At 72.3% G+C, this 46,136-nt stretch carries 40 protein-coding genes and 1 tRNA gene; 11 read left to right on the forward strand and 30 right to left on the reverse strand.

Annotation, left to right across the window (positions count from 1 at the left end; translation table 11 throughout):
* Window positions 1–134: 134 nt before the first annotated feature.
* From ACIOJE_RS36865 to arc, 9 genes are all read right to left on the reverse strand, one after another.
* Window positions 135–512 (reverse strand): FKBP-type peptidyl-prolyl cis-trans isomerase, encoded by a 378-nt coding sequence (locus ACIOJE_RS36865; protein ID WP_280681794.1) that lies wholly within the window; start codon window positions 510–512, stop codon window positions 135–137.
* Between the two features lie 169 nt (window positions 513–681).
* Window positions 682–1,995: an FKBP-type peptidyl-prolyl cis-trans isomerase gene (locus tag ACIOJE_RS36870; RefSeq protein ID WP_400782565.1), complete on the reverse strand. Its 1,314-nt coding sequence runs from the start codon at window positions 1,993–1,995 to the stop codon at window positions 682–684.
* A gap of 203 nt (window positions 1,996–2,198) precedes the next feature.
* Window positions 2,199–3,185, reverse strand: a complete 987-nt coding sequence (locus ACIOJE_RS36875) for an FKBP-type peptidyl-prolyl cis-trans isomerase (RefSeq protein WP_280681798.1) — start codon at window positions 3,183–3,185, stop codon at window positions 2,199–2,201.
* A 132-nt stretch (window positions 3,186–3,317) separates the two neighbouring features.
* Window positions 3,318–4,679: a Pup--protein ligase gene (pafA, locus tag ACIOJE_RS36880; protein WP_280681800.1), complete on the reverse strand. Its 1,362-nt coding sequence runs from the start codon at window positions 4,677–4,679 to the stop codon at window positions 3,318–3,320.
* A gap of 120 nt (window positions 4,680–4,799) precedes the next feature.
* Window positions 4,800–5,555 carry a proteasome subunit alpha gene (gene prcA, locus ACIOJE_RS36885; RefSeq protein ID WP_280681802.1) on the reverse strand — a complete coding sequence of 252 codons (756 nt, stop codon included), beginning with the start codon at window positions 5,553–5,555 and terminating at the stop codon, window positions 4,800–4,802.
* Window positions 5,556–5,586: 31 nt separating this feature from the next.
* Window positions 5,587–6,429 (reverse strand): proteasome subunit beta, encoded by an 843-nt coding sequence (gene prcB, locus ACIOJE_RS36890; protein WP_400782569.1) that lies wholly within the window; start codon window positions 6,427–6,429, stop codon window positions 5,587–5,589.
* Window positions 6,430–6,592: 163 nt separating this feature from the next.
* A complete protein-coding gene (locus ACIOJE_RS36895) occupies window positions 6,593–6,811 on the reverse strand; it encodes a ubiquitin-like protein Pup (RefSeq protein ID WP_280681804.1) in 219 nt (72 codons plus the stop codon).
* A gap of 174 nt (window positions 6,812–6,985) precedes the next feature.
* A complete protein-coding gene (dop, locus tag ACIOJE_RS36900; protein ID WP_280681807.1) occupies window positions 6,986–8,497 on the reverse strand; it encodes a depupylase/deamidase Dop in 1,512 nt (503 codons plus the stop codon).
* Window positions 8,498–8,726: 229 nt separating this feature from the next.
* On the reverse strand, window positions 8,727–10,493 hold the full coding sequence (gene arc, locus ACIOJE_RS36905) for a proteasome ATPase (RefSeq protein WP_280681809.1): 1,767 nt from the start codon (window positions 10,491–10,493) through the stop codon (window positions 8,727–8,729).
* A gap of 283 nt (window positions 10,494–10,776) precedes the next feature.
* On the opposite strand from arc, the gene ACIOJE_RS36910 reads away from it, so the two are divergent.
* A complete protein-coding gene (locus ACIOJE_RS36910) occupies window positions 10,777–11,082 on the forward strand; it encodes a ferredoxin (protein WP_280681811.1) in 306 nt (101 codons plus the stop codon).
* Window positions 11,083–11,094: 12 nt separating this feature from the next.
* Here ACIOJE_RS36910 and ACIOJE_RS36915 read toward each other — a convergent pair whose 3' ends face one another.
* The 3 genes from ACIOJE_RS36915 to ACIOJE_RS36925 all read right to left on the reverse strand — a co-directional run bounded on the left by ACIOJE_RS36915 (window position 11,095) and on the right by ACIOJE_RS36925 (window position 14,068).
* The gene (locus ACIOJE_RS36915) at window positions 11,095–11,682 is read right to left on the reverse strand and encodes a hypothetical protein (RefSeq protein WP_400782572.1); all 588 of its coding nucleotides are present in this window, start codon (window positions 11,680–11,682) and stop codon (window positions 11,095–11,097) included.
* A 145-nt stretch (window positions 11,683–11,827) separates the two neighbouring features.
* Window positions 11,828–12,787 carry a tRNA (adenine-N1)-methyltransferase gene (locus ACIOJE_RS36920; RefSeq protein ID WP_280681815.1) on the reverse strand — a complete coding sequence of 320 codons (960 nt, stop codon included), beginning with the start codon at window positions 12,785–12,787 and terminating at the stop codon, window positions 11,828–11,830.
* Between the two features lie 60 nt (window positions 12,788–12,847).
* Entirely contained in the window at window positions 12,848–14,068 is a 1,221-nt protein-coding gene (locus ACIOJE_RS36925; protein WP_280681817.1) for a site-2 protease family protein, read from the reverse strand.
* 168 nt (window positions 14,069–14,236) lie between these two features.
* Between ACIOJE_RS36925 and ACIOJE_RS36930 the strand changes: the two genes are divergently transcribed.
* Both ACIOJE_RS36930 and ACIOJE_RS36935 read left to right on the forward strand, forming a co-directional pair.
* Window positions 14,237–15,160 carry a RecB family exonuclease gene (locus ACIOJE_RS36930; RefSeq protein ID WP_280681819.1) on the forward strand — a complete coding sequence of 308 codons (924 nt, stop codon included), beginning with the start codon at window positions 14,237–14,239 and terminating at the stop codon, window positions 15,158–15,160.
* Window positions 15,160–15,831, forward strand: a complete 672-nt coding sequence (locus ACIOJE_RS36935) for a response regulator transcription factor (RefSeq protein WP_280681821.1) — start codon at window positions 15,160–15,162, stop codon at window positions 15,829–15,831. The genes ACIOJE_RS36930 and ACIOJE_RS36935 overlap by 1 nt, the downstream gene beginning before the upstream one ends.
* Before the next feature lie 84 nt (window positions 15,832–15,915).
* Here ACIOJE_RS36935 and ACIOJE_RS36940 read toward each other — a convergent pair whose 3' ends face one another.
* The 3 genes from ACIOJE_RS36940 to metH all read right to left on the reverse strand — a co-directional run bounded on the left by ACIOJE_RS36940 (window position 15,916) and on the right by metH (window position 22,255).
* The gene (locus ACIOJE_RS36940) at window positions 15,916–17,532 is read right to left on the reverse strand and encodes an ABC transporter substrate-binding protein (protein WP_280681823.1); all 1,617 of its coding nucleotides are present in this window, start codon (window positions 17,530–17,532) and stop codon (window positions 15,916–15,918) included.
* Between the two features lie 353 nt (window positions 17,533–17,885).
* On the reverse strand, window positions 17,886–18,590 hold the full coding sequence (locus tag ACIOJE_RS36945) for an HAD family phosphatase (RefSeq protein WP_280681825.1): 705 nt from the start codon (window positions 18,588–18,590) through the stop codon (window positions 17,886–17,888).
* 155 nt (window positions 18,591–18,745) lie between these two features.
* A complete protein-coding gene (gene metH, locus ACIOJE_RS36950; protein WP_400782577.1) occupies window positions 18,746–22,255 on the reverse strand; it encodes a methionine synthase in 3,510 nt (1,169 codons plus the stop codon).
* Window positions 22,256–22,398: 143 nt separating this feature from the next.
* Between metH and ACIOJE_RS36955 the strand changes: the two genes are divergently transcribed.
* On the forward strand, window positions 22,399–23,490 hold the full coding sequence (locus ACIOJE_RS36955) for a hypothetical protein (protein WP_280681828.1): 1,092 nt from the start codon (window positions 22,399–22,401) through the stop codon (window positions 23,488–23,490).
* A 320-nt stretch (window positions 23,491–23,810) separates the two neighbouring features.
* Complete coding sequence (locus tag ACIOJE_RS36960) at window positions 23,811–24,761, forward strand: PAC2 family protein (RefSeq protein ID WP_280681829.1); 951 nt, start codon at window positions 23,811–23,813, stop codon at window positions 24,759–24,761.
* A 96-nt stretch (window positions 24,762–24,857) separates the two neighbouring features.
* On the opposite strand, the gene mshC is transcribed toward ACIOJE_RS36960, so the two are convergent.
* The 6 genes from mshC to ACIOJE_RS36990 form a co-directional block, all read right to left on the reverse strand.
* A complete protein-coding gene (gene mshC / locus ACIOJE_RS36965) occupies window positions 24,858–26,087 on the reverse strand; it encodes a cysteine--1-D-myo-inosityl 2-amino-2-deoxy-alpha-D-glucopyranoside ligase (protein WP_280681831.1) in 1,230 nt (409 codons plus the stop codon).
* A 207-nt stretch (window positions 26,088–26,294) separates the two neighbouring features.
* Window positions 26,295–27,125: a carbohydrate-binding protein gene (locus ACIOJE_RS36970; protein ID WP_400782579.1), complete on the reverse strand. Its 831-nt coding sequence runs from the start codon at window positions 27,123–27,125 to the stop codon at window positions 26,295–26,297.
* 143 nt (window positions 27,126–27,268) lie between these two features.
* On the reverse strand, window positions 27,269–28,186 hold the full coding sequence (locus tag ACIOJE_RS36975) for an AraC family transcriptional regulator (protein ID WP_400782581.1): 918 nt from the start codon (window positions 28,184–28,186) through the stop codon (window positions 27,269–27,271).
* A gap of 68 nt (window positions 28,187–28,254) precedes the next feature.
* Window positions 28,255–29,028 carry an SCO1664 family protein gene (locus ACIOJE_RS36980; protein ID WP_280681888.1) on the reverse strand — a complete coding sequence of 258 codons (774 nt, stop codon included), beginning with the start codon at window positions 29,026–29,028 and terminating at the stop codon, window positions 28,255–28,257.
* 68 nt (window positions 29,029–29,096) lie between these two features.
* A complete protein-coding gene (locus ACIOJE_RS36985) occupies window positions 29,097–29,669 on the reverse strand; it encodes a DUF3090 domain-containing protein (RefSeq protein WP_280681837.1) in 573 nt (190 codons plus the stop codon).
* A 282-nt stretch (window positions 29,670–29,951) separates the two neighbouring features.
* Complete coding sequence (locus ACIOJE_RS36990) at window positions 29,952–30,644, reverse strand: histidine phosphatase family protein (RefSeq protein ID WP_280681840.1); 693 nt, start codon at window positions 30,642–30,644, stop codon at window positions 29,952–29,954.
* Window positions 30,645–30,825: 181 nt separating this feature from the next.
* Here ACIOJE_RS36990 and ACIOJE_RS36995 point away from each other — a divergent pair, with 181 nt between their 5' ends.
* The gene (locus tag ACIOJE_RS36995; RefSeq protein WP_280681842.1) at window positions 30,826–31,809 is read left to right on the forward strand and encodes a magnesium and cobalt transport protein CorA; all 984 of its coding nucleotides are present in this window, start codon (window positions 30,826–30,828) and stop codon (window positions 31,807–31,809) included.
* 78 nt (window positions 31,810–31,887) lie between these two features.
* Here ACIOJE_RS36995 and ACIOJE_RS37000 read toward each other — a convergent pair whose 3' ends face one another.
* A complete protein-coding gene (locus ACIOJE_RS37000; RefSeq protein WP_400782583.1) occupies window positions 31,888–32,934 on the reverse strand; it encodes an LLM class F420-dependent oxidoreductase in 1,047 nt (348 codons plus the stop codon).
* Between the two features lie 252 nt (window positions 32,935–33,186).
* Between ACIOJE_RS37000 and ACIOJE_RS37005 the strand changes: the two genes are divergently transcribed.
* Window positions 33,187–34,167, forward strand: a complete 981-nt coding sequence (locus tag ACIOJE_RS37005) for an aldo/keto reductase (RefSeq protein ID WP_280681847.1) — start codon at window positions 33,187–33,189, stop codon at window positions 34,165–34,167.
* Between the two features lie 47 nt (window positions 34,168–34,214).
* The gene (locus ACIOJE_RS37010; RefSeq protein WP_400782586.1) at window positions 34,215–36,404 is read left to right on the forward strand and encodes a helix-hairpin-helix domain-containing protein; all 2,190 of its coding nucleotides are present in this window, start codon (window positions 34,215–34,217) and stop codon (window positions 36,402–36,404) included.
* A 102-nt stretch (window positions 36,405–36,506) separates the two neighbouring features.
* On the opposite strand, the gene ACIOJE_RS37015 is transcribed toward ACIOJE_RS37010, so the two are convergent.
* Window positions 36,507–37,112, reverse strand: coding sequence for a hypothetical protein (locus ACIOJE_RS37015; protein ID WP_280681851.1), 606 nt, complete (start codon window positions 37,110–37,112; stop codon window positions 36,507–36,509).
* Window positions 37,113–37,501: 389 nt separating this feature from the next.
* On the opposite strand from ACIOJE_RS37015, the gene ACIOJE_RS37020 reads away from it, so the two are divergent.
* Window positions 37,502–37,711 (forward strand): DUF5703 family protein, encoded by a 210-nt coding sequence (locus ACIOJE_RS37020; protein ID WP_400782588.1) that lies wholly within the window; start codon window positions 37,502–37,504, stop codon window positions 37,709–37,711.
* Between the two features lie 272 nt (window positions 37,712–37,983).
* On the opposite strand, the gene ACIOJE_RS37025 is transcribed toward ACIOJE_RS37020, so the two are convergent.
* The 3 genes from ACIOJE_RS37025 to ACIOJE_RS37035 all read right to left on the reverse strand — a co-directional run bounded on the left by ACIOJE_RS37025 (window position 37,984) and on the right by ACIOJE_RS37035 (window position 41,030).
* Window positions 37,984–38,796, reverse strand: coding sequence for a chaplin family protein (locus ACIOJE_RS37025; RefSeq protein WP_400782590.1), 813 nt, complete (start codon window positions 38,794–38,796; stop codon window positions 37,984–37,986).
* 388 nt (window positions 38,797–39,184) lie between these two features.
* Window positions 39,185–39,427 carry a chaplin gene (locus tag ACIOJE_RS37030; protein ID WP_400782597.1) on the reverse strand — a complete coding sequence of 81 codons (243 nt, stop codon included), beginning with the start codon at window positions 39,425–39,427 and terminating at the stop codon, window positions 39,185–39,187.
* A 271-nt stretch (window positions 39,428–39,698) separates the two neighbouring features.
* Window positions 39,699–41,030 carry a M20/M25/M40 family metallo-hydrolase gene (locus tag ACIOJE_RS37035; RefSeq protein ID WP_400782592.1) on the reverse strand — a complete coding sequence of 444 codons (1,332 nt, stop codon included), beginning with the start codon at window positions 41,028–41,030 and terminating at the stop codon, window positions 39,699–39,701.
* A 291-nt stretch (window positions 41,031–41,321) separates the two neighbouring features.
* Between ACIOJE_RS37035 and ACIOJE_RS37040 the strand changes: the two genes are divergently transcribed.
* Window positions 41,322–41,409: transfer RNA gene (locus ACIOJE_RS37040), tRNA-Leu, on the forward strand.
* A gap of 280 nt (window positions 41,410–41,689) precedes the next feature.
* Here the strand turns inward: ACIOJE_RS37040 and ACIOJE_RS37045 are convergent.
* Complete coding sequence (locus ACIOJE_RS37045) at window positions 41,690–42,802, reverse strand: MFS transporter (protein ID WP_400782599.1); 1,113 nt, start codon at window positions 42,800–42,802, stop codon at window positions 41,690–41,692.
* 304 nt (window positions 42,803–43,106) lie between these two features.
* On the opposite strand from ACIOJE_RS37045, the gene ACIOJE_RS37050 reads away from it, so the two are divergent.
* Entirely contained in the window at window positions 43,107–43,769 is a 663-nt protein-coding gene (locus ACIOJE_RS37050; RefSeq protein ID WP_280681861.1) for a prolyl oligopeptidase family serine peptidase, read from the forward strand.
* 109 nt (window positions 43,770–43,878) lie between these two features.
* Here ACIOJE_RS37050 and ACIOJE_RS37055 read toward each other — a convergent pair whose 3' ends face one another.
* From ACIOJE_RS37055 to ACIOJE_RS37065, 3 genes are all read right to left on the reverse strand, one after another.
* On the reverse strand, window positions 43,879–44,589 hold the full coding sequence (locus ACIOJE_RS37055) for a YukJ family protein (protein ID WP_280681863.1): 711 nt from the start codon (window positions 44,587–44,589) through the stop codon (window positions 43,879–43,881).
* A 633-nt stretch (window positions 44,590–45,222) separates the two neighbouring features.
* On the reverse strand, window positions 45,223–45,966 hold the full coding sequence (locus ACIOJE_RS37060) for a TetR family transcriptional regulator (protein WP_400782594.1): 744 nt from the start codon (window positions 45,964–45,966) through the stop codon (window positions 45,223–45,225).
* Window positions 45,967–46,041: 75 nt separating this feature from the next.
* Window positions 46,042–46,136: acyl-CoA dehydrogenase family protein (locus ACIOJE_RS37065; RefSeq protein ID WP_132919430.1), on the reverse strand; the 95-nt coding region annotated here is incomplete at its 5' end.

Below are 46,136 nucleotides of genomic sequence, written 5' to 3' on the forward strand. Positions count from 1 at the left end.
CGGGGTTCCCCGCCCCCGGCCCCCCCCCCCCCGCCGTGGCCTCCACACCCCCCCCCCCGGGCCCCCCCCCCCCCCCCCCCCCCCCCCGCCCCGCCCCCCCCCCCCCGGCCGGCCCCCCCCCCACGACAGCAGGCTCAGACGCCCAGCAGGTCGACCACGAAGATCAGGGTCGAGCCCGCCGGGATGAGCGGGGTCGGCGACTGGTTGCCGTAGCCCAGGTGCGGCGGGATGACCAGCTCGCGGCGGCCGCCGACCTTCATGCCGGCGACGCCCTGGTCCCAGCCCTTGATGACCCGGCCCGCGCCCAGCGGGAACGCGAACTCGTTCGGGGTCCGGTTCCAGCTGGCGTCGAACTCCTCGCCGGTCTCGAAGGTCACGCCGACGTAGCGGACCTTGACGTTCTGACCCGGCTTGGCCTCGGCCCCGTCACCGACGACGATGTCGCGGATCTGCAGCTCCGCCGGAGCGTCACCGCCCGGGAAGTCGATCTCAGGCTTCTCGTTGAGGCTCACAGTCCCTCTTCTCGTGCTTCTCGTATTCGCTTGCGGTCACGACCAAGCGGCGGACGCCCGCACCCCGGTCCGTTCCCGGACCACGGTACGGGCGCCCGCCGCCCGTACGGGTCCGGCCACGCGGCCGGACCCGAAGGTCACACGCACACCATTGTCACCCGAAAGTGGATCAGCCCTGACCGGCGTCCAGGATGTCCACCACGAACACCAGCGGCGCGCCCGGCGGGATGTCGCCCTGGCCCTTGTCGCCGTAGGCCAGCGCGGCCGGGATCACCAGCTCCACCCGGCTGCCGACGGTCTGGCCCACCAGGCCCTGGTCCCAGCCCTGGATGACCTGACCGCCGCCGACCGGGAAGGAGAACGCCTGGCCCTTGCTGAGCGAGGAGTCGAACACCTTGCCGTCCTTGAACAGCGCGCCGGTGTACTGGACGACGACCTTCTCGCCCTTCTCCACCTTCGGCCCGGTGCCCTGGATCAGGACGTGCGTCTTCAGCTCGGTCGGGTCCTTCGCGCCGGCCACCGGGGTGATCTCGGCCGGCTTCTTGCCGTTGTCCTTGACCTGCGGGAAGTCCGCCGGCGGCGGCGTGACGGTGCCGCTCACCACCGCGTCGGGCGCGCTGGAGTTGCGGATGTCGATCACGAAGATCAGGTCGTCCTTGGCCCCGATCGACATGTCGGCCTTGCCCTGGGAGCCGAACGCGGCGGCCGGCGGGGCCACCACGAGGATCCGGCTGCCGGCCTTCTTCCCGACCACGGCCTGGTCCAGCGCCGGGATCAGCGCGTCCGTGCCGGCCTGGAAGATCTGCGGCTTGCCGTTGTTGTCGTACGAGCTCGGGATGTCCTTGCCGGTGTTCCAGTCCTTGGCGGTGTAGTCCACCGAGGTCCAGGAGTTCTTGTCCACCTTGGGGCCGGTGCCCTCGGACAGCACCTTGACCACGAAGGTGCCGTCGGACGCCTCGCCCGGCACCTGGATCTCGGCCTTCTTGCCGAAGTCGCCGGCGACCGTCGGCAGCACCTTGGCGCTGTCCTTGATCGGCGGCACCGGGTCGGCGGTCGGGGTGGGCGGCGCGGACTTGGCCGCATCCGGCTTCGCGGCGGTGTCCGACGTGGAGCCGTCCTTGTTCACCAGGTACAGCGTCACGGCGCTGCCGGCCAGCAGTAGGGCCAGCACCGTACCGAGGATCACGCCCAGCCGGCCCACCCCGGGCGGGTTCTCGTCGTACCCGGCCTCCGAGGTGTCGCCCCGGCGCACGGTGGAGGCGAAGATCTGCGGGGTGTCGTCGGTCTTGGTCCCGCCCGTGGCACGCGGCTGCTCGCCGGGCTGCGCCCAGCCGGCCTGCTGCTTCAGGATCGACGGCGGGACGACGATCGACTCACCGTCCCCCGGAAGCGGGCCGCCGGGACGCGAGGCGGCCGGGTCACCCGCAGAGCTGTCGTTCGCCGCGGTACCGGCCCCGCCCGGGCTCGGCGTCTTCTCAGTCATGACTCCCCATCCATCTCGCCACGAGGTCTTCCAGATCTGCGACCGGCGTGCTGAGCGCCGGTCTGCCGTCGCACCATCCGCCCCGGCCTTGGCGCCGGGCGGCGCCTGCCACAGTGCGAGGGCAGTATGACAGCTCAGGATGAGGGCGGACGCTTCGTTGTACGAGCGTCCGCCCAAGCGTACGGAATCCCCCGGGCGACTTCCTAGACCGCTTCCAGAATGTCGATCACGAAGACCAGCGTGGAGTTGGGCGGCACCGAGCCCTGCGCCTGGTCCTTGTAGCCGAGCCCGGGCGGCACCACGAGCTGGACCCGGCTGCCGACGGTCTGGCCGACCAGCCCCTTGTCCCAGCCCTCGATCACACTGCCGGTGCCGATCTGCACCGCCTGCGCGCCGCCGTGCGTCCAGGAGGCGTCGAACTGCTGGCCGTTGTTCCAGAGCACCCCGGTGTACTGCACCACCAGGGTCTGCCCGGTCTTGACCTGCTTGCCCTCGCCCTTGATGAGCACCGCCTGCTGGAGGTCGGTGGGCGCGGCCTGCCCGGCCGGGACGGTGATCGTCACCGGGGCCTTGCCGTTGTCCTTGACCTGCGGCAGGTTCGCCGGCGGCTGGGTCATGGCGCCGCTCAGCGTGGAGTCCTGCGGCAGGCTCTCCATGATGTCCAGGACGAACACCACGGTGTCGCCCTTGCTGACGCCGAGCTGGGTGCTGCCCTGCTCGCCGAAGGCCGCCGCCGGCGGGGCCACCACCAGCAGCCGGCTGCCGACCTTCTTGCCGATCACGCTCTGGTCCAGCGCCGGCACCAGCTGCCCGCTGCCCGCCTGGTAGAGCTGCGGCTTCCCGCTCGGGTCGTACGAGCTGGGCAGGTCCTTGCCGGTGGTCCAGTCCTTCGCCGTGTAGTTGACCGTCACCCAGTCGCCCTTGTTGACCGCCGGCCGGTCGCCCTCGCTGACGGTGTTCACCACGAACTGGCCGCTGGGCTGGCCCTCGGGGAGGGTGATGGTGGCCTTGCTGCCGAACCCGCCCTCCGAGAGCGTGGGCATCGGCGACGCCTCGCCGACCGGCGCGGGCACCGTCGGAGGCGCGCTCGGCGCGGACGGAGTCGCCGGGCCGGCCGCCTTGGGCGAACTGCTGCAGGCGACCGCCAGCAGCAGCGGCAGGGTGAGAAGCAAACCGGCGGTGCGGCGCACGGGGGTCCTAACTGTCGTTCGAGGTCGGCTCTCCTGACTCGACGGACAGCGTATGCCCGGACGGTGTCCGGCCCCGGTAGACACCACCGGGGCCGGACACCGCCTTGATCACAAACCCGAGGTCGCCGCGGATCACATCCCGGCGATGAGCTTCTCCACCCGCTCGTCCACCGAGCGGAACGGGTCCTTGCAGAGCACCGTCCGCTGCGCCTGGTCGTTCAGCTTCAGGTGCACCCAGTCCACCGTGAAGTCCCGGCGCTGTTCCTGCGCCCGCCGGATGAAGTCCCCGCGCAGCCGGGCCCGGGTGGTCTGCGGCGGGATCGACTTGGCCTCGAAGGTCTTGAGGTCGGTGGTCACCCGCTGCGCCTGGCCCTTGCCCTGGAGCAGGTAGAACAGCCCGCGCCGGCGGTGGATGTCATGGTACGCGAGGTCGATCTGGGCCACCCGGGGGTTGGACATGCTCATCTGGTGCTTCTCTCGGTAGCGCTCGATGAGCTTGTACTTCATGATCCAGTCGATCTCGGTGGCCACCCCGTCCAGGTTCTCGGTGCGGACGGCCTCCAGGGTCCGGCCCCACAGGTCGAGCACCCGGGCGATGGTGCCGGTGTTGATGCCCTTGCGGTCGGCGAACTCCAACGCCTTGGTGTAGTACTCCTCCTGGATGTCCAGCGCGCTGGCCTCGCGCCCGTTGGCGAGCCGCACCTGGTGGGTGCCGGTGAGGTCGTGGCTGACCTCGCGGATCGCCCGGATCGGGTTCTCCAGGGTGAGGTCGCGCATCACCACGCCGGCCTCGATCAGCCGCAGCACCAGGTCGGTGGCGCCGACCTTGAGCAGCGTCGTGGTCTCGGACATGTTGGAGTCGCCGACGATGACGTGCAGCCGGCGGTAGCGCTCGGCGTCCGCGTGCGGCTCGTCGCGGGTGTTGATGATCGGGCGCGAGCGGGTGGTGGCGGAGCTGACGCCCTCCCAGATGTGCTCGGCGCGCTGGCTGACGCAGTAGACCGCGCCGCGCGGGGTCTGCAGCACCTTGCCGGCGCCGCAGATCAACTGCCGGGTCACCAGGAAGGGGATCAGCACGTCCGCCAGCCGGGAGAACTCCCCGTGCCGGGCCACCAGGTAGTTCTCGTGGCAGCCGTAGGAGTTGCCGGCCGAGTCGGTGTTGTTCTTGAACAGGTAGACGTCGCCCGCGATGCCCTCCTCGTGCAGCCGCCGCTCGGCGTCCACCAGGAGCCCTTCGAGGATGCGCTCGCCCGCCTTGTCGTGCGTCACCAGCTCGATCACGTCGTCGCACTCGGGGGTGGCGTACTCGGGGTGGGAGCCGACGTCGAGGTACAGCCTGGCGCCGTTGCGCAGGAAGACGTTGCTGCTGCGGCCCCAGGAGACGACGCGGCGGAACAGGTACCGCGCCACCTCGTCCGGCGACAGCCGCCGCTGCCCGCGGAACGTGCAGGTCACGCCGTACTCGTTCTCCAGCCCGAAAATCCGGCGGTCCATGAGCACTCCTATCTGGTCGGAGCTGTCCGAAACCGCCTCCACGACGACTGGGCCGCCGCAGGGGCACCGGAGCCCCGTACGGCCTCCGTCCGGCCGCCGTACGGGACTCCGCAGGCACTGCTACTCCGGCGCGGTGTCCGCCGGGTTGTCCTCGTCGTCCGTCTCGGCGGACTGGTCTCCGTCGAGCAGCCGGGCGAGCTGGTTTCCCAGGATGCGCTTGAACTTGCGCTGCTGGAAGCGCTGGCGGTCGAGGACCGCGACCTCCAGTTGCTCCGGGGTGAGGGTGCGCGGGCTGCCGCCGTTGGGGTCGCGGGCGAGCGAGTCCACGGCGGCCCGGACCACCTCGGTGAGGCTCATCCCGGCGCGGTGGCGCTGACCCAGGTAGTTGCCGATCGAGTCGGCGTTGCCGCCGACCACGACGTAGTTCTTCTCGTCGACGATCGAGCCGTCCGGGGTGAGGCGGTAGATCTGGTCCTCGTCCGTGGTGCGGCCGACCTCGGCCACGATCAGCTCGACCTCGTAGGGCTTCTCGCCGACCGAGGAGAAGATGGTGCCGAGGGTCTGGGCGTAGACGTTGGCCAGGCCCCGGGCGGTGACGTCGGCCCGGTCGTAGGAGTAGCCGCGCAGGTCGGCGTAGCGGACGCCGCCGATGCGCAGGTTCTCGAACTCGTTGTAGCGGCCGACCGCCGCGAAGGCGATCTTGTCGTAGATCTCGGAGACCTTGTGGAGCGCTCTGGAGGTGTTCTCGGCGACGAAGACGATGCCGTCGGCGTAGGTGAGCACGACCACGCTGCGGCCGCGCGCGATGCCCTTGCGGGCGTACTCCGCGCGGTCCGCCATGGCCTGCTGGGGCGAGACGTAGAACGGTGTCGACACCGGCGGTCGTCCCTTTCCTGTGAGGTAACGGCTAGAGCAGCGGGGCCTGCGGGCCGTTGGGGTGGGAGAGACGCCGGTCAGTGATCGCGACCGCGATCTCGGCGACCTCCGCGTCGGTGAGCCGGCGGAAGCCGTCCTCGGTGATCAGTGAGACGATCGGGAAGATCTTGCGGGCGAGGTCCGGGCCGCCGGTGGCGGAGTCGTCGTCGGCCGCGTCGTAGAGCGCCTGGACGACCAGGGTCGAGGCCTGTTCGGCCGTCAGGTCGTCGCGGTAGAGCTTCTTCATCGAGCCGCGGGCGAACACCGAACCCGAGCCGGTGGCGGCGAAGCCGCGCTCCTCGGAACGCCCGCCGGTGACGTCGTAGTTGAAGATCCGGCCGCGGCCGAGGTCCAGGTCGTAGCCGGCGAACATCGGGACGACCGCGAGGCCCTGCATCGCCATGCCCAGGTTGCCCCGGATCATGCTGGTGAGCCGGTTGGCCTTGCCCTCCAGGGAGAGCACGGCGCCCTCGATCTTCTCGTAGTGCTCCAGCTCCAGCTGGAACAGCCGGACCATCTCGACCGCGAGGCCGGCGGTGCCGGCGATGCCGACCGCGCTGTACTCGTCGGCCGGGAACACCTTCTCGATGTCGCGCTGGGCGATCACGTTGCCCATCGTCGCCCGGCGGTCACCGGCGATCACCACACCGCCGTCGAACACCGCGGCCACGATGGTGGTCCCGTGCGGGGCCTCGACCACGGCACCCTCGGGGAACCCGCGGTGGCCGGGGATCAGCTCCGGCCTGTGCTCGGCGAGGAAGTCCAGGAACGAGGAGGACCCCGGGGTCAGGAAGGCAGCCGGTAGACGCCCGGTGCCACGAGTGTTGGCTTCCACACGATTCCTTCCAGGTAGCTTGAAGCTCGCGCTGCCCGCACCCTACCCGTCCGACGATCACTGTCCACGTGTGGAGGGGGCCGGTGCCGGGCGGCCGGGTGGCCCTCGCCACCCAGCCGCCCTCGACGGTCGCGACCGTGAATTCCCGAATACCGGTGACGGGCTATTGCCCGCCCTTCTGCACGAATCCCCGGACGAAATCCTCGGCGTTCGACTCGAGGACTTCGTCGATTTCGTCCAGCACCGCGTCGACGTCGTCGCCCAGCTTTTCCTGGCGCTCCTTGAGGTCATCGGAATTCTGGGTTTCCGCGGCCTGCTCCTCGACCTCCTCGGAGGACCGGTTTGCCCGCTGCTGGCCGCCGCCGGTGTCCTTGCTCGCCATTTCCCTCACCCCGCTCGATTCGTCTGGCACGGTTTGGTCGTTGCTTGCTGCATCGACCCTATACACAAGGTGCGACTACCGCTCCCCGTTTGCCGGTGGCGCTTCCTGTCCAACACCCGCTGCCACCCCGGATGATTCCCATTCGGCGGACGTTCACCCATGGTGATCGAAAAGTTACCCGCCGGAGAGGACCCGGAGCAGGTCCTCCGCGGTGCGGCAGCGGTCCAGCAGCTCCTTGACGTGGTTGCGGGTGCCGCGCAGCGGCTCCAGCGTGGGCACCCGCTGCAAGGAGTCCCGGCCCGGCAGGTCGAAGATCACCGAGTCCCAGGAGGCCGCCGCGACGTGATCGGCGTACTGCTCCAGACAGCGCCCGCGGAAGTACGCCCTGGTGTCCTCCGGGGGCTTGGAGACGGCCCGCTCGACCTCCTCCTCGGTCACCAGCCGTTCGAACCGGCCACGGGCCACCAGGCGGTTGTAGAGGCCCTTCTCGGGCCGTACGTCGCTGTACTGGAGGTCGACCAGGTGCAGCCTCGGGTTCTCCCACCCCAGGGCGTCCCGGCTGCGGTAGCCCTCCAGGATCTCCCGCTTGGCGATCCAGTCCAGCTGTTTGGAGAGCGACATCGGATCGCGCTCCAGCCGGCCGAGGACGTCCTCCCAGCGGGCCAGCACGTCCGTCGTCTGCTCGTCCGCGTCGTTGCCGAAGCGGTCCTCGACGTACTTGCGGGCCAGCTCGAAGTACTCCAGCTGGAGTTGGACGGCGGTGAGCTTGCGCCCGTTGCGCAGGGTGATCAGGTGCTTGAGCGTGGGGTCGTGGGAGACCCGGTGCAGGGTGCGCACCGGCTGGTCGACGGCGAGGTCGGCGGCGATGAAGGAGTCCTCGATCATCGACAGGACCAGTGAGGTGGTGCCCAGCTTGAGGTAGGTGGAGATCTCGGAGAGGTTGGCGTCCCCGATGATCACGTGCAGCCGGCGGTACTTCTCCGCGTCGGCGTGCGGCTCGTCCCGGGTGTTGATGATCGGGCGCTTGAGCGTGGTCTCCAGGCCGACCTCGACCTCGAAGTAGTCGGCCCGCTGGCTGATCTGGAAGCCGTGCGCCGAGCCGTCCTGGCCGATGCCGACCCGGCCGGCGCCGGTGACCACCTGGCGGGAGACGAAGAACGGGGTGAGGTGGCGGACGATGTCGGCGAACGGCGTCGCCCGCTTCATCAGGTAGTTCTCGTGGGTGCCGTACGAGGCGCCCTTGTTGTCGGTGTTGTTCTTGTACAGGTGGATGTTCTGCCCGTTGGGCAGCTCCAGCGCGCGCTGCGCCGCGGCCGCCATGATCCGTTCCCCGGCCTTGTCCCAGAGCACGGCGTCGCGCGGGTTGGTGACCTCCGGCGAGCTGTACTCGGGGTGCGCGTGGTCCACGTAGAACCGGGCCCCGTTGGTGAGGATGATGTTGGCCAGGCCGATGTCCTCGTCGGTCAGCTGGCTGGCGTCCGCCACCTCACGCGCCAGGTCGAAGCCCCGGGCGTCACGCAGCGGGTTCTCCTCCTCGAAGTCCCAGCGGGCCCGCCGCGCCCGGTGCATCGCCGCCGCGTACGCGTTGACGATCTGGGACGAGGTGAGCATGGCGTTGGCGTTGGGGTGCCCGGGCACGGAGATCCCGTACTCGGTCTCGATGCCCATCACGCGCCGTACGGTCATGCGGCCCTCCTTGCCCGGTGCGCCGCCCCCCACGGGCGGAGCACGCCGACGTACCGCTGAAACAACACCGACGCCGGCGGTCTGCCCGCGGACGGTGGGTCGAGCCTAGAACCCGGCGCCGACGGGCGGGCCCCGAGACGCGCCGTCCGGCTGCGGGGCCGCGAGGCGCCACAGCCGGACGGGGTGCGTGCTGTTCCGGGGACCGCCGGGCGGCCCGGTCACCGCGTGCTTACAGGTACTGCCCCGTGTTGGCGACAGTGTCGATCGAGCGGCCGGACTCGGCGCCCTGCTTGCCGGTGACCAGCGTGCGGATGAAGACGATCCGCTCGCCCTTCTTGCCGGAGATGCGGGCCCAGTCGTCCGGGTTGGTGGTGTTCGGCAGGTCCTCGTTCTCCTTGAACTCGTCCACGCAGGCTGCGAGCAGGTGGGAGACGCGGAGTCCGCGCTGACCGTGGTCGAGGAAGTCCTTGATGGCCATCTTCTTCGCGCGGTCGACGATGTTCTGGATCATCGCGCCGGAGTTGAAGTCCTTGAAGTACAGGACCTCCTTGTCACCGTTGGCGTAGGTGACCTCCAGGAAGCGGTTCTCCTCGGTCTCGGTGTACATCCGCTCCACGACCGCCTGGATCATCGCCTCCACCGTCGCCTCGACGGAGCTGCCGTGCTCCTTGAGGTCGTCCGGGTGGAAGGGCAACGAGTCCTTGAGGTACTTGGAGAAGATGTCCTTCGCGGCCTCGGCGTCCGGGCGCTCGATCTTGATCTTGACGTCCAGGCGGCCGGGCCGCAGGATCGCCGGGTCGATCATGTCCTCGCGGTTCGAGGCGCCGATGACGATGACGTTCTCCAGGCCCTCCACGCCGTCGATCTCGGCGAGCAGCTGCGGGACGATGGTGTTCTCCACGTCCGAGCTGACGCCGGAACCGCGGGTGCGGAACAGCGACTCCATCTCGTCGAAGAAGACGATGACGGGCGTGCCCTCGCTCGCCTTCTCCCGGGCCCGCTGGAAGACCAGGCGGATCTGCCGCTCGGTCTCGCCCACGTACTTGTTGAGCAGCTCGGGGCCCTTGATGTTGAGGAAGTAGCTCTTCCCCTGGGGGCGTCCGGTGACCTCGGCGACCTTCTTGGCCAGCGAGTTGGCGACCGCCTTGGCGATCAGCGTCTTGCCGCAGCCGGGCGGGCCGTAGAGCAGCACGCCCTTGGGCGGGCGCAGCTCGTACTCCTTGAAGAGGTCGGCGTGCAGGTACGGCAGCTCGACCGCGTCGCGGATCAGCTCGATCTGGTTGCTCAGACCGCCGATCTGCCGGTAGTCGATGTCCGGGACCTCTTCGAGGACCAGCTCCTCGACCTCGGACTTCGGGACCACCTCGTACACGTAGCCGGAGCGGGGCTCCAGCAGCAGGGCGTCCCCCGCCCGGATGGTGAGCTCGCGCAGCGGTTCGGCGAGGCGCACCACCCGCTCCTCGTCGGTGTGGCCGACGACCAGGGCGCGCTCGCCGTCCTCCAGGATCTCCTTGAGGGTGACGATCTCGCCGATGCGCTCGAAGGCCATCGCGTCCACGATGTTGAGGGCCTCGTTGAGCATCACCTCCTGGCCGCGCCGCAGTTCGTCGAGGGCGACGTTGGGGCTGACGTTCACGCGGAGCTTGCGCCCCCCGGTGAAGATGTCGGCGGTGCCGTCCTCGTTGGCCTCGAGGAAGGTGCCGAAACCGGCCGGGGGCTGTGCCAGCCGGTCCACTTCCTCCTTGAGGGCCACGATCTGGTCGCGGGCCTCACGCAGGGTGGAGGCGAGCCGTTCGTTCTGGGCGGTCACACCGGCCAGGTTGGTCTGGAGCTCGACGATCCGCTCTTCGAGGATCCTCGAATTGCGCGGCGAGTCGGCGAGCTTGCGGCGCAACACGGCGATTTCCTGCTCAAGGTACGAGACCTGAGCGGTCTCGTCGGAACCACGAGCGGGCCTGCCGGTGCTGCGGTTGTAGTCGTCATCGTGGGCTGCCACGGTCCTCACCTCCTCCGGGGAGCTGGACGCTTCCAGACCCTACCTGGGACCAGGGGTCCGTAAACCCCTAGATCAAGAAAGATGGAACGGGCGTGTCCGATCTTCGCCCCAGCGTGCTTCCCCTCTGCTAAGGGGATACCCACCGCGCACCACCCAAAGCGGACCAGATGTATCGTCGAGCGAAGTGATATCCGATCGCGACCGCGCAGCCAGGTCCGATCGTTGTACGAATGGCGGGATTGCCCCAGGAATAGGGCGACCCGGGACAGAAACGGCAGGGACCATGTCGGTAACCGAGCAGACGGCCACGACGGCCGAGCAGCTGGAGGTGTGGATCGACCAGGATCTGTGCACCGGCGACGGCATCTGCGCGCAGTACGCGCCCGAGGTCTTCGAGCTGGACATCGACGGCCTCGCCTACGTGAAGGGGCCGGACGACGAGCTGCGCCAGCAGCCCGGGGAGACCGCCCCGGTGCCGCTGACGATCCTTCAGGACGTGGTGGACTCGGCGAAGGAGTGCCCCGGCGACTGCATCCACGTGCGCCGGGTCTCCGACCGGGTCGAGGTGTACGGGCCGGACGCGGACTGACGCGTCCTCCCGTCAGGTCTGGCTGACCGGGGCGGCGGTCTGGGATCGTTCCCAGCCGCCGCCCTTGCGCGTCCAGGTGAGATCGAGTGAGATGTCGGGACGGAACCGCGGCACGTCCTCGCTCGAATACCCCTGCGCGTGGCCGGTGATGGCGCCGTCGGAGCGCAGCGCGAGCCGTCCGACGGTGAGGTTCTCCCGCTCGGAGAGCAGCGTGGTCAGCACCACCGGGTGGGCGCCGGGCCCGAATCCGAGCAGGTAGACGGCGTCCGGTGGGGTGCCGGTCTCGGCCGCGCAGTGCGCGGCGACCACCGTGCCGGGCCGTCCGTCGCCCAGGTCGGCGGGCATGCCGATGACCGTCTCGATCGGGAACGGGCCACATTCCAAAGGAAGTTGGGCCTTGGCCGGGTCGGGGGCGGCGCTCGCGGCGAGGGCCTTGGGAGTACTGCGGACGGGCACCGGGGTGCCGGTGGCCGGCGCGGCCGCGAGGGCGGCGGCCACCACCGCGCCGCAGCCGGCCAGGGCGAGGGCCCAGTGCCAGGGGGCGGTGCGCGCGGGTTCGGGCCCCGTGCGGCCCTGCGGTGTCTGCTGTCCAGCCGTCATCCCGACCGCGGTCTCCACCAGGCGTCCCCTCCAGTGCTCCCAGGAGCTGGTCTGCGTGCGCGAGCATCGTCCCACACGCCGGCGACCGGAATGCCGAGGGGTGGCACGAGCAGGCTCGTACCACCCCTGGGCGAAGCGATCCGGGTCAGCCGAGGTCGGGCTGCTCGGTCTCGGTGGCGCGGGCGGCGGCACGGGCCGCGGCGCGCTCCTGCAGGCTCGGCTCGGAGCCCCCGTTGTCGTAGTCCTCGCCGTACGCGCCCTTGGCCGGGCGGCGGCGGCGCAGCGGCGGCTCGACGCCGTCGGCGAGGCGGCGGGCGGTGAGCAGGAAACCGGTGTGGCCGATCATCCGGTGGTCCGGGCGGACGGCCAGGCCCTCCAGGTGCCAGGTGCGGACCATGGTCTCCCAGGCCTGCGGCTCGGTGAAGGTGCCGTGCTCGCGCAGCGCCTCGACGGTCTTGGACATCTGCGTGGTGGTGGCCACGTAGCAGCAGATGAGGCCGCCGGGGACGAGCGCCTTGGAGGCGACGTCCAGGCACTCCCAGGGGGCGAGCATGTCGAGGATGACGCGGTCGACGTCGGTCTCGACCAGGTTGTCCTGCAGGTCGCCGACGGTGAGCTTCCACGCCGGGTGCGGCCCGCCGAAGTAGCGCTCGACGTTGCTCTGGGCGATGTCGGCGAAGTCCTGCCGGCGCTCGTAGGAGGCCAGCATGCCGGTGTCGCCGACGGCGCGCAGCAGGTAGGTGGAGAGCGCGCCCGAGCCCACGCCGGCCTCGACCACGCGGGCGCCGGCGAAGATGTCGGCCATCGCCAGGATCTGCCCCGCGTCCTTGGGGTAGATCACGGCGGCACCGCGCGGCATGGACAGGACGTAGTCGGGGAGCAGGGGGCGCAGCGCAAGATACGGGACGTTCCCCGTGGTGCGCACGACCGTGCCCTCGGGGGCGCCGATCAGCTCGTCGTGCGGGAACGCACCCTTGTGGGTGTGGAACTGGTTCCCGGCCTGGAGCGTGAACGTGTAGTGGCGGCCCTTGGGGTCGGTCAGCTGGACCTGGTCCCCGACCTGGAAGGGCCCGCGTCGGCGGGTGGCACCGGTCGGTTCGGACATGCGCACAATCCTAAGGGAAGCGGACCGGCCCGCCTGACCAGGCCCCGGGCACGGCCCCGGTCAGCGGCCGCTGACGGCGGCGGTGAGGCGCTGCTCGATGTCGGTGAGCGCGACGACGCCGAACACCCGGCCGTCCGTCTCGACGACCAGGTACTCCCCGGCCGGGGTGGCCTGGACGGCGCGCAGCAGGTCCTCGCCGCCGAGGTCGGCGTCCAGCCGCAGGCCGGGTTCGAGGTCGCGGGCGAGCGGGCCGACCGCGACCCACGGGCGGCGGTGCTCCGGCACCCCGCGGACGGCGGACTCGCGGACGATGGCGATCGGATCGCCCCGGCCGTCCACCACCACGACCGCGCCGGCCTGGGCCTCGCGGGCGCGGCGCAGCGCCTCGCCGAGCGGGGTGTCGGCGGTGACCTCGACGGTCCGGCGGGCGAGGTCGCGCAGCCGCAGGCCGGGCAGCACCTCCTTGAGCCGGGCGTTGCGCAGGCTTCCGGTGGCGCCGTTCCAGATGATCGCGGCGAGGACGGCGGCCAGCACCGCGTCCACCAGGGTGTCGGTGGTGGTGCGCTCGATCCCGCGGGCGGAACTGACCAGCGGCAGGCCGATCAGGACGACGACGGCCAGCGCCCGGCCGACCCAGGCGGCGGCGACCGTGCCGGTCATCGCCTTGCCGCTGATCGCCCAGACGACCGCCCGCAGCATCCGGCCGCCGTCCAGCGGCAGGCCGGGCAGCAGGTTGAACGCGGCGACCACCAGGTTGGAGACCATCAGCCCGGTGAGCAGCACCCCGGGCACGGTGGAGAGCTCCACGGCCTGCAGCCCGAGGTAGAACAGGCCGCCGAGCACCAGCGAGAGCAGCGGGCCGACGAAGGCCAGCCAGAACTCGCGCCACGGGGTCCCGGCCTCGTTCTCGATCTCGGAGACGCCGCCGAAGAACTGCAGCTGGATCCGCCGCACACCGAGTCCGTAGCGCAGCGCGACCAGGGTGTGAGCGAGCTCGTGCACCAGGACGGAAGCGTAGAAGGCGACCGCGAAGAAGAACGCGAGCAGGTACCGGGCGGCGCCGAGCTCCGGCAGGACGTCGCCGAGCTGGCCGCCGAACACCCAGGTGATCAGCGCGGCGATGACGAACCAGGACGGGGTGACGTAGATGGGCACGCCGAAGGGGCGGCCCATCAGGAGGCCGCCGCCGCGCTCGGGCGGCTGGGGCGGGCGCCCCGGGGGGCGGCTGCCGTCGTCTTGCGGTGGCTGGTCGGAGGTCTGCTGCCCCCTGCTGTCGCTCACCGTGATCCCTTCGGTCGTCTGCCCCGTCGTGCCCCGGTGCGCCCACGCTACGTGATCGCGGCGCTCCGGCGGCGCGCGCCCCTCTGTCAGGCTTCATACCCACTGTGCCGACCGGTGTGGCAGCACCGTGGCAGCGGGATGACAGCGAAGGGCAATAGGGTCGGAGGCATGCAGCAGACCGACACCACCAGTGCCGCCGGGGCCCCGGCGCGCCCGGCGGCGCCCCCGACCGGCCTGTCCCCGTCCCGTGCGGGGGACTTCCTGACCTGTCCCCTGCTGTACCGGCTGCGGGTGATCGACCGGCTGCCCGAGCCGCCGAGCGCGGCGGCGACCAGGGGCACGCTGGTGCACGCGGTGCTGGAGCGGCTGTTCGACAGCCCGGCGGCCGAGCGGACGCCGGAGCAGGCGCTGGGCCTGCTGCGCCCGCAGTGGGAGCGGCTGCTGGGCGAGCGCCCGGAGCTGGGCTCGCTCTTCCCGGACGACCCGGACGGCGCGGCGCTCACCCGCTGGCTGGCGGACGCCGAGAAGCTGGTCGGCCAGTGGTTCCGGCTGGAGGACCCGACCCGGCTGCACCCGGTGGAGCGGGAGCTGTACGTGGAGACGGCCCTGGAGTCGGGGCTGCTGCTGCGCGGCTACATCGACCGGGTGGACGTCGCCCCGACCGGTGAGGTCCGCCTGGTGGACTACAAGACCGGCCGGGCGCCCTCGCGGGACTTCGAGGGCAAGGCGATGTTCCAGATGAAGTTCTACGCGCTCGTGGTGTGGCGCTGGAAGGGCGTCATCCCCAAGCGGCTCCAGCTGGTCTACCTCGGCGGGGGCGGCGACGTGGTCAGCTACGACCCGGACGAGGCCGACCTGCTCGCGGTGGAGCGCAAGTTGCGGGCACTCTGGGAGCGGATCACCCACGCGGTGGCCACCGGGGACTTCCCGGCGACCCGCAACCGCCTCTGCGACTGGTGCGACCACCAGGCCAGCTGCCCGGAGTTCGGCGGCACTCCCCCGCCGTACCCGCTGCCCGTGCAGGTCGGCACATCGAGCCGTACGTCTGACGAAGACGATCCCACGGGGGATCTGATGAGCAAGGAGTCCTAGTGACGATCCGAGTGCTGCTGGTCGACGACCAGCCGCTGCTGCGCACCGGTTTCCGGATGATCCTGGAGGCCGAGTCCGACCTGGTGGTGGTCGGTGAGGCCGGCGACGGTCAGCAGGCGCTGGACCAGGTGCGGGCGCTGCAGCCCGACGTGGTGCTGATGGACATCCGGATGCCCAGGATGGACGGCGTCGAGGCGACCCGCAGGATCGCCGGCCCGGGGCGGGACGGCCCGGCCAAGGTGCTGGTGCTGACCACCTTCGACCTGGACGAGTACGTGGTGGAGGCGCTGCGCGCGGGCGCCAGCGGCTTCCTGCTGAAGGACGTCCCGGCCGAGGAGCTGGTGCAGGCGATCCGGGTGGTGGCGGACGGCGCGGCGATGCTGGCGCCGAGCATCACCCGCCGGCTGCTGGACATGTACGCCACCAAGCTGCCCTCGGGCGAGGAGGCGCCGCCGCAGGCGCTGGGCGCGCTGACCGAGCGCGAGCTGGAGGTGCTGAAGCTGGTGGCGCGCGGGCTGTCGAACGCGGAGATCGCGGCCGAGCTGTTCGTCAGCGAGACCACCGTGAAGACGCACGTCGGCCACGTGCTGACCAAGCTCCAGCTGCGCGACCGGGTGCAGGCGGCGGTGTACGCGTACGAGAGCGGGCTGGTGCGCCCGGGCGCCCTGTAGGGCTTGTCCCGGACGTGCCGGCGGCCCGCCCGCTTTCCCCGTGCACCCTGGGGGAGAGCGGGCGGGCCGCCGTGTCGAGGGACCCTACTTGCTGCTGCGGCTGATCTCCCAGAAGCGGAACACGCCGGTGGTGTCGACGGTGGACTCGACGCCGGTGATCGACGAACGGGCCGCGAAGAAGGCCTTGTTCTGGTACAGCGGGATGAGCGGCGCGTTCTCGGCGACGATCTGCTGGATCTGGGCGTAGCCGCCCGCCGCGGCGCTGCGGTCGGCCTGCTTCTGGCCGTCCGGCACCAGCTTCTGGCTGATCCGCGGGTCGTCCCAGCCGTGGTGGTAGGCGCCGCCGTCGACGAGCATCGGGGCGGTGTAGTTGTCGGGGTCCGGGAAGTCGGCGAACCAGCCGATGACGTACGCCTGGTAGCGGCCCTCGGCCCAGCCCGCCCGGTACTTGTCCCAGTCCGGCTCCTGCTGGACCGTCACCTGGAACAGGCCGCCGGCCTCCAACTGCTTCTTCAGCATGTCGGGCTCGGCACTGCCGGCGCGCGAGCGCGACCAGGAGAGGGTGAGCTTGACCGGGGTCTGCACCTTGGCGTCGGTGAGGATCTTCTTGGCCTTGCCGGCGTCCTGGTCGCCGTAGCGGTCGAAGAAGGCGGTGGTGTGGCCGGTGACGCCGGCCGGGACCATCGAGTACAGCGGCTGGACGGTGCGGGCGAAGACGTCGCGGGCGAGCGCCTTGCGGTCGATCAGCTGGGCGGCGGCCTGGCGGACGGCGAGGTTGCCGCCGACCGGGTCCTTGGTGTTGAAGACCAGCGAGCGGGTGTCGTTGCTGTCGCCCTCGACGACCTGCAGGTCGGTCTTGCCGCCCTGCTGGTCGGAGTGGATCTGGGCGGCGGTGTTCGGCTCCAGGCTGTTGTCGGTGAGGTCGACGTCGCCCTTGTCCAGCGCGGTCTTCAGGTCGGCGGGCTTGTCGAAGTACCGCACGGTGAACTTGCTGTTCCGCAGCTTGGCTTCGCCGCTGTACTTGTCGTTGGGCACCAGCACGACCTTGCCCAGCTGCTTGGCGGTGCCGTTGCCGCCGCCCAGGCTCTCGACCGAGTCGAAGCGGTACGGGCCGGAGCCGACCTGCTTGTCGTTGGGGGCCACCTTGTCGGCCGGGTAGACCTGGTGGTCGACGATGGCGCCGGCCGGACCGGCCAGCTTGGCCGGCAGGGTCGCGTCGGGCGCGGTCAGCTGGAAGATCACCTCGGTGTCGCCCTTGGCCTCGACGCTCTTGATCGAGGAGAGCAGGGCCGCCGGGCCGTTCTCGTCGTTGATCTTCTTGGTGCGCTCGATCGAGAACACCACGTCGGCGGCGGTCATCGGGTGACCGTTGGAGAACTTCAGGCCGGACCGCAGGGTGCAGTGGAACTGGGTGGCGTCGCCGCCGGGGAACTCACAGGACTGCGCGGCGTCCGGGGAGGGCGCGCTGGAGGCGGCCGGGAAGGCGAGCAGCGACTGGAAGGTGTTGCGCAGCAGCAGCCAGGAGCCGGAGTCGTAGGCGGCGGCCGGGTCCAGCACGCCGGTCAGCTGCGTGGTGCCCATGGTGATCGCCTTGCCGCCCTCCCCCTTGACGGCGTCGGTGACGGATCCGCAGCCGGCCGCCGTCACGGCGACAAGACCGGCGCAGCCGAGTACTGCCAGGCGTTCAGCTGAAGTCTTCACGGGGCGCGTCCTTCTGGGTACTGTCCGACCGGGGTCGGTGGCCCGCGTCGAGTGCGCTCCGGGGTGCCGAAGGCGTGCGCGGGCCGGCGCCCGTACGACCGCGGGCGGGACGGGGTTGCCCGTCGTCGGCGGTGGCAGGGCGCGAGGGAGGGGAACGAACTGGAGTAGCGTGCCATATCGAACACGCACGACCGGTACCCGTGCAGATGACGTTTGGGACACGGCCGTTGGGGGCATCGCGACGCACCCGACGAGTTGTCAGGCAATGCCCGTTTTCTCCCCGGGCGGTCCTCCGCCACGACCGGATCGGGCCACTTACCGGCGAGTACGCCACCCTCGCAATGAGATGACAATCACACTCGCGAGGTGACCAGCGAGCGCAGCAGTTCAAGATCGACCTGCTCCAGCGAGGAGAGCACCAGCCGCCCCTGGGCCGGCTCGATCGGCGCCACCGAGGGCACCGCGATCACCGGGCAGCCGGCCGCCTCGGCCGCCCGCACCCCGGTCGGCGCGTCCTCGATCACCACGCAGCGGGCCGGCTCCGCACCCAGCCGGCGGGCCGCCTCCAGGTACGGGTCCGGGTGCGGCTTGGTGCGCGGCACCTCGTCCCCGGCGACCGTGAAGGCGAAGTGGTGGGCACCCAGTGAACGCAGCACGATGTCGATCACGTGCCGGTGCGAGGCGGACACCAGGGCGGCCGGGATCCCGTGCGCGGCAAGGGTGTTGAGGAGGCGTTCGGCGCCCGGCATGAGCGGCACGCCGCCCGCCAGCAGGTCGACGAAGCGCTGGTTGATCAGCGCCGTCAGGTCCGCCGGGGCGAGGTCCACCCCGGTGGTGCCGACCAGGTAGTCGATCACCCGCGTCATCGGGCCGCCGACCACCTGGGCCCGGTCCTCGTCGGTCAGCGCGTGGCCCAGCTCGGCGAACAGGGTCACCTCGGCCTGCCACCAGAAGTCCTCGGTGTCCACCAGTGTCCCGTCCATGTCCAGCAGCACCGCCTGCAGGCCGCGGCCGTCCCCGTGGTCGAGGACCCGGGTGGCGGTGGAGGTGGTGGTCATGGCGGGAGTCCTTCCGTCGGTACCCCCGGGGGCGCGCCCGAGCGCACCCTGGGGATGGCACAGGCCGGCCCGCTGGTGAGCGGACCGGCCCGTTCAGGATCATCAAGGATACGCCCGTACCCCCCGGAAGGAGCGAACGCAGCAGGGCACCGGAGTTACCGGGCGTTGAAGTACTTCGCCTCCGGGTGGTGGATCACGATCGCGTCGGTGGACTGCTCCGGGTGCAGCTGGAACTCCTCGGAGAGCACCACGCCGATCCGCTCGGGCCTCAGCAGCTCGGCGATCTTGGCGCGGTCCTCCAGCTCCGGGCAGGCCCCGTAGCCGAGCGAGAACCGGGCGCCCCGGTACTTGAGCGCGAACATGTCCTTGACGTCCTGCGGGTCCTCGCCGGAGAAGCCCAGCTCGTAGCGGACCCGGGCGTGCCAGAACTCGGCCAGTGCCTCGGCCAGTTGCACCGACAGGCCGTGCAGCTCCAGGTAGTCGCGGTAGGAGTTTCCGGCGAACAGCTCGTTCGCCGCCTCCGAGATCCGGTTGCCCATGGTGACCACCTGAAGGCCCACCACGTCCCGGATGCCGGACTCCTCCGGGCGGAAGAAGTCGGCCAGGCAGAGCCGGCGACCGCGCCGCTGGCGGGGGAAGGTGAAGCGGGTCCGCTCGGTGCCGTCCTCGTGGAAGACGATCAGGTCGTCGCCCTTGGAGTTGGCCGGGTAGTAGCCGTAGACCACGGCCGCCTCCAGCCAGCCCTCGGTCTGCAGCCGGTCCAGCCAGGCCCGCAGCCGCGGCCGGCCCTCGGTCTCCACCAGCTCCTCGTAGGACGGCCCGTCGCCGCTGCGGGCCGCCTTCAGGCCCCACTGACCCTTGAACAGCGCGTCCTCGTCCAGCCAGGAGGCGTAGTCGGCGAACGGGATGCCCTTGACGATCCGATCGCCCCAGAACGGCGGAGCGGGCACGGTGTTGTCGACGGCGACGTCGGAGCGGATCTGGCCGAGGTTGACCTCCGGCTCCTCCTCCGCCACCTCGATCCGGGCGTGCCGGCGCTGCTTGAGCTCCGGCAGGGTCGCGCCGGGCACCCCGCGCTTGACGGCGATCAGCGCGTCCATCAGCCGCAGGCCCTCGAAGGCGTCCCGGGCGTAGCGGACCTCGCCCTCGTAGATCTCGTGCAGGTCCTGCTCGACGTAGGCGCGGGTGAGCGCGGCGCCGCCCAGGATCACCGGGTAACTCGCGGCCAGCTTGCGCTGGTTGAGCTCCTCCAGGTTCTCCTTCATGATCACGGTGGACTTCACCAGCAGGCCGGACATCCCGATCACGTCCGCCTTGTGCTCCTGCGCGGCGTCCAGGATCGCCGAGACCGGCTGCTTGATGCCCAGGTTGACCACGTTGTAGCCGTTGTTGGACAGGATGATGTCCACCAGGTTCTTGCCGATGTCGTGGACGTCGCCCTTGACGGTGGCCAGCACGATGGTGCCCTTGCCCTCGCTGTCGGACTTCTCCATGTACGGCTCCAGGTGGGCCACCGCGGTCTTCATCACCTCGGCGGACTGGAGCACGAACGGCAGCTGCATCTGGCCGGAGCCGAACAGTTCGCCGACCACCTTCATGCCGGACAGCAGGGTGTCGTTGATGATCTCCAGCGCGGGCCGCCCGGCCAGCGCCTCGTCCAGATCGGCCTCCAGGCCGTTGCGCTCGCCGTCGATGATCCGGCGCTGCAGCCGCTCGTCCAGCGGCAGCGCGGCCAGCTCCTCCGCTTTGGAGGCCTTGACCGAGGCCGAGGAGACGCCCTCGAACAGCTCCAGCAGGTGCTGCAGCGGGTCGTAGCCGTCCCGGCGGCGGTCGTAGACCAGGTCGAGGGCGGCCTCGCGCTGGTCCTCGGGGATCCGGGAGATCGGCAGGATCTTGGAGGCGTGCACGATCGCCGAGTCCAGGCCCGCCTCCACGCACTCGTGCAGGAAGACCGAGTTCAGCACCACGCGGGCGGCCGGGTTGAGGCCGAAGGAGATGTTGGACAGGCCCAGCGTGGTCTGCACGGCCGGGTGGCGGCGCTTGAGCTCGCGGATCGCCTCGATGGTCTCGATGCCGTCCCGGCGGGACTCCTCCTGGCCGGTGGCCAGGGTGAAGGTGAGGCAGTCGACCAGGATCGAACCCTCGTCGACGCCGTAGTCGGCGGTCAGCTCGGCGATCAGCCGCTCGGCGATCTCGACCTTCTTCCCGGCGGTGCGGGCCTGGCCCTCCTCGTCGATGGTCAGCGCGATCAGGCCGGCGCCGTGCTCGCGGGCCAGCGAGGCGATCCGGCCGAAGCGCGAGTCCGGGGCGTTGCCGTCCTCGTAGTTGACCGAGTTGAGCACCGCGCGGCCGCCGAGCGCCTCCAGACCGGCTCGCAGCACCTGCGGCTCGGTGGAGTCCAGCACGATCGGCAGGGTGGAGGCGGTGGCCAGCCGGCCGGCGATCTCCTTCATGTCGGCGACGCCGTCGCGGCCGACGTAGTCCACGCAGAGGTCCAGCAGGTGGGAGCCGTCCCGGATCTGCTCGCGGGCGATCTCCACGCAGGCCTGCCAGTCGCCGGCCAGCATCGACTCGCGGAACTTCTTCGAGCCGTTGGCGTTGGTGCGCTCGCCGATCGCCAGGTACGAGGTGTCCTGGCGGAACGGCACCGCCTGGTACAACGAGGCCGCCGAGGGCTCCGGCTGCGGGGTGCGCGGGGTGACCGGGCGGCCCTGCACCCGCTCGACCACCTGGCGCAGGTGCTCGGGGGTGGTGCCGCAGCAGCCGCCGACCAGCGAGAGGCCGTACTCGCGGGTGAACACGTCATGCGCGTCGGCCAGTTCGGCCGGGGAGAGCGGGTAGTGGGCGCCGTCCTTGCCGAGCACCGGCAGGCCCGCGTTCGGCATGCAGGACAGGCCGATCCGCGCGTTCTTGGCCAGGTAGCGCAGGTGCTCGCTCATCTCGGCCGGGCCGGTGGCGCAGTTGAGGCCGATGTAGTCGACACCGAGCGGCTCCAGGGCCGTCAGCGCGGCGCCGATCTCGGAGCCGAGCAGCATGGTGCCGGTGGTCTCCACCGTCACCTGCACCAGCACCGGCAGGTCCAGCCCGGCCTCGGCGAGGGCGCGCTTGGAGCCGAGGATGGCGGCCTTGGTCTGCAGCAGGTCCTGGCTGGTCTCGACCAGCAGCGCGTCGGCGCCGCCGGCGATCAGGCCGGCCGCGTTCTGCTGGAAGCCGTCGCGCAGCGTCTCGTACGGGGCGTGACCGAGGGTGGGCAGCTTGGTGCCGGGGCCGATCGAGCCGAGCACCCAGCGGGTGCGGCCGTCGGCGGCGTGCGCGTCGGCGACCTCGCGGGCGATCCGGGCGCCGGCCTCGGACAGCTCGAAGATCCGCTCCGGGATGTCGTACTCGCCGAGCGCGGAGAAGTTGGCCCCGAAGGTGTTGGTCTCGACGCAGTCCACGCCCACCGAGAAGTAGGCCTCGTGGACGGAGCGGACGATGTCGGGCCGGGTGACGTTGAGGACCTCGTTGCAGCCCTCCAGGTTCTGGAAGTCCTCCAGCGTCGGATCCTGTGCCTGGAGCATGGTGCCCATCGCACCGTCGGCGACCACCACCCGGGTGGCGAGCGCTTCACGCAGCGCGTTCGCGCGGCTCTGCTGAGTGATGGACGGATCGGCTGCAGTGGCCATGGGGCTTCTCCCTGGTGCGACGGCTGTCGGCTTTGCGGGCCCGCTTACTCGGGCCCGCACGTGGCCAGCGTATCCGGCCCGCGCCCCGGCCTGCGGCGGCATTCCGTATCCTGAGCGTTCGAGCGCAAGGGGGGAGCAACCGCGTGGCCCGATTCCGGACCTTCGCACGGCGCACGGCGGGGGCCCTGGCGGCCCCGTTCCGGGCGGCGCGCAGACGCTGGCGGAGCTGGTCCTGGTGGCGCCGGGCGCTGCTGGCGCTGGGCCTCGCGGTGGCCGTGCCGGCCGCCGCACTCGGCTCGGCTTTCGTCGCGATCCGCTTGCAGTACACCGGCGACCCGTCCGCCGAGGCCCGCACCCGCGGCCGGGACGCGCTCTGGCTCGGCCACGCCTGGGTGGACGGCCGCAGGACCGAGGCCGACGTCACCGCCCTGGTGCGGCAGCTGGCCGGCACCGGCATCCGCGACCTGTACGTGCACACCGGCCCGCTGGAACACGACGGCTCACTGCCGCCGACCGTCCACCCCAGGGCCCGCTGGTTCACCGACACGGTGCACCGGGCGCTGCCGGACGTCCGGCTGCAGGGCTGGCTGGGCGACGAGGTCAAGCCGGAGAAGGACGCCCTGGACCTGGAGGACGCCCCCACCCGGGAGCGGGTCACCGCCTCCGCCCGGCAGGTGCTGGACCTCGGTTTCGACGGCGTGCACTTCGACATGGAGCCGATCCGCCCCGGCAGCGCCGGCTGGCTGGCCCTGCTCGACCAGGTCCGCCCGGTGACGGCCGCGCGCGACGCGAAGCTCTCGGTGGCGGCCCCGCAGATCGATCCGGTGCCCGGCCTGCACACCGCCGGCATCCTGCTCACCGACCACGGCAAGTGGTGGGACCAGGCCTACTTCACCGAGACCGCCCGGCGGGTCGACCAGGTCGCCGTGATGACGTACGACACCAGCATGCCGACCGAGCCGCTGTACGGCGGCTACGTCGCCCTGCAGACCGAGCTGGCGCTGGAGGCCACCCCGGCGGGCGTGGACCTGCTGATCGGGCTGCCGTTCTTCTGGGACGACAAGTGGGGCCACCGGGGTGACGCCGAGACCGTGTCCGCCGCCGTCCGGGGCGTCCGGTTGGGCCTGGGCCGTCAGGACCCCGGGCGGCGGAACTTCGGCGTCGCGCTGTACGTGGACTTCGCCGCCACCCCGGAGCACTGGGCGGCGTACCGGCGCGGGTGGGTGGAGGTCTAGTCCACGGGGCCCCCGGGGCGAGGGAGCGCCCTCGCGCTGTGTGGCCGCTCCGGCACGGTCTGCACCCGCCCCGGGCGGCTGACGCACCGTCAGCCCGTGCCGTCCGGATATCCGCTGGATCGGGGCGGTCCGCTCCCCCAGACTGTCCCGGTGCCCGGCCGCGGTGCGCATCAAAGCCCGTAGGCTGGGCAGGTAGGGACCATGGGGCGAGGCGTTCCATGGGTGACGAGAGGTTCGACAGTCGGCAGCCGACCCGTCGGCGCCCCGGCAGGCCAGCCGAGGCGGCGCCGGTCCGACCGCCGGCCGGAGGGAGACGCTGGGTGATCGAGCTGGAAGATGTTCCCGAGTTGATCGACCCGGTGATGGTCTGCGCTTTCGAGGGCTGGAACGACGCGGGCGACGCCGCCTCCGCGGCTCTGGCGCATCTGGACGAGACCTGGGGCGGCAAGGTCATCGCCGCCCTGGACGCGGAGGACTACTACGACTTCCAGGTCAACCGGCCCACGGTCTGGCTGGACGGCGGCATCCGCCGGATCACCTGGCCCACCACCCGGCTCTCGGTGATCCGGGTGACCGAGCCGACCACCCGGGACCTCGTCCTGGTGCGCGGCATCGAGCCGAGCATGCGCTGGCGGTCGTTCTGCAACGAACTGCTCGGCTTCGCGCACGAGCTCGGCATCGAGCTGGTGGTGATCCTGGGCGCGCTGCTCGGCGACACCCCGCACAGCCGCCCGGTGCCGGTCAGCGGGGTCACCTCCGACCCGGAGCTGGCCCGCCGCCTGGACCTGGAGGAGAGCCGCTACGAGGGCCCGACCGGCATCGTCGGGGTGCTCCAGGAGGCCTGCACGCATGCCGGGGTGCCGGCCGTGACGCTCTGGGCCGCCGTGCCGCACTACGTCGCGCAGCCGCCGAACCCCAAGGCGACGCTGGCCCTGGTCAACAAGCTGGAGGACCTGCTGGACCTGCGCATCCCGCCGGGTGAGCTCGGCGAGGACGCCCGGGCCTGGCAGCTGGGCGTGGACCAGCTGGCGGCCGAGGACAGCGAGGTGGCCGAGTACGTCCAGCAGCTGGAGGAGGCGCAGGACACCGCGGAGCTGCCGGAGGCCTCCGGAGACGCGATCGCCCGCGAGTTCGAGCGCTACCTGCGCCGCCGGGAGAACGTCGGCCCGACCGGGGAGAAGCCGGTGTCCGGGCACGCCACGGCGGAGCGGCCGGCCGAGCCGGAGGCCCCGGGGGCGGCCCGGGAGAGCCAGGACGGCGACGAGGAGTAGCCCCACGCTCCGAGAGACGCCGAAGGGGTGTCAGGACCAGGTGTCCTGACGCCCCTTCGGCGTCTCTCGGAGCGGTTGCCGGCCGTCGGCCGTCGGTCAGAGCGCGACGCCGAGCAGCGCGTCCACGGTGCGGCTGACCAGGCCGGGCGCGCCGATGTCCGGGCCGCCCTCGGTCTCCTGCCGGGCCGCCCAGCGGTCGACGGCTGCCAGCGCGGCGGGCGCGTCCAGGTCGTTCGCGAGCGCCGTGCGGACCTCGCCGAGCAGTTGCTCGGCGGCCGGGCCGTCCGGCCGGGAGACCGCGGCCCGCCAGCGGGCGAGGCGCTCGACGGCCTCGTCCAGGGTCGCCTTGGTCCACTCCCAGTTCTCGCGGTAGTGGCGCGAGAGCAGCGCCAGGCGGATCGCCGCCGGGTCGACGCCGTCGCGGCGCAGCGCCGAGACGAAGACCAGGTTTCCGCGGGACTTGGACATCTTGTGGCCGTCCAGGCCGACCATGCCGGCGTGCACGTACGCCTTGGCGTACGGGTGGGTGCCGGTGGCCACCTGGGCGTGCGAGGCGCCCATCTCGTGGTGCGGGAAGGAGAGGTCGCTGCCGCCGCCCTGGATGTCGAAGGACATCCCGAGGTACTGCAGCGCGATGGCGACGCACTCGATGTGCCAGCCGGGGCGGCCGTGGCCGAGTTCGGTCTCCCAGGCGGGCTCGCCCGGGCGGGCGGCGAGCCAGAGCAGGGCGTCCAGCGGGTGGCGCTTGCCGGGGCGGTCCGGGTCGCCGCCGCGCTCGGCGAAGACCGGGCGCATGGCCTCCCGGTCGAGGCCGGAGACCTGACCGAAGTGCGGGTCGGAGTCGACCGAGAAGTAGATGTCGCCGTCCACCTCGTAGGCGGCGCCGCTCGCGAGCAGCTTCTGGACCAGCGGGACGATCCACGGGATCGACTCGACGGCGCCGATGTAGTGCGCCGGCGGGAGCAGCCGCAGGGCGGTCATGTCCTCGCGGAACAGGGCCGTCTCGCGCTCGGCCAGCGCGGTCCAGTCCTGCCCGGTGGCGACGGCGCGCTCCAGCAGCGGGTCGTCCACGTCGGTGACGTTCTGGACGTACAGGACGTCGTGGCCGGCGTCCTTCCACACGCGCTGCACCAGGTCGAAGGCGTTGTAGGTGGCGGCGTGGCCCATGTGGGTCGCGTCGTAAGGGGTGATGCCGCAGACGTAGATCCGGGCGGTGCCGTCCTGCGGCACGACCTCCCGGACCGTACCCGCTGCGGTGTCGAAGATACGAAGGGGGAGCCCCTGACCAGGCAGGGCGGGAACCTCGGAGGCGGGCCAGGCATGCATGGAACTGACTTTAACCTTGCGAACATTTGAAAGCCTAACCAGTACGCAAGATCGACTGGATTCGCTTCCTGTCGTTGCCGGACCGCTTCCCGACTGATAAAGAGCGGGTCCGACGAGCCCGCCGGAGGTCTTCGGGCACGGGTGAGCGCCCGGCCGGCCCTGCCGCCGACCGGGCGCCCGGCACCCCGGGGGACGCGGCCGGAGCCGCTACGACCGCTTCCAGAGGGCCGGCACGTTCGGCGGCTCCCAGCCGACCAGGGCGGTGTGCGCCTGGAGGCAGGCGTAGGAGGCGCCGGAGTAGGTGACGCGATCGCCCGCGTTGTACGGGGTCCCCGCCTTCCAGCTGCCGCTCGGCGGCGTGCTGGGCGTTCCGGTGGGGGTGGCGGTGGGCGTCGGGCTCGGCGTGCCCGGGGTCTGCGGCACGTCCAGGACGAAGTCGAAGCTGCCTTCGCGGGCCGGGCCGTTCTGGCGGACGTTCATCAGCAGCCGGGCGTCGTAGATGGTGTCCGTGCTGTTGCGCGGCTCGCCCGGGAAGTAGAGCTGGGTGGTGATCACCGGGCGGCTGGGCGCCTGGAGCTTGACGTGGAGGTGCCGGGTCCGGCCCGGGTAGAGGCCGGGGACGATGGTGTCCAGCTTGAAGACGCCGTTCGCGTCGGTGAACTGGTGGCCGCGGAAGGTGTAGCCGACGTTGTCGTAGGCGCCGTTGTCGTCGGCCTGCCAGAAGTCCAACAGGACGCCGGGGATCGGCCGGCAGGCGCGGCCGAAGACGTAGCCGCTGACGGTCAGCCGGGTGCCGGGGCCGTCGTCGACCAGGGAACTGCGCAGCGGGGAGTCGGGCTTGAAGTAGGGGCCCTCGGTCTGCTCGATGGTGGGGTCGTCGCCGTCGTGGCACTCGGGGGTGAAGCCGGGGGGTCGGCCGGTGCCGGCCTGCTCGCGGGCCAGCGCGACACCGCCGCCGACCAGCAGCGGGGCTGCGCCGAGCATGGCTGCGGCCTTCAGGACGGTCTTTCGGCTGATCATGCCGTCGGGGCTGGGCATGCGCCCTCTCCTTTGGGATGGGGGTGACGGAGCCGGGATGGGGTGGAGGTGAGGCGGCCCTTGCCATGGTGGGGGCATGACAAGGACCGGGCCGGTCACCCGTCCGCGTGCGCCGGACCGGCCACCGGTGGCCAGCAGCAAAGTTACGGGCCTTCCGGAGCCGCCGCGATGGACGCGATCCGGGGATCGTGGTGATTTCCGTCGACCCTGGCCCGGAACTCCCCCGGCGTCATCCCGGTCTCCCGCCGGAAGAAGCGGCAGAAGTAGGCGGGGTCGGCGAATCCCGCCTCCTTCGCCACCTGGCGAATCGTCAGATCCGTGCAGGCCAGCAACCGTTTGGCCTCCAGGGCCTGCTGGCGGCGGATCAGCCTGCCCGGGGTGCGGCCGGTGGCCTGCTTGACCAGGGTCTGCAAGTGGCCCGGCGAGACGCCGAGTTCCTGCGCACTGGAGGCCACCGAGTGGCGCACGCCGCCCGGCCTGGCGATCAACCGGGTGAAGGCGGCGGCCAGTTCGGTCGGCCGACCGGGCAGTGACGGCCGGTCGGCGCGCTCGGCGGCGCGCAGCGCCCGGATGATCAGGATGTGCAGGCTGGCCCGCAGCACGCCCTGGAAACCGGGCTGCCCGGCCCGGTACTCGTCCTCCATGTCGGCGAGCAACGCGCCGATCGGCCCGGCCCGTTCGCCGAGGCCGAGCGCCGGGCGGGTCGCCAGCGCACGTAACGCGGCGAGGTCCTGCGGGTTCCTGAGCAGGAAGTCCTCGTCGAACAGGACGACCTGGCCGGTGAGTTCGTCCGCGTCCGACCAGTAGTGCACCTGGCCGGGCGTGATCACGCACAACTGCGGTGGCGCCAACGGCTGGTGGACCAGGTCCAGGACGTGGGCGCCGCGGCCGCCGGTGACGTGGACGATCTCGTAGAACGAGTGCCGGTGCGGGAAGCCCGCGCGGGAAAGCGGGCCGATCGTGTCGAAAGTGCCGATGGCGAACGGCAGCAGGGCCTGCAGCCGGTGCAACGGCAGGTCCGGCGTGGTTCGGGGGGTGGGGGTGGTCCGTCGCGCGTCCATCGGAGCAGTGTGCGACCGATTCACGTGACAGGTCCAGACCATCAACCGGCCCGTTACCTTCGCCGGTGCTACACCGGCGGCCAGGGGATCGCGGGCCAGTCCTCGGAGGGCAGCGGGTGCCGGCCGGTACGGCGAAGTCCGGCCACCCGATCGCGGGTCGCCTCCAGTTCGGCGGCGGTCAGGTGCGGGGCGAGGCGCTCGGCCAGTTCGCCGTCCAGCCGCTCGGCGAGCCGGGCCAGCACCTCCAGCGCCTCGGCGGGCAGCGGCTCGCCGGCCCAGCCCCAGAGCAGGGTGCGCAGCTTGCCCTCGGTGTTGAAGGTGACGCCGTGGTCGATGCCGTAGACCCGGCCGTCGGCGGCCGGGATCAGGTGGCCGCCCTTGCGGTCGGCGTTGTTGAGCACCGCGTCCAGCACGGCGAGCCGGCGCAACCGCTGGTCGTCGTGGTGCACCAGCAGCGCGGTGCGGCCCTCGCCGACCTCGGCCCGCACGATCGGCAGCCAGCCCTCCTCGGGGCCGCGCGGGTCCTGGAGGGCCAGCAGCGGCTCGGCCTCGTGGTCCGGCTCGACCCACAGCTGCACCATGCCGGGCCCGTGCGGGCCGTCGCGCAGCACGGTGGGCGGGACCAGCGCCCAGCCGGTCGCGGCGGACACCTCGTACGCGGCGACCTCGCGGCCGGCCAGCGTGCCGTCCGGGAAGTCCCAGAGCGGGCGCTCGCCGGCCACCGGCTTGTAGACGGCCTGCGCGCTCAGCGAGCCGTGCGTGACGGTGCAGTACAGCGCGGCGTTGGAGGCCTCGGTGAGGCGGCCGTGCACGGTCAACTCGCCCTCGCGCAGCAGCTCCAGCGCGGTGGGCACGTCGGCGGCGAGGGCGGCGGCGGCCGCCGGGTCCGCCTGGGGCGGCGTCTCGGTGTTCAGCGCCGGTAGCCGTTCGCGCGCGGGCACAGGTGGCCCTCCGGGTCGAGCGGCAGGTTGCAGAACGGGCAGGGCTTGCGACCGGCCGCGACCAGGTCCAGGGCCCGCTTGGCGAACACCCGGGCCATCGCGCCGGACAGCCGCACCCGCAGCATGTCCGGGCCGCTGTCGTCGTCCTCGAAGACCGCCGCGGTGCTGTCCTCGTCGTCGTCCTCGCCCTCGATCAGCGCCTGCGCCTCGACCACCAGGCAGCCGTCCACGCCGTCCCAGGCCAGGGCCATGGTGCCGACCCGGAACTCCTGCTCCAGCGGCAGGTCCAGCGGAGCGGTGTCGAGCAGGTCCTGCGGGGCGGCGGCCGGGATGGAGACGTCGCCGCCGCTGCGCCGCAGCGCCTCGTCGAGGACCTCCTCGATCCGCTCGGCGAGCGCCGCCACCTGGGTCTTCTCCAACAGGACGCTGGTGATCCGGCCCCGGGCGCTGGCCTGCAGGTAGAACGCCCGGGCGCCGGGCTGGCCGACAGTGCCGGCCACGAACCGTTCGGGCTGGTCGTAGAAGAAGACCTGACGGGGCACGCTCTCGCTCCGGATCGTGTCGTTCGTGGGGATCACAGGGATCGCTGGGAGGTCATGGCTCGGGCTGCCGTTCGGCGGCCCGCGCACGGGCTCGCCACGCGGCGGGGCTCGTTAGTCACCCTACGACCTCCGGGCCCCCGTCGGGGAGCCGAGCCGGACTGGCACCGGCCAGCTCAGGCGGTGCCGCCGGGTGGTGCGGGGCCTGACGATCGGCTCGGGGCGGCGGGTCGTGTCGGCGGGCGGTCGCCTCGGGCGGCGGGCCGCCGCGGCGGGCGGTTCGCCTCAGGTGGTGCCGCCGACCACCGCGTCGCCGGCCGGGGTGGCCGGGGCGGCGCCGGTGCGCGGCGCGAGCGAGGCGAGGTCGCCGGTGTCGCCCATCCTCAGCACGAAGGGCCGCTGCGGGGTGTAGCGGATCGCGGTGACCGAGCAGGGCTCGACGCTGATCCGCTGGAAGTGGTCCAGGTGCAGGCCGAGCGCGTCGGCCACCACCGCCTTGATCACGTCCCCGTGCGAGCAGGCCACCCAGACCGCGTCCTCGCCGTGCTCGGCGGCGATCTTCTCGTTCCACTCCCGGACCGCGCTCACCGTGCGGTGGCTCAGCTCGCGCAGCGACTCCCCACCCGGGAAGGCCGCGGCGGCCGCGTGGTCCTGCACGGTGCGCCAGAGCGGTTCCTTCGCCAGCTCGGCCAGCGGCCGGCCGGTCCACTCGCCGTAGTGGCACTCGCCCAGCCGTTCGTCCTCGGCCGGCGGTCCCAGCTCGGGCCGGGCCGCCAGCAGCGGCTCCAGGGTCTGCCGGCAGCGCTCCAGCGGACTGCTGACGACCCCCGCCAGCGGGATCCCGGCGAGCCGGCCGGCCAGCGCGGCGGCCTGCGCGCGCCCGGTGTCGTCGAGGTCCACGCCGGGCGTCCAACCGGCCAGGATTCCGGCGGTGTTCGCGGTCGAGCGGCCGTGGCGGACGAGCAGCAGGGTGGGCATGGGGCTTAGCCTACGGCCTCCGGGCGCAGCCGTGGGGCGGGGGTGCGGGCGCGGGCGCGGGGCGCGGACGCGGGGCGCGGGCGCGGGGCCCGACCGTGGGGCGCGGGCGGGGGTGCCGGTCCCGCAGCCGTGCTGGCCCGGCTTCACACCGGACGCCCCGTCCCGGGCCACAATGGCCCGCATGATCGTCCACTGTGCCAGCTACCACGACGGCCACCGGATCGAGGCCCCCGACGACCTCGCCGGCGCGCTCGCCGCCGCCCGCGCGGCCGGGCCCGGCGGCTTCGTCTGGATAGGCCTGTTCGAGCCCACCGCCGAGGAACTCCACCACGTCGGACGGGAGTTCGCCCTGCACCCGCTCGCCGTCGAGGACGCCGTCAGCGCCCACCAGCGCCCCAAGGTCGAGCCCTACCAGGGCTCCCTGTTCGTCGCCCTCAAGACGCTCGGCTACCACCCCGGCGCCCACGCGGTGACCATCGGCGAGGTGATGGTGTTCCTCGGCGCGGACTTCGTGATGACCGTCCGGCACGGCGCCGACACCCCGCTCTCCGGCCTGCGGGCCCGACTGGAGAAGCAGCCCGAACTGCTGCGGTACGGGCCGAGCTCGGTGCTGCACTCGGTCCTCGACACCGTCGTCGACGGCTACGTGGACGTGGCCACCGGGCTGCAGGCCGACCTGGACGAACTGGAGGCGGACGTCTTCGCCCCCGGCCGGGTCGGTCGCGACACCGCCGGCCGGATCTACGGCTACAAACGCCAGGTGATGACCGTCCGCCGCGCCACCGGCCCGCTGCTGGAGCCTGCGCTGCGCCTGGCCCGGGGCGGCGAACCGTACGTCCGCCCGGAGACCCTGCCCTACCTGCGGGACGTCGCCGACCATCTGGCCCGGGTGACCGACCAGGTGGACGGCATGGACCGGCTGCTGTCCGACATCCTCAACGCCAACCTGGCGCAGGTCAGCGTGCAGCAGAACAACGACATGCGGAAGATCTCGGCCTGGGCGGCGCTGGCCGCCGTGCCGACGATGATCGCGGGCGTGTACGGGATGAACTTCGTCGACATGCCCGAACTGCGCCAGCCCTGGGGGTACCCGGCGGTGCTGTCGCTGATGGTGGCGGTCTGCCTGGTGCTGCACCGGGTGTTCAAGCGGCACGACTGGCTGTAGTGCCGCTCGAAGACCCGGGTACCGCTTCGCCGGGCGCCGGTTCACCGGGTACCTGCTCGCCGGTGACGCCGGGCGCCGCTACGCCAGGCCGGCGCGCTCCAGCGCCTCGACGCCCGTGCGCAGCGCCTGGATCCGCTCGTCCAGGGTGAAGCCGGACGGGGCCAGGGTGAGCGTGGTGACGCCGGCGTCGGCGTAGGCCTGCATCCGGTCCGCGATCCGGGCGGTGTCGCCGATCAGCGAGGTGGCGTCGATCAGCTCGTGCGGGACGGCGGCCGCGGCGCCCGCGTAGTCCTTGGCCAGGTACTTCTCCTGGATCTCGTCGGCGGCCTGCTCGTAGCCCATCCGCCGGGTGAGCTGGTTGTAGAAGTTCTTCTCCTTGCTGCCCATGCCGCCGATGTACAGCGCGGCGTAGGAGCGCTGGGAGTCGACGCCGGCCTTGATGTCCTCGCCGACCGCGATGGTGACGGTCGGGCAGAGGTCGAAGCCGTCCAGGCCCTGCCCGGTCTTGGCGCGGCCGGCCTTCAGCGGGTCGAGGGAGAGCGCGGCGTGCTCGGGCGAGAAGAAGATGCCGAGCCAGCCGTCGGCGATCTCGCCGGTCTGCTCCAGGTTCTTCGGGCCGATCGCGGCGATGTACAGCGGGATGTGCTCGCGCACCGGGTGCACGGTGAGCTTGATCGGCTTGCCGGGGCCCCCGGGCAGCGGCAGCGTCCAGTGCTCACCCTCGTGGACCAGCCGTTCGCGGGACATCGCCTTGCGGATGATCTCCACGTACTCGCGGGTGCGGGCGAGCGGCTTGTCGAACTTCACGCCGTACCAGCCCTCGGAGACCTGCGGTCCGGAAACGCCGAGGCCGAGCCGGAACCGGCCGCCGGACAGGGTGTCCAGGGTCGCCGCGGTCATCGCGGTCATCGCCGGCGTGCGGGCGGGGATCTGGAAGATGGCCGAGCCGACGTCGATCCGCTCGGTCTTGGCGGCGACGAAGCTCAGGACGGTCGCCGCGTCCGAGCCGTACGCCTCGGCCGCCCAGCACACCGCATAGCCGAGCCGGTCCGCCTCCTGGGCCACGGCGATGTTGTCGGCGTCCATGCCGAGTCCCCAGTAGCCGAGGTTGATTCCGAGTCGCATGTGCCGAACCTTCCAGTCGGTGAGGGTTGGTGGCGAGGGTAGCCGCGCACTCACCGGTCATGCTACTGACCGGTAGTGGTGGTCCGGGTCACACCCGCCGGCCCCCGGTGGCCGGTGATCGTTCTGCGGGTCGCCACCCCTGCCCGGGCACCGGCCGCTACGCTCAGCCGACGTGGGGAGCGCTCTTCCCACCTGCGCGTTTTCAGGGCTACCGGCGCTCCCGGTGCCACCGGCCAGAGGAGGGCCCGTCCGATGGAAAAGCGACACCTCGGCCGTACCGGTCTGCAGGTCTCCCGGCTCGGGCTCGGCACCATGACCTGGGGCCGCGACACCGACGAACACGAGGCCGCCGAGCAGCTCAAGGACTTCGTCGACGCCGGCGGCAACCTGCTCGACACGGCCGACGTGTACGCCGACGGCGGCGCCGAATACCTGATCTCCCGGCTCACCGACAGCCTGATCCCCCGCTCCGAACTCGTCATCGCCACCAAGGCCGGCAGCGTGCCGGAGTCCACCCGCCGCTTCGACGGCTCGCGCGGACACCTCCTCTCCGCGCTCGACGCCTCGCTGCGCCGACTCGGCACCGACTACGTCGACCTGTGGCAGGTGCACTCCTTCGACCCCATGACGCCCGTCGAGGAGACGCTCAGCGCCCTCGACATCGCCGTCTCCTCCGGACGCGCCCGGTACGTCGGGGTCTGCGACTTCAGCGGCTGGCAGCTCGCCAAGGCCGCCACCTGGCAGCGCTCCCACCACGGGCGCACGCCGCTGGCCGGGGCCCAGCTGGAGTACTCGCTGCTCCAGCGCGGCATCGAACGCGAGGCGCTGCCCGCCGCCCAGGACGCCGGGGTCGGGCTGGTCGCCTCCTCGCCGCTCGGGCGCGGGGTGCTCACCGGCAAGTACCGACACGGCGTCCCGCAGGACTCGCGCGGCGCCTCGCCGTACCTGTCCGGGTTCGTCCAGCCGTACCTCGGGGAGCGCTCGCGGCGGATCGTCGACGCCGTCGCCACGGCCGCCGACGGGCTCGCCAGCAGCCCGCTCGCGGTCGCCCTCGCCTGGGTCCGGGACCGGCCCGGGGTGGCGAGCGCGCTGGTCGGGGCCCGTACGGTGGCCCAGCTGCAGGCGGCGCTGTCGGTGGAGGCGCTTACGCTTCCGGGTGAGATCCGTGGTGCGCTGGACGACATCTCGTCGCCCGTGCACCGCTACCCGGACCAGGGGTGGAGCGAGCTGTAGCCCCTCGTCCTGATGAACAGGCAGTGGAGTGACCTTTGGAGCGGACGATGAGTGACACGGAGAACGGCGCTCCGGAGGAGACCACCGGGGGCTCGGCCGGCTCGGCCCGCCCGGTGGACAAGGCGGCGGCGATCGCCGAGTTGGCGCAGCGGATCCGCAGCGTCGGCCCGCAGGCCGCACCGCCGGAGGGCGGGGACCGACCGGCCGTCGCCGAGGACGCCAAGGGCGCCGAGGCCCCGGCCACCGCGCCGGCCACCACGCCGACTCCGGGCCCGGCTCCGGGCCCCGGGGAGCTCGACCGGCAGCGCGCCCAGGCGCTCAAGGACACCGCCGAGGTGCTGACCGCCGGGGGCGCCCCGATGGAGCTCGCGGCCGCCGCGGTGGCCGAGTTCGGCGACGGCGCCGCCGAACAGCTGCGCTCCGACCCGTGGGCGGTGCTGTCCCTGCCCGGCGTCCGGCCCGACCACGCGGACGGCTTCGCGCGCGGCCTGCTCGGCCCCGCCGCCGGCCCCGGTGACCCGCGCCGCGCCCAGGCGCTGGTGCCGTGGCTGCTGGAGCAGGCGGCGCTGCGCGGCCACTCCGCCGTGGAGGTCGCCGAGATCGCGGCCGGCCTCGACCGCCACGGGCTGCCGGACTCGGCCGCGGCGATCCAGGCCGCCGTCCTGGACGGGCGCGCGATGCCCTTCCAGGAGGAGCTGACCGGACCGGAGGCGCACGCGGCGGGCGGGGACGAGGACGAGGAGCCGCCGACCCGGACGCTGCTCGCCCTGGAGCGGCTCGCGCTGGCCGAGGAGAGCCTCGCGGACGGGCTGGTCCGGCTGATGTCGACCTTCGTGCCGGGCGAGGACTCGGAGCCGGACGAGGACTCGGTACCGGATGAGGGCCCGGAGCCGAGCGAGGAGGCTGACGCCGGCGAGGGCTCCGACTCGGGCGAGGCCGCCGACTTGAGTGAGGACGCCGACTCAGCGGCGCGCTCCGGCTCGGGCGAGGCCGCCGACTCGGGCGAGCACGCCGACTCGGGCGAGGCCGCTCCGCAGGCCCCCGCCATGCCCGGCCCGACCGCGTGGGCGGCCGCCGGTGAAGCCGCGCCGTCCTCCTCCGCCACCGCCCTGATCCAGGCCGTCGCCGACAGCGCCCTGGTGCTGCACACCGGCGGCGAGGCCGCCCGGGCCGAACCCGCCGCACTGCTGGCCGCAACCCGCGGCCTCGGGCTGCGGGCCTGGGCCGCCACCTGGACCGACCAGGGCCGGGAGTCCTTCGCCGCGCTCACCGACGCCCCGGCCGCCGTGGTCACCCTCGCCGACCTGCTCTCCGGCGCCGCCGGGCCGGGCCGCTCCTCCGACGGCACGCTCGCCCTGGACGTCCTGGTCGTCCTCGACGCCCCGCTGCTGGACGTCGAACTGGCCGCCACCGTCCTGGAGTCGCTCGCCGACGGCACCCGCCTGGTGCTCAGCGGTGACCCGGGCCAGCTCTGGTCGGCCGGCCCCGGACGGTTCTTCGCCGACCTGCTGGCCGCCAAGGTCTGCCCCGCGGTCGCCTCCCGCACCCCGGACTTCGGCCCGATCGGCGAGCTGGTCTCCGGCATCGGCATCGGCGAACTCCAGCCGGTCGAGGCGCCGGACAAGGAGGTGGTCATCCTGACCGCCAAGGACGGCGGCGAGGCCGTCCACCGCGCCATCCAGCTGCTCACCGACTCCATCCCGCGCGCCCTCGGCATCCCCGCCGAGCAGGTGGTGCTGCTCACCCCGGGCCACGGCGGCCCGGCCGGCACCCGGGGCCTGAACGCCGCCGCGAAGGCCCGGCTCAACCCGGGGCCCGGCCGGTTCGGCGGCTTCGACCCGGGCGACCGGGTGGTCGAATCCCCCGCCCCCGGCATCACCCGCCCGGCCCGGGTACTGGACGGCGACGCCACCGGCCTGCACCTGGAGTACGCGGACGGCTCGCGCCGGACCGTCCCGCCCGCCGAGGCCGCCCGGCTGCGGCACGGCTGGGCGCTGACCGTCCACCAGGCGCTCGGCCGCCGTTGGCCGGGCGCGGTGGTCGTGCTCCCGGAGGACGCCGGCCCGGTGCTCACCCGGCAGTGGGTCTACACCGCCTTCGGCCGCGGCGAGCGGCACCTGTCCGTGGTGCACGCGGCGGGCCCGGCGCTCGCCCAGGCCGTCGCCGAGCGCCCGGCACAGCCGCGCACCACCCGGCTGCGGGCGATCCTCGCCGAGAACGCCGCGTCGGCGTACTGATCCGCGCACACCGGTTGACACTCCGGTCCGAACCCGCCGGACCGAAAACACAGCGGGCGGGCCCCACACCCGGTGGGGTCCGCCCGCTGCGGTCCGAGCCGGTCAGTCGTCGGGGTCCTCGTCGTCGTAGACCTCGCTCACGTCGAACCGGCAGATCAGCATCTGCGGGTCGGCGTGCTCGAAGGGCTCCGGCAGCCACTCCCCCGGCTCGGTCGGCTCCGCCGCCGCGACCCAGAGCGTCGAGTCCGCCTCCTCCAGGCCGAACTCCTCGCTGCGGGCGGCGATCTCGTCCGGCTCGTACTCGCCGAACAGCACACCGATCGCGGCGTTCACCCCGCTGGTGCCGCCCCCGCCGGGGGTCAGCGACTCGTCGAGCCGCTCGGCCTGGGCGCGCAGCCGCTTGGGGTCGGCGACGTGGTAGTCCCGGCGGATCAGCACGCTGATCGCCTCGGGCTGTTCGGGGCCGTGGTAGCCGCCCGGGCCCTCGTCCCCGGGGATCTCGAAGGGGGTGACCTCGTCGTAGACCTCGTAGAGGAGTTGGTCGTAGGCGATGGCCGCCGTCGCGAGCTGCTCGTAGGCGGCGGACACAGCGGGATCATCCGCTGCGCTGGGGCTTGACACCGCTTCCAGATGACGGTCGATGGCGGCCTTGACCGCCTCGGCGGCGGCGCGTACCTCGGCAATGGTGGGCTGCGCGGCATCAGACATGGTGCAGACGCTATCTCCCCGCGGTGTCGGTACGCACAGCGGTTGTCACCTACACCCGCGATTTCACCGCAACTTCCCCCCTGATGTCCGATCCGCGTGGTTCTGTCCCCGCGCATGCCCGGCGCAGAGGGCGTGCGGCCGGGCCCGACGAGGCCGATCGGGTGCCGCTTCGCGCGCCGGGATCGGGGTATCCCGTCCACAGGAACAACGGAACTGATGCACTGTCAGCCAGGCCGGTCCGGGCTGGTCCCGTCGGGTCGGGAGGACGGCGGGAACGACGGCAGGAATGACTGCGGGAACGACGGCAGAGAGGACGACCGGAAATACCCGGTCCGGCTGTCCGAGGCAGGTCGTAGGCTTGCGTGCAGGTGATCCTCAGGAGGAGCGTTTTGACCCCACCGAAGCCGGTCCGGCAAACGGAGTACGAGTACCAGTCGCTGCGGATGCCGCGCGGAACCACGCGCAACGCGGCACGCCAACTGCTCACCGAGCACGCCGAGTACGGACACTGGGAGCTCGACCGGTTGCGGCTGTTTCCCGACGGGAGCCGGACGGTCCGGCTGCGACGGCGGATCATCCGACAGGTCCGGAGCTGGTGACGGGCGGGCGCGCCTGAGTCCGCCCGTCACGGCGGGGGCGTACGGGCGGGGGACGTACGGGCAGATCCGCCTCGGGTGGGGAGCGGCCGGGCGGGGTGAGCCCGACCGGGAACGTGACTGCCCCGGCGGGGATTTCACGCCAGGCCTCATGCCCGGCCATCACCCCGAGACTCCACTCCGGGCTTTCACGCGCCTGCGGCCGCCCGATGGACGGGCGGCCGCGGGCGCGTCGCGCGCTCCGGCGGCGCTGCGGGGTGCGACCTACCGGCGGCTCAACGCGCGCCGGCGCGGGCGCGGCGGTAGAGCACGCCGCCGCCGAGCAGCAGGGCGAGGCCGGCGGCGCCGAGTAGTTCGACGTCACCGGCGCCGGTGGAGGCCAGCTGGCTGCCGACGGCGGTGCTCGGCGAGGCGGCTGCGGTGCGGGCCGCGACCGGGACGGCCTGACCGCTCGCGACCGGCGCGGCGGCGGGGGTCGAGCCGCCCCCGGGGGTGCCGGTTCGCGGGTTGCCCGGGGTTTCCGCGCCGCCGGTCTGCGGCGGGGCGGACGGGCTGTGGTCCTCGGGGCAGTCGTCGGTCGGCTTCGGGGCCGGGACGGAGTGGGCGACGTTGCCGCAGTCGTTGCCGAAGGCGGGGTTCCCGACGCCGACCACGTCCACGGAGTTGCCGCAGGCGTTGACCGGGACGTGCACCGGGGCCTGGACGCTGTTGCCGGAGACCACACCGGGCGAGTTGGCGGCGACACCGGAGGCGGACGCGCCCGAGGCGGACGTACCCGCGCCGGTGCTGGAACTGGAACCGGCGCCCGTGTGGGAGCCGCCCGGCTTCGCGGCCTCGTGGTGGCCGCTGACGTTGGCGCAGCGGTTGCCGTAGGACGGGTTCAGCACGCCGATCACGTCGACGGTGTTGCCGCAGGCGTTGACCGGTACCTCGACCGGCACCTGCACCGAGTTCCCGGAGGCGACACCCGCCGAACCGGCCGCACTTCCCTGCGCCTCGGAGCCCGCGTAGGCGTAGCCGGCGGTCGAGGCCAGGACACTGCCGGTGGCCACGACCGTGAGGATCCCCTTCTTGGCTACATTCCTCATCTTTTCCCCTGACGTATCGAGAACGACGTGACGACCTTGACGCGACTACCCTCCGAAAGTCGGAATTTCCGCATATCCAGATATCCGGCAAGGTCTTCGACTGCACAGGGGTTAACGAGAGGGCGACGGGGAGGTTGAGCCGAACGAGCCCGCTTCACCCGATCGAGCGAGGCCCCCGCCCGGCCCGCGACTCCTCAGCTCCCCGGTTCCCCGACTCCCCACCCCCTCCACTCCTCAGCTCCTCGACTCCGCGACTCCGCGACTCCGCGACTCCGCGACTCCTCAGCGTCCAGTCCCCGGACATGCGAACGGCCCCCTGTGCGGCGCGTCCGCCGCACAGGGGGCCAAGTGAGTCGGCTCAACGAGCCTCAGGGGCTCGGAGCGTGGCTCAGAAGTTGGCGCAGTGGTTGCCGAACGCCGGGTTCAGCACGCCGATCACGCTGACGGTGTTGCCGCACAGGTTGATCGGGATGTGCACCGGGACCTGGACCTGGTTGCCCGCGACGACACCCGGGGAGCCGGCGGCCACACCCTCGGCGGCGGCACCGCCGTGAGCGGACGCGACACCGGCGGCGGCGATCACCAGGCCACCGGTGGCGGCGGCGACAGCGGCGATCTTCTTGACCTTCATCATTCCTCCTGTATGGACAACGCAACCCGTTCGGCGGGCTACACAGGAATGAACGACGGTGCGGCAAACGGGGTACGGAACAGATTTGCCATTCACCCGCAACGGTGATGTCTCGCACACATACTCGACACGCATTCCCTTGCAGAATCGTTTCTGATGATCTCCCCCGCCTCGTCCCAAATCATTAGCTCGGACAATGCGGACGGCCCGTCCCCGGCACCCCGGGAACGGGCCGTCCGCACCAGCTGCCGCGCAGGTGCCCGGCAGGTGCTCAGCAGGCGTCGAGGAACCGGTCCAGCACCCGGACGCCGAACTTCAGCCCGTCCACCGGCACCCGCTCGTCCACGCCGTGGAACATCCCGGCGAAGTCCAGCTCCGGCGGCAGCTGCAGCGGCGCGAAGCCGAAGCAGCGGATCCCGAGGTCCTGGAACGACTTCGCGTCCGTCCCGCCCGACAGGCAGTACGGCACCGCGCGGGCGATCGGGTCCTCTGCCCGCAGCGCCGTCTGCATCGCCTCCACCAGCGCACCGTCGAAGCTGGTCTCGATCGCCCGGTCCGAGTGCAGGCTCTCCCGCTTCACGCGCGGGCCCAGGACGCTGTCCAGCTCCGCCAGGAACTCCTCCTCGCAACCGGGCAGGAAGCGCCCGTCCACGTGCGCGGTGGCCTGGCCGGGGATCACGTTCACCTTGTACCCGGCACCGAGCATGGTCGGCTGGGCGGTGTTGCGCAGCGTGGTGCCGATCATCTTGGCGATGCCGCCGAGCACGCGCAGCGTCTCGTCCATGTTCTCCGGGTCCAGCTCGACCCCGAGGGCGTCCGACAGCTCGTCCAGGAAGGCCCGGACGGTCTTGGTGATCCGCAGCGGGAACTTGTGCCGGCCGAGCCGGGCGACCGCCTCGCACAGCTCGGTGATCGCGTTGTCGTCGTTCTCCATCGAGCCGTGCCCGGCCCGGCCCTCGACCGTCAGGCGCATCCAGTGCATGCCCTTCTCGGCCGTCTCCACCAGGTACAGCCGCACCTGGTCGTTGACCGTGAAGGAGAAGCCGCCGACCTCGCCGATGCCCTCGGTCACGCCCTCGAACAGCTCCGGGTGCTTGTCCACCAGGAACCGCGCCCCGTACGTGCCGCCGGCCTCCTCGTCCGCGACGAACGCCAGCACCAGGTCGCGCGGGGGCTTGCGTCCGGTGCGCAGCCGGTCGCGGACCACCGCGAGGGTCATCGCGTCCATGTCCTTCATGTCGACCGCGCCGCGCCCCCAGACGCAGCCGTCCGCGATCTCCCCGCCGAACGGGTCGTGCGTCCAGTCCGCGGCGTTGGCCGGCACCACGTCGGTGTGGCCGTGGATCAGCAGGCCCGGGCGGGAACGGTCCTCGCCCTCGATCCGGACCACCGTCGAGGCGCGTCCCTTCGCCGACTCGAAGATCTGCGGCTCCACCCCGAACTCGGCGAGCTGCTCGGCGACGTACTCCGCCGCCTTGCGCTCCCCCGGGCCGGAACCGTCCCCGTAGTTGCTGGTGTCGATCCGGATCAGATCGCGACAGATCCCGGCGACCTCCGACTCAGCCGTCACCCTCGGCGTCGCCGACTCGCTCCGCTCGCTCACGGTCACTCCTCGTCTCTGGCCCGCACCGACGCACCAGCGCGCCATCCCCAGGACCTGCACCCGGGCCGTACGAGCACGTCCGCCCATCCTCCCCCAGCCCCCGGGCCGGATCCACCCCCCGCACACCCCCGAAACCCCCTGGTCACGCCCCCGCCACACACACCCCCTTGCCTCCGCCACCACCCCCGATCCCCCACCCGGAACCGTTTTGGGAGCCCAAGCCGATCTTTGCTACAGTTACATCTGTCAGCGCGGCCGACGAGAGAACGAAATCCGCAAAGACGACACCCCGTCCGGGTGGCGGAATGGCAGACGCGCTAGCTTGAGGTGCTAGTGCCCTTTATCGGGCGTGGGGGTTCAAGTCCCCCCTCGGACACCATAGATGCGGGTCAGGAGATATCCTGGCCCGCATTTTGCGTTAAGCGCGGCCTGGGCGGCGCCCGGGCTGCGGGGGCGGTTCGGGCGCCGCGTCAGGTGGGGGCTACCTGGTGTGGAGGCGGTGGGCCGGGCCTACCGGAGGGCGGCTGCGGTGACGGCCTGGGGCGAGCGGGTGCCCCGCCGCCGTCACTGCGCCCTTCCTCGGGCTGCCGGAGCACCCGTCCCGGATGGCTCAGAAGGCTCCGGACGCCGGGCGGCACCGCCGATCCGGTGGGTGACGATCAGTCCGGAGAGCCGGCGCAGAGTCGGACCACCAGCGCTGTGGCGAGTGCGGTGAGGCCGCCGAGGAGCATGACCGTGGAGGTCGAGGCGGTGTCGACCACGGCGCCGCCGAGCAGCGCGCCCAGGGAGATGGTGGCCTGGAAGGAGGAGGTGAAGACGACGGTCGCCGCCTCCGGCGCGTGGGGTGCCGCGGTGCGGAACCAGAGCTGGGAGCAGACCGGGACGGCGCCGTACGCGAGACCCCACAGGAGGAGGAGTACGGTCGCGCCAGGTGTGGTCCGCCCGAGGACGGGGAGCAGCAGGGTCGAGGCGGCGAGCAGGCAGGCGGCCGTGACGAACGCGGGGCGCAGGGCTCGTGCGGCCCAGGTGCCCACGAGGAAGTTCCCCGCGATGCCGGAGACGCCGTAGGCCAACAGGAGCACGGTGACGAGGTTCGGGCCGGCGTGGGTGACGTCCTGCAGGAACGGCGTGACGTAGGTGTACGTGCCGAAGTGGGCCGCCACGACGAGGAACGTCACCGCGATCCCGGTGCGTGCGCCCCTCGTCCGGAGCAGGCCGCGCAGCACGGACAGGCTGGTGCCGGTCTGCGGCGGCAGCGGGGGCAGGGACACGGCGAGCGCGGCGAAGACGATCAGCGTCAGCGCGGCCATGGCCGCGAAGGCGGTCCGCCAGCCGGCCAGGTGGCCGAGGAAGACCCCGGCGGGCACGCCGAGGACGGAGCCGAGCGGGACGGCCGAGAAGATCACGGCGTTGGCCCTGGCCTGCCGGGCTTCGGGCACCAGGCGCGGGGCGAGGCCGGCGCCGATCGACCAGAAGGCGCCGATGACCACGCCGAGCACGATCCGGGCCACCAGCACCGCCCAGTAGGCGGGGGCCAGCGCGTTGAGGAGGTCGGCCAGGACGAGGGCGAGCATCAGCACGCAGAGCATGGTGCGCCGGTCGGTCCGCCGGGTGGCGACGGTCACCACGGGGGCGGCGACGGCGGCCACGATCCCGGGCAGGGCCATCATCAGCCCGGCCGTGCCGTCCGAGATCCGGAACGAGGCGCCGATCGGTGTCAACAGGCCGATCGGCAGGATCTCGGTGGTGACGAGGGAGAAGATACCGGTCATCACCGAGACGACGGCGAGCCAGCCGCGCGCCGGGACCCGGACGGAGGCTGCGGGGGCGGGCGGGGCGGCGACCACCGGGTCGGGGGCGGGCGGGGCGGAGCGGGGGGAAGGGGGCACGGCGACGGTCCTGTCTGACGATCAGCGGGTGTCTCCGGACGAGTCCACCAGCCCTCCCGGGCCCCGGTCTGGCGTGATTGCGACGTCGACCGTGACGCTGGGACCTCGACATTCGACGGGTCGGCCGGGTAAGGGTGGTGCCGGGCGCGCCAGCCCCGTGGAGCGCCTGATGCCTGGGAGGAAGCCGATGTCCGCACCTGTTCAGCACCACCGGTTCGCCGTCGACGAGGACGGCAACGACCTGGGGTACGTCCTGTCCCTGCCGGACGGGTACGACGGGGGCCCCGGGCCGTGGCCGCTGCTGCTGTTCCTGCACGGCGCCATGGAGCGCGGCGAGGACCTGGCGGCACTCGCCGCGCACGGGCCGGTGCGGCAGATCGCCGACGGGGCGAAGCTGCCGTTCGTGGTGGTGGCGCCGCAGTGCCCGGCCCACAGTTCGTGGGTGGCGGAGTTGAGCACGCTGGCGGCCCTGGTCGAGGACGTGTCGCGGACGTACCGGATCGACCCGGACCGGCGGTACGTGACCGGCCTCAGCATGGGCGGCGCCGGGGCGTGGGCGCTCGCCGCCCGGTACCCGCGCCGGTTCGCCGCGGCCGTACCGGTCTGCGGGTCCTGGCTGCAGGAGGCCGCGCCGCGCCTCGCCGCCCTCCCGGTGTGGACCTTCCACGGCGACGAGGACGACGTCGTCCCGGTCGAGCACACCGACCGACTGGTCGCGGCGCTGCGGGAGTTGGGCGGTCCGGTGCGGTTCACCCGCTACCCGGGAGTCGGCCACGACTCCTGGACGCGGACGTACGACGACCCCGAGGTCTACGCCTGGCTGCTCGCCCAGTCCCGCAGCGCGGGCTGAGGACGCGGGCCGGGCGGACCGGGGGCCGTCCGGCACCGGTGCCACCGACCTTGGGCCCGTCCGGCCCTGGCTCCACTGCCCCTGACTCCGCTGCCCCCGGTTCCGCCGGCTACTGCTGCGGGCCGGTCGCCTGGCGGGGGCGGGTGGGGCGCGGGACGGCGACGGGCAGGGCGTGCCCGGTGCGGTCGTCGGTGTGCCAGGACTGCGACTGGAAGGCCAGGAACACCGCCGCCCAACGGTTCTCCGACGGCAGGTGGATGAGCAGCGCGCCGTCCTGGTACACCCCGTCGTCCGCCCGGAACCGCCCGCCGTTGCCCTGGTTCATGTGCACGTCGTGCACGCCGTTGCCGGGCAGGAAGCCGAACACCTTGTCCGGGACGCCGGGTTCGGGCCCGAAGCGCTGCCCGAACACGTACACCGCGGCCACCGGGTCGGCGATCGCCCGCTGGACGTGCCGGTCGAGCAGGTCGGCGAGGTCGTTGTCCGGGCCCGGGAGGTCGGGCGGCAGGACGCGCATCGCCGCAGGGTCGAACAGGCGCCCGCGGACAAAGTCCAGGCTCGCCGTACCCGGCCGTGACGGGAGCGGGTGCCAGCCGCTGCCGGCCGGTGGGAGGGCAGCGGTGGCGGGGTGCCGGAAGTCCTCGACCGCGAGGTAGCGCAGGTCGGCGGGGGCCTGCTGGGAGAGGACGTTGACCGCCGCGCGGAAGTCGGTGCCCTGCGCATCGCGCAGGTGGATCTGGTAGTGCGGGGTGTCGGTGGCGCCTTCACGGCGCCGGTCGACGGCGGTGCCGGCGAGCACGCCGTAGTCACGGATCGGCATGGGTGCGGTTCCTCGGTTCGCTGGTTCCCCGCCGGCCGGTCGGCCGGGGCTTCCTCCGTTATCGCGCACCCCGCCGACCGGGTTCCGGCGCATCCCCAGGTGTTCATCTCCCGTCCGCTGAAAGGGCTTTCGCGCCGCGGGGCGTTGGCGTCCGGGCCGGCGGCAGGGGCCGAAGCCGGGCGTCGGCAGTCGGTCGGGTCACCGGCCTGGCCGGCGCCGCCGCGCCCCGGTCGGCCGGGACGGGACCACGCCTGCGCCGACCCCGGACCAGCTCGCCGGTGACGAAGGCCGTCACCGCCGCGACGATCAGCAGCGGCATCTGACGCAGGGCGGGGCCACCACTCTGCTGCTGGGGCGTCCCCGGCATCGCCGCTCCTTCGCGCTCCCGGGGCTCGCGGCCCCCGTCCTGTGACCGAGTCTCGCCCGGCGGCGGGGGGAGCGCACGGCGTGCGGCCGTCAGCCGGGCGCCGGGCGGCCGTGGTGGCGCCGTACGGGTGAGGGGGTGAGGCGTGAAGCGTGAGGCGGTGAAGCGTGAGGCGGTGAAGCGTGAGGCGGTGAGGCGGCCGGCGCGAGGACAGACCCCTAGGTGTACTGACCACGGAGGTTGGTGACGGGGCTCACGGGACAGAACACCTAGACCCGCTGGACGTCGCCGAGCGCGCTCTCGATGCCCTGGACCATCCGCCACAGCGGCGCCCGGCGGCTGGCGACCAGCACCACCACGTCGTCCGCCCCGGCCTCGCCGTCCGCTCCGCCCTCGGCCGGGCGGTCGCGCCAGGTGCCGGTGACGAAGGCCATCGCCGCGTCGACCTCGGCCACCCAGTCGCTCTCCCCGCCCGATCGCAGCCAGGTGCGCAGGGCGTGGTTGTGCGCGGAGACCACGGCGGCGGCGATCACGTCGGCCCGCAGCGGGCCGTCCGGACGGTCGGCGAACCGGCCGCGCAGGTAGGCGGCGAGGGTGTGCTCGTAGCGCCAGACCACCGACAGCTCGTACGCCCGCAGGCCGGGCACCTTGCGGGTGAGGCGGTAGCGCTGGACGGAGAAGGAGGGCTGCTCGGCGTACATCCGCAGGACGAGCCGGGCCGCGTCGCAGGCGTGCTTGACCGGGTCCTCCTCGCCGGTGCCGGACTCCAGGAACTCCGTCATCTCGGCGAGGCTGCGCTCGTGGTCCGGGAAGACCACGTCCTCCTTGGCCGGGAAGTAGCGGAAGAAGGAGCGCCGACCGACCCCGGCGAGCGAGACGATGTCGTCGATGGTGGTCTGCTCGAAGCCGCGTTCCAGGAAGAGCTCGAAGGCGGCGGCGACCAGCGCCTCGCGCATCGCCGGCTTGGCGGGCCCGTCGTTCATGGGCAGGTCCTGCTCTTCCTTCTCGCTCATTCTCGGAACATAGCATCGGCCCCGAACGGCCGGACCGGTGCCCGGTCCGGCCGTCGGTACACCTCGGAGCCGCCGTTACGGCAGGTTGCGGGCCATGACGATGCGCTGGACCTGGTTGGTCCCCTCGTAGATCTGGGTGATCTTCGCGTCCCGCATCATCCGCTCCACCG

Origin of the sequence: Kitasatospora sp. NPDC087861, assembly GCF_044742585.1 — a bacterium.
GTDB lineage: Bacteria > Actinomycetota > Actinomycetes > Streptomycetales > Streptomycetaceae > Kitasatospora.

Excerpts from the sequence above, each read along its gene's own strand:
- ACIOJE_RS36870 (WP_400782565.1), bottom strand. The coding sequence starts at position 1,995 with ATGACTGAGAAGACGCCGAGCCCGGGCGGGGCCGGTACCGCGGCGAAC.
- pafA (WP_280681800.1), bottom strand. The coding sequence starts at position 4,679 with ATGGACCGCCGGATTTTCGGGCTGGAGAACGAGTACGGCGTGACCTGC.
- ACIOJE_RS36895 (WP_280681804.1), bottom strand. The coding sequence starts at position 6,811 with ATGGCGAGCAAGGACACCGGCGGCGGCCAGCAGCGGGCAAACCGGTCC.
- dop (WP_280681807.1), bottom strand. The coding sequence starts at position 8,497 with ATGACCGTACGGCGCGTGATGGGCATCGAGACCGAGTACGGGATCTCC.
- ACIOJE_RS36910 (WP_280681811.1), top strand. The coding sequence starts at position 10,777 with ATGTCGGTAACCGAGCAGACGGCCACGACGGCCGAGCAGCTGGAGGTG.
- ACIOJE_RS36915 (WP_400782572.1), bottom strand. The coding sequence starts at position 11,682 with ATGACGGCTGGACAGCAGACACCGCAGGGCCGCACGGGGCCCGAACCC.
- ACIOJE_RS36920 (WP_280681815.1), bottom strand. The coding sequence starts at position 12,787 with ATGTCCGAACCGACCGGTGCCACCCGCCGACGCGGGCCCTTCCAGGTC.
- ACIOJE_RS36930 (WP_280681819.1), top strand. The coding sequence starts at position 14,237 with ATGCAGCAGACCGACACCACCAGTGCCGCCGGGGCCCCGGCGCGCCCG.
- ACIOJE_RS36945 (WP_280681825.1), bottom strand. The coding sequence starts at position 18,590 with ATGACCACCACCTCCACCGCCACCCGGGTCCTCGACCACGGGGACGGC.
- metH (WP_400782577.1), bottom strand. The coding sequence starts at position 22,255 with ATGGCCACTGCAGCCGATCCGTCCATCACTCAGCAGAGCCGCGCGAAC.
- mshC (WP_280681831.1), bottom strand. The coding sequence starts at position 26,087 with ATGCATGCCTGGCCCGCCTCCGAGGTTCCCGCCCTGCCTGGTCAGGGG.
- ACIOJE_RS36970 (WP_400782579.1), bottom strand. The coding sequence starts at position 27,125 with ATGCCCAGCCCCGACGGCATGATCAGCCGAAAGACCGTCCTGAAGGCC.
- ACIOJE_RS36975 (WP_400782581.1), bottom strand. The coding sequence starts at position 28,186 with ATGGACGCGCGACGGACCACCCCCACCCCCCGAACCACGCCGGACCTG.
- ACIOJE_RS36990 (WP_280681840.1), bottom strand. The coding sequence starts at position 30,644 with ATGCCCACCCTGCTGCTCGTCCGCCACGGCCGCTCGACCGCGAACACC.
- ACIOJE_RS36995 (WP_280681842.1), top strand. The coding sequence starts at position 30,826 with ATGATCGTCCACTGTGCCAGCTACCACGACGGCCACCGGATCGAGGCC.
- ACIOJE_RS37000 (WP_400782583.1), bottom strand. The coding sequence starts at position 32,934 with ATGCGACTCGGAATCAACCTCGGCTACTGGGGACTCGGCATGGACGCC.
- ACIOJE_RS37005 (WP_280681847.1), top strand. The coding sequence starts at position 33,187 with ATGGAAAAGCGACACCTCGGCCGTACCGGTCTGCAGGTCTCCCGGCTC.
- ACIOJE_RS37010 (WP_400782586.1), top strand. The coding sequence starts at position 34,215 with ATGAGTGACACGGAGAACGGCGCTCCGGAGGAGACCACCGGGGGCTCG.
- ACIOJE_RS37015 (WP_280681851.1), bottom strand. The coding sequence starts at position 37,112 with ATGTCTGATGCCGCGCAGCCCACCATTGCCGAGGTACGCGCCGCCGCC.
- ACIOJE_RS37025 (WP_400782590.1), bottom strand. The coding sequence starts at position 38,796 with ATGAGGAATGTAGCCAAGAAGGGGATCCTCACGGTCGTGGCCACCGGC.
- ACIOJE_RS37030 (WP_400782597.1), bottom strand. The coding sequence starts at position 39,427 with ATGAAGGTCAAGAAGATCGCCGCTGTCGCCGCCGCCACCGGTGGCCTG.
- ACIOJE_RS37045 (WP_400782599.1), bottom strand. The coding sequence starts at position 42,802 with ATGACCGGTATCTTCTCCCTCGTCACCACCGAGATCCTGCCGATCGGC.
- ACIOJE_RS37050 (WP_280681861.1), top strand. The coding sequence starts at position 43,107 with ATGTCCGCACCTGTTCAGCACCACCGGTTCGCCGTCGACGAGGACGGC.
- ACIOJE_RS37055 (WP_280681863.1), bottom strand. The coding sequence starts at position 44,589 with ATGCCGATCCGTGACTACGGCGTGCTCGCCGGCACCGCCGTCGACCGG.
- ACIOJE_RS37060 (WP_400782594.1), bottom strand. The coding sequence starts at position 45,966 with ATGAGCGAGAAGGAAGAGCAGGACCTGCCCATGAACGACGGGCCCGCC.